The organism is Leifsonia shinshuensis (assembly GCF_031456835.1).
Taxonomy (GTDB): Bacteria; Actinomycetota; Actinomycetes; order Actinomycetales; family Microbacteriaceae; genus Leifsonia; species Leifsonia shinshuensis_C.
Genome location: NZ_JAVDVK010000001.1, coordinates 2,304,697 through 2,360,703, shown reverse-complemented (window position 1 = coordinate 2,360,703; position 56,007 = coordinate 2,304,697). Strand labels below are relative to the sequence as shown.

Annotated in this window: 52 protein-coding genes and 1 tRNA gene (2 of these 53 cut by a window edge); 36 read left to right on the top strand and 17 right to left on the bottom strand. The window is 70.7% G+C overall.

The window, feature by feature from the left end; genetic code table 11:
- The 3 genes in view from J2W45_RS11495 to J2W45_RS11485 are tightly spaced (each overlapping or abutting the next) and all read left to right on the top strand, a layout consistent with a single transcriptional unit that may run on beyond the window.
- Positions 1-689, top strand: the 3' portion of a protein-coding gene (locus J2W45_RS11495; protein WP_310131925.1) for an acetylxylan esterase. The gene continues 241 nt to the left of window position 1, outside the view; 689 of the gene's 930 nt are visible here — the last part of the coding sequence; its start codon lies beyond the left edge, outside the window; its stop codon occupies positions 687-689.
- On the top strand, positions 686-3,100 hold the full coding sequence (locus J2W45_RS11490) for a glycosyl hydrolase family 95 catalytic domain-containing protein (protein WP_310131924.1): 2,415 nt from the start codon (positions 686-688) through the stop codon (positions 3,098-3,100). Before J2W45_RS11495 ends, J2W45_RS11490 begins: the two co-directional genes overlap by 4 nt.
- Positions 3,069-4,085 carry an aldo/keto reductase gene (locus J2W45_RS11485; protein WP_310131923.1) on the top strand — a complete coding sequence of 339 codons (1,017 nt, stop codon included), beginning with the start codon at positions 3,069-3,071 and terminating at the stop codon, positions 4,083-4,085. Before J2W45_RS11490 ends, J2W45_RS11485 begins: the two co-directional genes overlap by 32 nt.
- Positions 4,086-4,089: 4 nt before the next feature.
- Here J2W45_RS11485 and J2W45_RS11480 read toward each other — a convergent pair.
- Positions 4,090-4,163, bottom strand: a tRNA-Gly gene (locus J2W45_RS11480).
- A gap of 49 nt (positions 4,164-4,212) precedes the next feature.
- Positions 4,213-5,469, bottom strand: coding sequence for a response regulator transcription factor (locus J2W45_RS11475; RefSeq protein ID WP_310131920.1), 1,257 nt, complete (start codon positions 5,467-5,469; stop codon positions 4,213-4,215).
- A 173-nt stretch (positions 5,470-5,642) separates the two neighbouring features.
- On the opposite strand from J2W45_RS11475, the gene J2W45_RS11470 reads away from it, so the two are divergent.
- The 3 genes from J2W45_RS11470 to J2W45_RS11460 are packed head-to-tail and all read left to right on the top strand — an operon-like array spanning position 5,643 to position 8,662.
- Positions 5,643-6,122 carry a DUF6325 family protein gene (locus J2W45_RS11470; RefSeq protein ID WP_310131919.1) on the top strand — a complete coding sequence of 160 codons (480 nt, stop codon included), beginning with the start codon at positions 5,643-5,645 and terminating at the stop codon, positions 6,120-6,122.
- A gap of 31 nt (positions 6,123-6,153) precedes the next feature.
- Complete coding sequence (locus tag J2W45_RS11465) at positions 6,154-6,282, top strand: hypothetical protein (protein WP_310131918.1); 129 nt, start codon at positions 6,154-6,156, stop codon at positions 6,280-6,282.
- Between the two features lie 13 nt (positions 6,283-6,295).
- Positions 6,296-8,662, top strand: coding sequence for an arylsulfatase (locus J2W45_RS11460; RefSeq protein ID WP_310131916.1), 2,367 nt, complete (start codon positions 6,296-6,298; stop codon positions 8,660-8,662).
- Here the strand turns inward: J2W45_RS11460 and J2W45_RS11455 are convergent.
- Entirely contained in the window at positions 8,646-9,608 is a 963-nt protein-coding gene (locus J2W45_RS11455) for a formylglycine-generating enzyme family protein (protein WP_310131913.1), read from the bottom strand. The genes J2W45_RS11460 and J2W45_RS11455 overlap by 17 nt on opposite strands.
- A gap of 253 nt (positions 9,609-9,861) precedes the next feature.
- On the opposite strand from J2W45_RS11455, the gene kdpF reads away from it, so the two are divergent.
- The 7 genes from kdpF to J2W45_RS11420 are packed head-to-tail and all read left to right on the top strand — an operon-like array spanning position 9,862 to position 16,418.
- Positions 9,862-9,951, top strand: a complete 90-nt coding sequence (gene kdpF / locus J2W45_RS11450; protein WP_310131912.1) for a K(+)-transporting ATPase subunit F — start codon at positions 9,862-9,864, stop codon at positions 9,949-9,951.
- Between the two features lie 2 nt (positions 9,952-9,953).
- Entirely contained in the window at positions 9,954-11,642 is a 1,689-nt protein-coding gene (kdpA, locus tag J2W45_RS11445; RefSeq protein ID WP_310131910.1) for a potassium-transporting ATPase subunit KdpA, read from the top strand.
- A gap of 2 nt (positions 11,643-11,644) precedes the next feature.
- Entirely contained in the window at positions 11,645-13,801 is a 2,157-nt protein-coding gene (kdpB, locus tag J2W45_RS11440) for a potassium-transporting ATPase subunit KdpB (protein WP_310131908.1), read from the top strand.
- A 23-nt stretch (positions 13,802-13,824) separates the two neighbouring features.
- Entirely contained in the window at positions 13,825-14,448 is a 624-nt protein-coding gene (kdpC, locus tag J2W45_RS11435) for a K(+)-transporting ATPase subunit C (protein WP_310131907.1), read from the top strand.
- A 37-nt stretch (positions 14,449-14,485) separates the two neighbouring features.
- Positions 14,486-15,088, top strand: a complete 603-nt coding sequence (dcd, locus tag J2W45_RS11430; protein ID WP_310131905.1) for a dCTP deaminase — start codon at positions 14,486-14,488, stop codon at positions 15,086-15,088.
- Positions 15,089-15,133: 45 nt separating this feature from the next.
- Positions 15,134-15,661 carry a hypothetical protein gene (locus tag J2W45_RS11425; protein WP_310131904.1) on the top strand — a complete coding sequence of 176 codons (528 nt, stop codon included), beginning with the start codon at positions 15,134-15,136 and terminating at the stop codon, positions 15,659-15,661.
- A gap of 10 nt (positions 15,662-15,671) precedes the next feature.
- Positions 15,672-16,418 carry a glycoside hydrolase family 16 protein gene (locus tag J2W45_RS11420; protein WP_310131902.1) on the top strand — a complete coding sequence of 249 codons (747 nt, stop codon included), beginning with the start codon at positions 15,672-15,674 and terminating at the stop codon, positions 16,416-16,418.
- 85 nt (positions 16,419-16,503) lie between these two features.
- Here the strand turns inward: J2W45_RS11420 and idi are convergent, their stop codons facing one another.
- Positions 16,504-17,055, bottom strand: coding sequence for an isopentenyl-diphosphate Delta-isomerase (gene idi / locus J2W45_RS11415; protein ID WP_310131901.1), 552 nt, complete (start codon positions 17,053-17,055; stop codon positions 16,504-16,506).
- 9 nt (positions 17,056-17,064) lie between these two features.
- Complete coding sequence (locus J2W45_RS11410) at positions 17,065-18,216, bottom strand: hypothetical protein (RefSeq protein ID WP_310131900.1); 1,152 nt, start codon at positions 18,214-18,216, stop codon at positions 17,065-17,067.
- Positions 18,217-18,272: 56 nt separating this feature from the next.
- Here J2W45_RS11410 and J2W45_RS11405 point away from each other — a divergent pair, with 56 nt between their 5' ends.
- Positions 18,273-18,941 (top strand): MarR family winged helix-turn-helix transcriptional regulator, encoded by a 669-nt coding sequence (locus tag J2W45_RS11405; protein ID WP_310131899.1) that lies wholly within the window; start codon positions 18,273-18,275, stop codon positions 18,939-18,941.
- Between the two features lie 79 nt (positions 18,942-19,020).
- On the opposite strand, the gene J2W45_RS11400 is transcribed toward J2W45_RS11405, so the two are convergent.
- Positions 19,021-20,448, bottom strand: coding sequence for an MFS transporter (locus tag J2W45_RS11400; protein ID WP_310131898.1), 1,428 nt, complete (start codon positions 20,446-20,448; stop codon positions 19,021-19,023).
- A 140-nt stretch (positions 20,449-20,588) separates the two neighbouring features.
- Positions 20,589-21,320: a GTP pyrophosphokinase gene (locus J2W45_RS11395; protein ID WP_310131896.1), complete on the bottom strand. Its 732-nt coding sequence runs from the start codon at positions 21,318-21,320 to the stop codon at positions 20,589-20,591.
- A gap of 108 nt (positions 21,321-21,428) precedes the next feature.
- Between J2W45_RS11395 and J2W45_RS11390 the strand changes: the two genes are divergently transcribed.
- The 6 genes from J2W45_RS11390 (at position 21,429) to J2W45_RS11365 (ending at position 27,912) form a co-directional block, all read left to right on the top strand.
- Positions 21,429-23,012 (top strand): MFS transporter, encoded by a 1,584-nt coding sequence (locus J2W45_RS11390; RefSeq protein ID WP_310131894.1) that lies wholly within the window; start codon positions 21,429-21,431, stop codon positions 23,010-23,012.
- Positions 23,013-23,036: 24 nt separating this feature from the next.
- Complete coding sequence (locus tag J2W45_RS11385; RefSeq protein ID WP_310131893.1) at positions 23,037-23,663, top strand: pyridoxal 5'-phosphate synthase; 627 nt, start codon at positions 23,037-23,039, stop codon at positions 23,661-23,663.
- A 162-nt stretch (positions 23,664-23,825) separates the two neighbouring features.
- Positions 23,826-25,688, top strand: a complete 1,863-nt coding sequence (gene dnaK, locus J2W45_RS11380; RefSeq protein ID WP_310131892.1) for a molecular chaperone DnaK — start codon at positions 23,826-23,828, stop codon at positions 25,686-25,688.
- Positions 25,689-25,690: 2 nt separating this feature from the next.
- On the top strand, positions 25,691-26,389 hold the full coding sequence (locus tag J2W45_RS11375; protein ID WP_310131891.1) for a nucleotide exchange factor GrpE: 699 nt from the start codon (positions 25,691-25,693) through the stop codon (positions 26,387-26,389).
- Between the two features lie 123 nt (positions 26,390-26,512).
- Positions 26,513-27,496, top strand: coding sequence for a DnaJ C-terminal domain-containing protein (locus tag J2W45_RS11370; RefSeq protein WP_310131890.1), 984 nt, complete (start codon positions 26,513-26,515; stop codon positions 27,494-27,496).
- Between the two features lie 2 nt (positions 27,497-27,498).
- On the top strand, positions 27,499-27,912 hold the full coding sequence (locus J2W45_RS11365; RefSeq protein ID WP_310131889.1) for a heat shock protein transcriptional repressor HspR: 414 nt from the start codon (positions 27,499-27,501) through the stop codon (positions 27,910-27,912).
- Between the two features lie 4 nt (positions 27,913-27,916).
- On the opposite strand, the gene J2W45_RS11360 is transcribed toward J2W45_RS11365, so the two are convergent.
- A complete protein-coding gene (locus J2W45_RS11360) occupies positions 27,917-28,654 on the bottom strand; it encodes a cysteine hydrolase family protein (protein WP_310131887.1) in 738 nt (245 codons plus the stop codon).
- A gap of 76 nt (positions 28,655-28,730) precedes the next feature.
- Between J2W45_RS11360 and J2W45_RS11355 the strand changes: the two genes are divergently transcribed.
- The 3 genes from J2W45_RS11355 (at position 28,731) to J2W45_RS11345 (ending at position 31,494) form a co-directional block, all read left to right on the top strand.
- Positions 28,731-29,150: a DUF4190 domain-containing protein gene (locus tag J2W45_RS11355; protein ID WP_310131885.1), complete on the top strand. Its 420-nt coding sequence runs from the start codon at positions 28,731-28,733 to the stop codon at positions 29,148-29,150.
- 110 nt (positions 29,151-29,260) lie between these two features.
- Positions 29,261-30,304, top strand: coding sequence for an L-threonine 3-dehydrogenase (gene tdh, locus J2W45_RS11350; RefSeq protein ID WP_310131882.1), 1,044 nt, complete (start codon positions 29,261-29,263; stop codon positions 30,302-30,304).
- Positions 30,305-30,306: 2 nt separating this feature from the next.
- Positions 30,307-31,494, top strand: coding sequence for a glycine C-acetyltransferase (locus tag J2W45_RS11345; RefSeq protein WP_310131879.1), 1,188 nt, complete (start codon positions 30,307-30,309; stop codon positions 31,492-31,494).
- 102 nt (positions 31,495-31,596) lie between these two features.
- Here J2W45_RS11345 and J2W45_RS11340 read toward each other — a convergent pair whose 3' ends face one another.
- Positions 31,597-32,979, bottom strand: coding sequence for an alpha/beta hydrolase (locus J2W45_RS11340; RefSeq protein ID WP_310131878.1), 1,383 nt, complete (start codon positions 32,977-32,979; stop codon positions 31,597-31,599).
- Between the two features lie 72 nt (positions 32,980-33,051).
- On the opposite strand from J2W45_RS11340, the gene corA reads away from it, so the two are divergent.
- Positions 33,052-34,020, top strand: coding sequence for a magnesium/cobalt transporter CorA (gene corA, locus J2W45_RS11335; protein WP_310131876.1), 969 nt, complete (start codon positions 33,052-33,054; stop codon positions 34,018-34,020).
- On the opposite strand, the gene J2W45_RS11330 is transcribed toward corA, so the two are convergent.
- Positions 33,998-34,684, bottom strand: a complete 687-nt coding sequence (locus J2W45_RS11330) for a TetR/AcrR family transcriptional regulator (RefSeq protein WP_310131874.1) — start codon at positions 34,682-34,684, stop codon at positions 33,998-34,000. The genes corA and J2W45_RS11330 overlap by 23 nt on opposite strands.
- 82 nt (positions 34,685-34,766) lie before the next feature.
- Between J2W45_RS11330 and J2W45_RS11325 the strand changes: the two genes are divergently transcribed.
- The 3 genes from J2W45_RS11325 to J2W45_RS11315 all read left to right on the top strand — a co-directional run bounded on the left by J2W45_RS11325 (position 34,767) and on the right by J2W45_RS11315 (position 38,999).
- A complete protein-coding gene (locus J2W45_RS11325) occupies positions 34,767-36,416 on the top strand; it encodes an amidohydrolase (protein WP_310131872.1) in 1,650 nt (549 codons plus the stop codon).
- Positions 36,413-37,801, top strand: coding sequence for an APC family permease (locus J2W45_RS11320; RefSeq protein WP_310131871.1), 1,389 nt, complete (start codon positions 36,413-36,415; stop codon positions 37,799-37,801). The genes J2W45_RS11325 and J2W45_RS11320 overlap by 4 nt, the downstream gene beginning before the upstream one ends.
- A 64-nt stretch (positions 37,802-37,865) precedes the next feature.
- Complete coding sequence (locus J2W45_RS11315) at positions 37,866-38,999, top strand: class I SAM-dependent methyltransferase (protein WP_310131870.1); 1,134 nt, start codon at positions 37,866-37,868, stop codon at positions 38,997-38,999.
- A 33-nt stretch (positions 39,000-39,032) separates the two neighbouring features.
- On the opposite strand, the gene J2W45_RS11310 is transcribed toward J2W45_RS11315, so the two are convergent.
- Complete coding sequence (locus J2W45_RS11310; RefSeq protein WP_310131869.1) at positions 39,033-39,998, bottom strand: glycerophosphodiester phosphodiesterase; 966 nt, start codon at positions 39,996-39,998, stop codon at positions 39,033-39,035.
- 259 nt (positions 39,999-40,257) lie between these two features.
- Between J2W45_RS11310 and J2W45_RS11305 the strand changes: the two genes are divergently transcribed.
- Complete coding sequence (locus J2W45_RS11305) at positions 40,258-41,784, top strand: APC family permease (protein ID WP_310131868.1); 1,527 nt, start codon at positions 40,258-40,260, stop codon at positions 41,782-41,784.
- Positions 41,785-41,912: 128 nt separating this feature from the next.
- Here the strand turns inward: J2W45_RS11305 and J2W45_RS11300 are convergent, their stop codons facing one another.
- Both J2W45_RS11300 and J2W45_RS11295 read right to left on the bottom strand, forming a co-directional pair.
- The gene (locus J2W45_RS11300; protein WP_310131867.1) at positions 41,913-42,848 is read right to left on the bottom strand and encodes a hypothetical protein; all 936 of its coding nucleotides are present in this window, start codon (positions 42,846-42,848) and stop codon (positions 41,913-41,915) included.
- Complete coding sequence (locus J2W45_RS11295; RefSeq protein WP_310131865.1) at positions 42,845-43,471, bottom strand: MerR family transcriptional regulator; 627 nt, start codon at positions 43,469-43,471, stop codon at positions 42,845-42,847. Before J2W45_RS11295 ends, J2W45_RS11300 begins: the two co-directional genes overlap by 4 nt.
- A 93-nt stretch (positions 43,472-43,564) precedes the next feature.
- Between J2W45_RS11295 and J2W45_RS11290 the strand changes: the two genes are divergently transcribed.
- A complete protein-coding gene (locus J2W45_RS11290) occupies positions 43,565-44,146 on the top strand; it encodes a dihydrofolate reductase family protein (RefSeq protein ID WP_310131864.1) in 582 nt (193 codons plus the stop codon).
- 27 nt (positions 44,147-44,173) lie between these two features.
- Here J2W45_RS11290 and J2W45_RS11285 read toward each other — a convergent pair whose 3' ends face one another.
- Entirely contained in the window at positions 44,174-44,518 is a 345-nt protein-coding gene (locus J2W45_RS11285) for a hypothetical protein (protein ID WP_310131862.1), read from the bottom strand.
- 196 nt (positions 44,519-44,714) lie between these two features.
- Between J2W45_RS11285 and J2W45_RS11280 the strand changes: the two genes are divergently transcribed.
- The 7 genes from J2W45_RS11280 (at position 44,715) to galU (ending at position 54,786) form a co-directional block, all read left to right on the top strand.
- On the top strand, positions 44,715-46,868 hold the full coding sequence (locus tag J2W45_RS11280) for an ATP-dependent Clp protease ATP-binding subunit (RefSeq protein ID WP_310131859.1): 2,154 nt from the start codon (positions 44,715-44,717) through the stop codon (positions 46,866-46,868).
- A gap of 77 nt (positions 46,869-46,945) precedes the next feature.
- Complete coding sequence (locus J2W45_RS11275; RefSeq protein ID WP_310131856.1) at positions 46,946-48,010, top strand: zinc-dependent alcohol dehydrogenase family protein; 1,065 nt, start codon at positions 46,946-46,948, stop codon at positions 48,008-48,010.
- 139 nt (positions 48,011-48,149) lie between these two features.
- Positions 48,150-48,740: a nitroreductase family protein gene (locus J2W45_RS11270; RefSeq protein ID WP_310131854.1), complete on the top strand. Its 591-nt coding sequence runs from the start codon at positions 48,150-48,152 to the stop codon at positions 48,738-48,740.
- Positions 48,741-49,182: 442 nt separating this feature from the next.
- On the top strand, positions 49,183-50,715 hold the full coding sequence (locus J2W45_RS11265; RefSeq protein WP_310131853.1) for a glycosyltransferase family 2 protein: 1,533 nt from the start codon (positions 49,183-49,185) through the stop codon (positions 50,713-50,715).
- On the top strand, positions 50,708-52,198 hold the full coding sequence (locus tag J2W45_RS11260) for a glycoside hydrolase family 26 protein (RefSeq protein ID WP_310131851.1): 1,491 nt from the start codon (positions 50,708-50,710) through the stop codon (positions 52,196-52,198). Before J2W45_RS11265 ends, J2W45_RS11260 begins: the two co-directional genes overlap by 8 nt.
- 31 nt (positions 52,199-52,229) lie before the next feature.
- Entirely contained in the window at positions 52,230-53,630 is a 1,401-nt protein-coding gene (locus J2W45_RS11255; protein WP_310131850.1) for a UDP-glucose dehydrogenase family protein, read from the top strand.
- 100 nt (positions 53,631-53,730) lie between these two features.
- Positions 53,731-54,786 carry a UTP--glucose-1-phosphate uridylyltransferase GalU gene (gene galU, locus J2W45_RS11250; RefSeq protein WP_310131847.1) on the top strand — a complete coding sequence of 352 codons (1,056 nt, stop codon included), beginning with the start codon at positions 53,731-53,733 and terminating at the stop codon, positions 54,784-54,786.
- A gap of 78 nt (positions 54,787-54,864) precedes the next feature.
- On the opposite strand, the gene J2W45_RS11245 is transcribed toward galU, so the two are convergent.
- From J2W45_RS11245 to J2W45_RS11235, 3 genes are all read right to left on the bottom strand, one after another.
- Positions 54,865-55,179: a hypothetical protein gene (locus J2W45_RS11245; protein ID WP_310131846.1), complete on the bottom strand. Its 315-nt coding sequence runs from the start codon at positions 55,177-55,179 to the stop codon at positions 54,865-54,867.
- A 160-nt stretch (positions 55,180-55,339) separates the two neighbouring features.
- Positions 55,340-55,774 carry a hypothetical protein gene (locus J2W45_RS11240; RefSeq protein ID WP_310131844.1) on the bottom strand — a complete coding sequence of 145 codons (435 nt, stop codon included), beginning with the start codon at positions 55,772-55,774 and terminating at the stop codon, positions 55,340-55,342.
- A gap of 101 nt (positions 55,775-55,875) precedes the next feature.
- Positions 55,876-56,007, bottom strand: partial view of a glycoside hydrolase family 2 protein gene (locus J2W45_RS11235; protein WP_310131841.1) — the final stretch only. 1,656 nt of this gene lie beyond the right edge of the window; 132 of the gene's 1,788 nt are visible here — the last part of the coding sequence; the start codon falls outside the window, past its right edge; it ends in the stop codon at positions 55,876-55,878.

Below are 56,007 nucleotides of genomic sequence, written 5' to 3'. Positions count from 1 at the left end.
CGGGCATCGTGCACGCGAACGGCTACGGCGCCGGCCGGCTGTCGCCGATCGACGACCTCACGTGGCCGGCGGCCGGATTCGCCCAGCTGATCGTCGACACCCACGGGCAGGGCGGCGGCAGCACCGGCCACCTGCTGGAGGGGATCCTCGACCCGCGCACCTCTTATTACCGGGGCGTCTTCGTGGACGCGGCCCGCGCGGTCGACGCGCTCCGCGCGCTCGACGAGGTGGATGCCACGCGCATCGCCGCGATCGGCAACAGCCAGGGTGGCGGGATCGCCCTGGGCGTCGGCGCGCTGGTCCCGGATCTCGTCGCGGTGCTCGCGCAGGCGCCGTTCCTGACCGACGCGCCGGACGGCGTCCGGCTCGCAGCGCAGGGTCCCTGGCTGGAGCTGCGCGAGTACCTCATCGAGCATCCCGACCGCGCCGACGCCGTCGCGCGCACCCTCGCGTATGTGGACGGCGTCACGTCCGCCCGCCACGCCACCGCGCCGGGCTGGATCACCGACGGTCTCGCCGACGACATCTGCCCGCCCGAGACCGCGCGCGCCGCCGCCGAGGCCTACGCGGCACCGGTCGTGTTCCGGGAATGGCCCGCCGCCGGGCATGAAGCCGGCGGGACGCACGACCGGCAGGGTGCGCTCGCGGTGCTGCGTGAGCGCTTCGGTTCGACGGGGAGCGCCGCATGACCCGGCGGTTGCGCTGGGAGGGGCCGCCCGCCCGATGGATCGAGGGCACCCCGATCGGCAACGGCCGGCTGGGCGCGATGATCCTCGCCGGCACCGACGGCCTCCATCTCCAGGTCAACGACGGAACCGTCTGGTCCGGCGCCCCGGACGCCTGGCGCGCCGAGCTCGACGCCCTCGTCCGCGCCGGCGCGGACCCCGCGGCGCTGGAGGAGGTGCGGAGGGCGGTGCGCGAGGACCGCCTCGCCGACGCCGATCGGATGCTCAGGGCGTTCGAGGGGACGTACAGCCAGGAGTTCCTTCCCTATGTCGACCTGCGGGCGCGGTTCTCTGCGGCCGGCGCCGCTCTCGCCTTCGAGGGGAGGACACTCGACCTGGAGGACGCCGTCTACACGGACCGCATCGCCAACGACCTCGTCTCGGTCACGCGCCGCGTGTGGGCGAGCCGCCCGGACGACGCGCTGCAGGTCGAACTGGCGGCCGACGGAGGACGCTTCGACGTCTCCCTCGAACTGACCACCCGGCTGCGGCGGCGGTCGCTGCGGGTGGAGCCGGGCGTCCTGGAACTCGGCGTCGAGCTGCCCCTGGACGGCGCACCGCTCCACGAGACGGATGTGGCGCCGTTCCGCTGGGCGGGCGACCCGGCGCGCCCGGGACACCCCGCCGACGGCGTCGTCGACGGCTGGGAGAACGTCGCCGCGGCCGTGACGGCGGTGACGACGGACGGGCAGCAGACCGTCGTCGGCGACCGGCTGGAGATCACGGGTGCGACCACGGTGCGACTCGCGCTCGCCTCCTCGACGGCGGCGGAGGACTGGTTCCGCGACCGCTCGTCGGTCCCCGGCCTCGACCGGCACCTCGACCGGGCGACGGCGCGCGCCCGGGTCGCCGTCGCCCGCGGAGCGGAGGACGCGCTGGCCCGGCACGTCGCGGACGTGCGGCCGCTCCTCACGGCAGCGTCCCTGCGTCTCGCGGGGACGCCCGAGGTCGTGGTCGTCGACCGGCTGACAGCCGACGACGACCAGGCGGCCATCGCTCCGGCGCTGTTCCAGTACGGGCGCTACCTGCTCGTCTCCGCCTCGCGCCCGGGCGGTCCCGCGGTGAACCTCCAGGGCCTGTGGAACGACGACCTGCGTCCGCCCTGGTCGTCGAACTACACGACCAACATCAACGTGCCGATGCACTACTGGGCCGCCGAGACGACCGGACTCGGGGAGACGGTCGAGCCGCTCGTCCACCTCGTGGAGGTCATGGCCGAGACCGGCGCGATCGCCGCCGAAGCCCTCTACGGCGCCAGAGGCTGGGTCGGCCACCACAACACCGACCTCTGGGGATGGCCGCTCCCCGTCGGCCGCGGTCACGGCGACCCCGCCTGGGCGGTCTGGATGACCGGTGGCACCTGGCTGACCACGCACCTGATGGAGCATTACCGCTTCACCCTCGACTCCAGCTGGCTGCGGGACCGGGCCTGGCCGATCCTCCACGGCGCGGCCGCCTTCGCTCTCGACTGGCTGCTCGACGAGGGCGGCCCGTGGCTCGTGACCAACCCCTCCACCTCGCCGGAGAACCACTTCGTCCACGGCGACGGCGTCGCGGCGATCGACCGGGCGACCGCGATCGACCGTGCGCTGATCGCGCAGGTGCTCGACGACCTGGTGGAGGCCGCTGCCGTCCTCGGGCGCGAGGAGGACGACGTCGTCGACCGAGCGCGGCGCGCCGTTCCCCGCATCGAACCGGACGCCGTCGGCGCGGACGGCCGCATCCGCGAGTGGCACGTCGACCGCGACGACCCGAACCCCGCCCACGGTCACTTCTCCGCCCTGGTCGGGCTGTATCCGCTCGGCCGCATCGACGCCGACCGCGACCCCGCGCTCGCGGCGGCCGCCGCCGCCTTCGCGTCCGGACGTGCGCATCCCGCCGAGGGCTGGCCCTGGACGTGGTCGATCGCCCTCCGAGCCCGCCTCCGCGACGGCGCGGGCGCCGAGGCGATCCTCCGCAGCACGTTCCTCCCGCCGGACGGCGACCCCGAGCTCCGCGGAGCGGAGCGGTGGGCGTGGGGAGGACTCGTGCCCACGTTCCTGCGCGCTCACCCGCCGTTCCAGGTGGATGTGAGCCTCGGGCTCCCCGCCGCACTGGCGGAGCTGCTCCTGCAGAGCCACGCCGGCGAGCTCGTCCTGCTGCCCGCGCTGCCGCCGAGCTGGGGGGCGGGTTCCGTCCGCGGCCTGCGAGCCCGCGGGGGGATCACCGTCGACCTCACCTGGGATGGCGGCGCGCTCACGAGCGCGACGCTGACGCGCACCGCGGGGAGCGGCGACGTCGTCGTCCGCCTGGACGAGGGCCGCATCCGCGTCCCGCTCGACGCCGGCGAGGAGGTGACGCTGGATGCCGACGCCTTCCTCCGTCTCGCGGGCTGAGCCCGACCGTCCCGCGCGCCTGCCGCTCGGCCCCCTCGGGTACGGCGCGGCCGCGCTGGGCAACCTCTACAGTGCCCGGCCGGACGACGTCTGGCCCGGCATCGTGCCCGCCGCGTGGGAGGCCGGCGTCCGGTACTTCGACACCGCGCCGCACTACGGACTGGGACTCTCGGAGCGGAGGCTCGGCGAGTCGCTCCGCGGCCTGCCGCGCGACCAGTACATCCTGTCGACCAAGGTCGGGCGCCTCCTGGAGCCCAACCCGGACTACCGGCCCGGTGACACCGACCTCCCGAACCTGTTCGACACCCCGGCCACCTCGCGCCGCCGGGTCGACTACTCCCGCGACGGCATCCTCCGCTCGGTCGAGGAGTCGCTCATCCGGCTCGACGTGGACCGCATCGACGTGCTCTTCGCCCACGACCCGGACGACCACGAGCGGGAGGCGCTCGACACGGCGTTCCCGGCCCTCGACGAGCTGCGGTCGCAGGGCGTCATCCGCGCCTACGGTGCCGGGATGAACCAGTCGGCCATGCTCGCCCGGTTCGTCCGCGAGACGGACCTCGACGTGGTCATGTGCGCCGGCCGCTACACCCTGCTCGACGACTCCGCCGCACGCGACCTGCTGCCGGCGGCGGAGGAGCGCGGGGTTCAGGTGGTCGTCGCCGCCGTGTTCAACTCCGGTCTGCTGGCCACCGACCGGCCGCGCCCCGGAGCGCATTTCGATTACGCCCAGCCGCCGCAGTCACTGGTGGCACGCACGAACCGCATAGCGGACGTCGCCGGCGAGTACGGGGTGACAGTGCCGCAGCTCGCCCTGCAATTCCCGCTTCGGCACCCGGCGGTCACCACCGTCGTGACGGGAGCGGACACGGCCGCGCAGATATCGGCGAACGCGCAGCTGATGGAGAAGCCGATCCCAACCGCGCTGTGGAGCCGGCTGATCGAGGAGGGTCTGATCCCGGCGGCAGGTGACAACCGGAAGTGACACGTGGAGCGAGTGACGGGAATCGAACCCGCGCTATCAGCTTGGGAAGCTGAGGTTCTACCATTGAACTACACTCGCGCGGCCCGGGATCCCAGTGAATCACTGGGATGTGAGGCTGTGGCCCAGACTACCCGGTCCGTCGCCCCGGGCCAAACCCGCCCTCTGCCGATGTCCCCCCGTCCGACCAGGGCCGGATGAGGCCGAGCAGCGTCGCGCGCTCGATGGCGCCGCTCCGGGTGGAGACCTCGAGCTTGCGGTAGAGGTGCGCCATGTGGCTCTTGATGGTGTTGACGGACACGAAGTAGCGGTCCGCGAGCTGCGTGTTGGTGAAACCGGTCGGGAGGAGGACGAGGAGTTCGCGCTCCCGGTCGGTGAGCGGCTCCGCCAGGCCGGCGCCGTCCGCGGCCCGTGCGGCCGTCGAGGCGCAGCGGATCACCTGGGTCGCGACCGGCGGCAGCGAGGGCAGCCCGAGTCCCAGGATGCGCGACGTGGTGTCGGGGCCCGCATCCAGGAACACCGAGACCAGGCCGTATTCGTCCGCGATGCGCAGCGCCTGAACGAGCAGGTCGTCGGTCCGCGGGGTGCGCCCGCGCATGGCCGAGAGCGATGTGGCCAGCACGAGGCTCCGGATGCGGTGCAGCGGCTCCCCGGAGTCCGGCAAGCCCGAGTGCAGACGGAGCGCCTCCCTGGCGTCCGCCGATCGGCCGAGGGCGAGGCACGCAAGGCCGCGCTCGAAGAGCACCGCGCTCGCGGCGGGCGAGCGGTCCGCGAGCACCGCGAGAGCCGCGGCCGGGTCGCCGTTCCGCCTCGCCCTCCGCGCCCGGGATGCGACCAGCGCCTCCACGACGATCGGGGGCGGCGAGCCGGAGGGCAGGGGAGCGGTGGGTTCCTCATCCATCACGCTGCCGAGTTCGCGCCCGATCGCGTACGCGATCCACGCGGTCTGTGAGCGGTCGTCGACGGTCGCCCGGAGAGCGGCGGCCCGCAGCTCTCGCTCCGCGACGCTCGGGTCGCCGCGGGAGACGGCGACCAGCGCGTCGGCCAGGTGCGCGTCCGCCGTCGCCGGGTGGGTGAGGGCGCCGCTGACCTGCGCCTCCGCGCGCGCCTGCCCGGTGAGCTCAGTGGCCCGGGTGGTCTCGCCGACCCAGGCGTCGAGGAGCGCGAGCGCCCCGAGCGTGCGGATCCGTGACAGCGGCTCGCGCGCGCCCTCGCGTGCCAGTCCGCGGCGCAGCCGGTCGCGGGCCCCGCCGATGTTCCCCGCGAGGAAGTGGGCCCGTCCGCCGGAGATCAACGCCACCGAGGCCAGGCGCTCGGCGTCCGCCCGGCGCGCGGACTCGCCCGCCGGCTCGATCGCGGGCGCCAGAAGCGGACGGCCGACGCCCATGTGATCACCCCCTCCGCGGGATGCCCAGTGTCGCACCTCCCGCCGCCCCTCGGCGAGACAGTTGCACTCACCCGAATCGGGTGACGACCGCGCCGAGGGACGCGGGTTAGTTTCCGAGGAGCGAGGACTCGCAGAACCGCTGCCTGTCGACGCCGAGGCGAAGGAGGGTCAGTGTGACCGATGAGACGACAGAGAATGCTGCGCCGGTGGACTTCATCATCATCGAGTTCCCGGAGGGGCAGCAGAACTTCTCGGGGGAGGTGCTCGAAGAGCTCGCGAACCTGGTGGAGGCCGGGACGATACGGCTCGTCGACGCGATGATCCTCATCAAGGACGCGGACGGGTCCGTGGACGCGCTGGAGCTGTCCGAGGTCGACGACGTCGGCCCGCTCCGCGAGCTGACCGCCGACCTCGCCGACTTCCTCGCCGAACAGGATGTGGCCGACCTCGCGGCCGCCATGGAGCCCGGCAGCGTGGCGGGCGTCATCGTGTACGAGAACGTCTGGGCGGGCCCGTTCGCGGCAGCGGCCCGGCGGGCCGGCGGGCGCCTCATCGCCGACGGCCGCATCCACAGCCAGTCCATCGTGGACGCTCTCGAGGCGGAAGCGGAATGGGAAGAGGACGAAGAACTCGAACGTGAAGGAGACGTGTGAGATGCGAGCTGCACGAGTAGGACGAGTAGGGGTGGTCGGTCACCCGGTCGCGAAAGCCGCGGTGGTCACCAAGGTGGTCGCGAGCCCCGGCCCCGCCCCGGTCGCGAAGACCGCGGTCGTCGCGGCCGCCGTGACGCCCGGCCGCCGCCGCCGGTTCTGATCGCGAGGACGTCATGAATCCCGACCGCCACGCGCGCACCATGCTGCCCATCCCGGATCGGCCGTTGCCGGGTCTGACGACGTATGACGCGAAGGATCCGGAGACGTCGTATCCGCCGATCGAGCCGTTGCGGCCGCCGTCGGGTGCGCCGAACGTGCTGGTGATCCTGGTGGATGATGCGGGGTTCGGCTCCTCGAGTGTGTTCGGGGGTCCGTGCCGCACGCCGAACGCGGAGAAGCTCGCGGCGGGCGGGTTGACGTACAACCGGTTCCACACGACGGCGTTGTGCGCTCCGACGCGGGCGGCGCTGCTCAGTGGCCGGAACCATCACTCGGTGGGGATGGGCAGCATCACCGAGACGGCGACCTCGGCGCCGGGGAACAGTTCGTTGCGGCCGAACACGAAGGCGCCGCTGGCGATGACGTTGAAGCTGAACGGGTACTCGACGGCGCAGTTCGGCAAGTGCCACGAGGTGCCGGTGTGGCAGTCCTCGCCCATGGGCCCGTTCGACGCGTGGCCGTCGGTGGGCGGCGGGTTCGAGACGTTCTACGGTTTCATCGGCGGGGAGAACAACCAGTGGGACCCGTCGCTCTACGACGGCACCACACCGGTCGAGCCGCCGGCGACACCGGAGCAGGGGTACCACCTGACGGAGGACCTGGCCGATCACGCGGTGACATGGATCCGGACGCAGAAGGCGTTGATGCCGGACAAGCCGTTCTTCGTCTACTTCGCGCCCGGCGCCACCCACGCCCCGCACCATGTGCCGCAGGAGTGGGCGGACAAGTACGCGGGTGCGTTCGCCGACGGCTGGGATGTGCAGCGGGAGAAGACCTTCGCCCGGCAGAAGGAGCTGGGGGTCATCCCCGCCGACGCGCAGCTCACTCCCCGGCATGCGGAGATCCCGGCGTGGGATGACATGCCCGCCGAGCTGAAGCCCGTGCTGGAGCGCGAGATGGAGGTCTACGCGGGCTTCATGGAGCACACCGACCACCACATCGGCCGCATCATCGACACCATCGAAGACCTCGGCATCCTCGAGGACACGATCATCTACTACATCATCGGCGACAACGGCGCCTCCGCCGAGGGCACCCTCAACGGCGCATTCAACGAGATGGCCAACTTCAACGGGATGGCCGCGCTGGAGACCCCGGAGTTCCTCACCTCCAAGATCGGCGAGCTGGGCAGCCCCAGCTCCTACAACCACTACGCGGTCGGCTGGGCGTGGGCGATGGATGCGCCCTTCCAGTGGACCAAGCAGGTCGCCTCCCACTGGGGCGGCACCCGCAACGGCACCATCATCCACTGGCCCGACGGCATCACCGACAAGGGCGGGCTGCGCTCGCAGTTCACCCACGTCATCGACGTCGCCCCGACCATCCTGGAAGCCGCAGGCCTTCCCGAACCCACCATGGTCAACGGCGTCCAGCAGTCCCCCATCGAGGGAACCAGCATGCTGTACTCCTTCAACGAGCCGGCCGCCCCGGAACGCCACACCCTGCAGTACTTCGAGATGTTCGGCAACCGCGGCATCTACCACAAGGGCTGGAGCGCCGTCACCAAACACCGCACCCCGTGGGAGCTGGTCGGCGGAGCACTGCCCGCGTTCGACGACGACGTCTGGGAGCTGTACGACGGCAGCGTCGACTACAGCCAGGCGCACGACCTGTCGACCGAGGACCCGCACCGGCTCCACGAGCTGCAACGGCTGTGGCTGATCGAGGCAGTGAAGTACAACGTCCTACCCATCGACGACCGCGGCGCCGAACGGCTCAACCCCGAGCTGGCGGGCCGGCCCTCGCTGATCCACGGGAACACGCAGCTCCTCTTCCCCGGGATGGGGCGGCTGTCGGAGAACAGCGTCCTGAGCATCAAGAACAAGTCGTTCTCGGTGACCGCGGAGCTCGACGTGCCCGACGGGGGCGCGAACGGGGTCGTCATCGCGCAGGGCGGCCGTTTCGGCGGGTGGAGCGTCTATGTCAAGGACGGACTCGCCACCTTCGTCTACAACGTCCTCGGCATCCACGAGTTCCGGATCGTCGCGTCGAGAGCGCTCGAGCAGGGGCGGCACCAGGTGCGGATGGAGTTCGCCTACGACGGCGGCGGCCTCGCGAAGGGAGGGGACGTCACGCTGTACTACGACGGTGACGAGGTCGGGTCGGGCCGGGTCGGCGCCACCCAGCCCATGATCTTCTCCGCCGACGAGACCACCGACATCGGCTTCGAATCGGGGACGGCCGTGACCGCCGACTACGAGCCGGCGACCAGCCGTTTCACCGGGAGGATCCACTGGGTGCAGCTGGATGTCGGCGTCGAGGACGCGGACCACTTCATCGACCCCGAGGAGCGGTTCCGGATCGCTATGGCTCGGCAGTGACGAACGCGGCCCGGCCGGGGGCGCAGCAGTCGTGCATCTCCGACGCCGCCTCCGCCGCCGGGAGGTCGATCATGGCCGCCGCGGCGGAGACCACGGTCCGGAACCCGGCGTTGGCCATGGCGGAGTCCGGCGTGTTCTGCGACCGGGCGGAGTTGCGGTAGCGGTTGCAGTAGGAGTCGTGGCAGAGGAACGACCCGCCACGCAGGACGCGTTGCGTGCCGTCTTCCGGGCCGGTCGGCCCGACGGCGGCGGCGTTCCCGTAGTACTCCGCCGAGTACCAGTCCTCGCACCACTCCCAGACGTTGCCGACGGTCTGGTAGAGGCCGTACCCGTTGGGCGCGAAGTGGACGGCCGGGGCGGTGGTGAGGAACCCGTCGGACAGGTCGTTGCTCACCGGGAACACGCCCTGCCACACGTTGCAGTTCCACTCGCCGTCGCTCAGCAGCTCGTCGCCCCACGGGTACCGGGCGCCGTCGAGCCCTCCGCGGGAGGCGTACTCCCACTCCGCTTCGGTCGGGAGCCGGCGCCCGGCCCAGCGGCAGTACGCTTGCGCGTCGTTCCAGCTGACCTGGACGACCGGATGGTCGCCGAGCCCGTCGAGGTCGGAATCGCGACCGCCGGGGTGGCGCCAGTCGGCTCCGGCGACGCCCAGCCACCAGGGGGTCTGCGGCGGGCGGCCGAGCACGTCCGCGTCGTCGCCCGCGAAGGCCAGGTGGAACACCGCCGAGTATCCGAACACCTCGGACTCGGTCCGGTACCCGGTCGCGTCCACGAACGCGGCGAAGTCGTCGTTGGTCACCGAGTGCACGTCGATCGAGAACCCGGCCAGCTCGACGGTGTGCAGCGGCGTCTCGCCGTCCGCGTACCGGCCGTCGCCCGTGCTGTCGCCCATCACGAACGACCCGGCGGGGATGTCCGCCTGAGGAATGCGGTGCACGGTGCTCATGGTGACTCCTGCCGACGGGGCCCAGTGTAGGTCGTCCGCCGCGGTCTGGCCGGTCCGGATTCGGAGCGCGGCCCGGCGCGCGGCGGAGGGAAACCGTTAGGACTCGCGCGAAGGCCGTATGGATCCCGTTAGGACCCGTCGTCCGCGTCCCGTCGCGGACTTGCATTGCTCCCATGTTTGATCTCATCTGCGTTGTGGGGATCGTCGCGCTCGGCGCGATCGTCGCCCTCATCGGTCGAGGGGTGGAGAAGCTGTGATCTTCTTCGACATGCTCGCGGCGGCACTGGCCGTCGCGTCGATCGCCTACCTCGTGTACGCCCTGCTGAAGCCGGAGAAGTTCTAGCGATGCCGGATACGACGACTACCGCTTGGCTCTTCGTGGCCTCCCTCGCCACGCTCATCCTTCTGCTCGGCCTCGCCTACCGCCCCCTCGGCGACTACATGGCCGCGACCTTCACGACCCGCAGAGACCTGAAGATCGAGCGCGGGTTCTACCGGCTCATCGGCGTGGACTCGCGCGTCGGGCAAAGCTGGCCGGTCTACCTGCGCAGCGTGCTCGCCTTCTCGATCCTCGGCGTGCTGCTCGTCTACGCGCTGCAGCGCGCGCAGGCCGTGCTGCCGTACTCGCTCGGACTGCCAGCGGTGCCGGAGGGGCTCTCGTTCAACACCGCGATCTCCTTCGTCACCAACACCAACTGGCAGTCGTACTCGCCGGAGGTGACCGTCGGCTACACCGTGCAGCTCGCGGGACTCGCGGTGCAGAACTTCCTCTCCGCCGCGGTCGGTCTCGCCGTCGCGATCACGCTGTTCCGCGGGTTCGCCGCGCACCGCTCGGGCACGATCGGCAACTTCTGGGTGGATGCGACGCGCGCCGTGCTGCGCATCCTGCTGCCGCTCTCCGTGGTGTTCGCCATCGTCCTGATCGCCGGCGGCGCCATCCAGAACTTCGCCGGGTTCACCCACGTGAGCACGCTCACCGGCGGGACGGCGACCATCCCCGGCGGACCGGTGGCGTCGCAGGAGGCAATCAAGCTCCTGGGCAACAACGGCGGCGGCTTCTTCAACGCCAATTCGGCGCACCCGTTCGAGAACCCGACCGCCTGGACGAACCTGGTCGAGATCTTCCTGATGCTCCTGATCCCGTTCTCGCTGCCGCGCACGTTCGGCCGGATGGTCGGCGACAACCGGCAGGGCTACGCCATCCTCGGCGCGATGTCCGCGATCTTCGTCGTCTCGCTGGTCGCGCTCACGCTGTTCGAACTGCAGGGAGGCGGAACGGCGACCGGGGCTGCGGGCGCGGCGCTCGAAGGCAAGGAGCAGCGGTTCGGCATCCTCGGATCGACCTTCTTCTCGACGACCAGCACCCTGACCTCGACCGGCGCCGTCGACGCGATGCACGACAGCTACACCCCGCTCGGCGGCATGATGACGATGCTCAACATGATGACCGGCGAGGTCGCCCCCGGCGGCATCGGCGCCGGACTCTACGGCATCCTGATCATCGCGATCATCTCGGTGTTCCTCGCCGGGCTCATGGTGGGACGCACGCCCGAATACCTCGGCAAGAAGATCGGCTCGCGCGAGATCAAGCTGGCGAGCCTGTACATCCTGATGACGCCGACGCTCGTGCTGGTCGGCACCGGGCTCAGCTTCGCCATCCCCGCCGTCCGGGACGAGCTCGAGAAGGTCTCGATCCTCAACCCCGGCCAGCACGGCTTCTCGGAGGTGCTGTACGCCTTCACCTCCGCGGCGAACAACAACGGGTCCGCGTTCGCGGGACTCACCGCGAACACCCCGTGGCTGAACGCGGCGCTCGGCACCGCCATGTTCCTCGGGCGGTTCGTGCCGATCGTGTTCGTCCTCGCGCTCGCCGGATCCCTGGCGGCTCAGGACAAGGTGCCGGCCACCGCGGGCACCCTCCCGACGCATCGACCCCTGTTCGCCGCCTTCGTGGTCGGCGTGGTCGTCGTCGTCGCAGCACTCACCTATTTCCCCGTTGTCGCGCTGGGTCCCCTGGCGGAAGGGCTTCACTGATCATGTCCACTCTCACCGACACCGCGGAGGGCCGCGGTCAGACCCCGTCTCACGGCGGCGCCGCGCCGTCCGGCGCGTTCTCCGGCCGCCAGTTGTGGGCCGGCCTGCCCGGAGCGTTCCGCAAGCTCGACCCGCGCGACCTGTGGCACAACCCGGTCATGTTCATCGTCGAGGTCGGCGCGGCGCTGACGACCGTATTGGCCATCGCGGAGCCGTTCCTCGGCCGGCAGACCTCCGGCGGAACGGTCACGACGCTCGCCTTCACCTGGGCGATCGCCGTCTGGCTGTGGCTGACTGTGCTCTTCGCCACGCTGGCCGAGTCGGTCGCCGAGGGACGCGGCAAGGCGCAGGCGGCCAGCCTGCGGAAGACGCGCACGACCACGGTCGCCAACCGGGTCACGGGCTACGACGCGGCCCGGGATGCGACGGCGACCGACGCCTCCGTCGAACAGGTCCCGTCGGCCGACCTCCGCCTCGACGACGTCGTGATCGTCTCGGCGGGCGAGCTGATCCCGGGCGACGGCGACATCGTCTGGGGCATCGCCTCGGTCGACGAGTCCGCGATCACGGGCGAGTCGGCGCCGGTGGTGCGCGAGTCCGGCGGCGACCGCAGCGCCGTCACGGGCGGCACGCGCGTGCTGTCCGACCGCATCGTGGTGCGGATCACGAGCAAGCCCGGCGAGACCTTCGTCGACCGCATGATCCGGCTGGTCGAGGGCGCGGCGCGGCAGAAGACGCCGAACGAGATCGCGCTCAACATCCTCCTCGCGGCGCTCACCATCGTCTTCGTCGTGGTCGTCCTGGTGCTCGGCCCGACCGCCGGGTACGCGGATGCGGCCCCGAGCGTGACAGTGCTCGTCGCCCTCCTGGTGTGCCTCATCCCGACCACCATCGGCGCGTTGCTCTCGGCGATCGGCATCGCCGGCATGGACCGGCTGGTGCAGCACAACGTGCTCGCCATGTCTGGCCGTGCCGTCGAAGCCGCGGGCGACGTCACGACGCTGCTGCTCGACAAGACCGGGACCATCACGTACGGCAATCGGCAGGCGGCGCAGTTCACGGCGGTGGAGGGCGTCGACCAGCCCCAGCTGGTCAAGGCAGCGGCTCTCGCCTCGCTGAGCGATCCAACGCCGGAAGGATCGTCGGTGGGCGCGCTCGCCGCGGAACGGGGCTTCGTGCACGAGGGCGCCGTCGACGGCGAGGTGGTGCCGTTCACGGCGCAGACCCGGATGAGCGGCGTCGACTTCGCCGACGGTACCCAGGTGCGCAAGGGCGCCGCATCCATGGTCGTCGCCTGGGCGCAGGAGTCGTCGCAGGTGCCGTCCTCGGTCCTCGCCGACCTCGACGCGAAGGTGCTGCGCATCTCGGAGGCGGGCGGCACGCCGCTCGCGGTCGCGACGAAGTCGGCGACGGGGGAGGCGCGCATCCTGGGCGTCATCTACCTCAAGGACATCGTCAAGACCGGCCTGACCGAGCGGTTCGCCGACATGCGCCGGATGGGCATCCGCACGGTGATGATCACCGGCGACAACCCGGTCACGGCGAAGGCGATCGCGGCCGAGGCCGGGGTCGACGACTTCCTCGCCGAGGCGACGCCGGAGGACAAGCTCGCGCTGATCCGGAAGGAGCAGCAGGGCGGCCGCCTGGTCGCGATGACCGGCGACGGCACGAACGATGCACCGGCGCTGGCCCAGGCGGATGTCGGGGTCGCGATGAACACCGGGACCTCGGCCGCGAAGGAGGCCGGCAACATGGTCGACCTCGACTCCGACCCGACGAAGCTGATCGACATCGTCCGCATCGGCAAGCAGCTGCTCATCACCCGTGGCGCGCTCACGACCTTCTCGATCGCGAACGACGTCGCGAAGTACTTCGCGATCATCCCGGCGATGTTCGTGGGGGTGTTCCCCGGACTCCAGGCGCTCAACATCATGCAGCTGCACTCGCCGTCCTCGGCGATCCTGTCCGCGGTCGTCTTCAACGCGATCATCATCGTCGTCCTCATCCCGCTGGCGCTCCGCGGCGTGCGCTACCGGGCGGCCTCGGCCTCCGCGCTGCTGCGCAGCAACCTGCTGATCTACGGGCTCGGCGGCATCATCGCCCCCTTCATCGGCATCAAGCTGATCGACCTGCTGGTCAGCCTCATCCCCGGCTTCTGAAGAAACGGAACGGAACCACTCTCATGAACGCAACGGCACGCGGCACCGGTCGCCAGTACTGGGTCGCCCTCCGGGCACTGCTCATCTTCACCGTCGTGCTCGGCGTCGCCTACCCGCTCGCGGTGACCGGCATCGGCCGCCTCGCCCTCCCGCACCAGGCGGACGGCTCGACCGTCAGCTCCCAGGGCGCGGTCGTGGGGTCCAGCCTCATCGGGCAGTCCTTCACCGACGCGAAAGGGAACGCCCTCCCGCAGTGGTTCCAGTCGCGGCCGTCCGCGGCCGGCGACGGCTACGACGGCGGCGCCTCGAGCGGAAGCAACCTCGGGCCGAACAACCCGGACCTGCTCACGGCGATCCAGCAGCGGAAGGCGGCCCTCGAGAAGGTGGACGGCGCGACCGCCGGCAGCATCCCGCCTGACGCGCTGACCGCCTCCGGCTCCGGCCTCGACCCGCACATCTCGCCGGCCTACGCGCTGCTCCAGGTGGATGCGGTCGCCCGCGCCCGCGGGATCGGCGCCGACCGGGTCCGCGCCCTCGTCGAGCAGCACGTGCAGCAGCGCGACCTCGGCTACCTCGGCGAGCCGACCGTCAACGTCCTGGAGCTCAACATCGCCCTGGCGGCGATGGGCCCGGACGGGAACCGGTAGCGACCGCCGCCGCGAGCCCACCCGGTAGGCTGGCCCCGTGCTTCTCTCCGATCGCGACATCAAGGCCGAGCTGGGCGCCGGGCGCATCGCCCTCGAGCCCTACGAGCCGGAGATGGTGCAGCCGTCGAGCATCGACGTGCGCCTCGACCGGTTCTTCCGGCTGTTCGACAACCACAAGTACCCGTTCATCGATCCGGCGGTCGACCAGCCGGAGCTGACCCGGTTCGTCGAGGTGGATGCGGACCAGCCGTTCATCCTGCACCCCGGCGAGTTCGTGCTCGGCTCGACGTTCGAGCTGGTCAGCCTGCCCGACGACGTCGCGGCGCGGCTCGAGGGCAAGAGCTCGCTCGGCCGGCTGGGGCTGCTCACGCACTCCACCGCCGGGTTCATCGACCCGGGCTTCTCGGGCCACGTCACGCTGGAGCTCAGCAATGTCGCGACGCTCCCGATCAAGCTGTGGCCGGGCATGAAGATCGGCCAGATGTGCTTCTTCCGGCTGTCGTCCGCCGCCGAGCGCCCCTACGGCTCGGCCGAGTACGCCTCCCGGTACCAGGGGCAGCGCGGGCCGACGGCGTCGCGCTCGTACCTGAACTTCCACCGCACCGACGTCTCCACCACCGAGGCGGGCCGCCCCGCCTGATCCGAGCCGCCAGGCCCGACCGCGGGCCGAAGGGAGTTCCGCACCATGAGCGAGACCACCGACGCCGCGTTCGCACGGGCCCTGATCAGCTCGGGTCCGATGGAGCACAACCCGCAGCGGATGCAGCTCTTCGGCCGGCTCGTCGGCAGCTGGCGCGCGGAGGTGCGGCAGCTCGACGAGGCGACCGGAGTCTGGCGCGAGTACAGCAACGAGTGGATCTTCGCCTACACGCTGGGCGGCCGTGCGGTGCAGGATGTGCTCGTCATCCGCGACGAGGACGACCCCGAGGGCGTCCAGGGCCGCGGGTCGACCGTGCGCGTGTACGACTCCACGCTCGGAGCCTGGCGGGTGAGCTGGTTCGGCGCCGCCGCCGGCGACTTCTGCACCCTGGTGGCCACGCCCTACCGCCGCGACGGGATCCGGCAGGACGGCACGCAGACCGACGGCCGGCCCATCCGCTGGAACTTCTCCAACATCACCGACGACTCGTTCGAGTGGGACGGCTGGGTCTCCGACGACGAGGGCCGCACCTGGTGGCTGGAGCAGCACATCGACGCCGTCCGCACCGGATGAGGGGAGCGCGGTGTTCGACGACTTCGACGACCCCCGGCTCGACCGCAGCGTCTGGCTGCCGCACTACCTGCCGGCGTGGAGTTCGCTCGCCGAGACGCGGGCGACCTACCTCATCCACGACTCCCACCTCGAGCTGAGCATCCCGCCCGACCAGGGGCTCTGGTGCCCGGGCGAGCACACTCCGCCCCTGCGCGTCTCCGGGCTGCAGACCGGCAACTTCTCCGGGCCGGTCGGCTCGGCCGTCGGTCAGCAGCCGTTCCGGCCGGGTCTCACCGTGCGGGAACAGCAGGAGGAGTTCCGCGGCTGCCTGGTGGAGCACGGGACCGTGGGGATGCGCGCGTCCCTCTACCTCAGCCCGCGGTCGATGGCGTCGCTGTGGCTGGTCGGCTTCGAGGACGAACCGGAGCGCAGCGGCGAGCTCTGCGTGATGGAGGTGTTCGGGCGCGACGTCGAGCCGGAGCAGGCGCTCGTCGGGATGGGCTTCCACGCGTTCCGCGACCCTCGCCTGGCGGAGGACTTCGAGCGCATCCCGCTGCCCATCGACGTCACCGAGCCGCACGCCTACGAGGCGCACTGGGACGGCGACGAGGCCACGTTCCGGGTCGACGGCCGGGTGGTCCGGATGCTGGATGCGCCCCCGCGCTACCCGCTTCAGCTGATGCTGGCGGTGTTCGACTTCCCCGAATGGCCGGACGAACGGGACCCGGGGCACGCGTTCGTCCCCACGCTCTCGGTGGACCGCGTCTGGGCGACCTGACGAGCCGCGACGCATTCGCCTCCGGGTATACGCCCGGAAGAGTTATCCACAGTCAATTACACAGGTGGAAAATAGTGAGCCGGACTCACAGCTGACCCGAAGCTTCGAGGCTGTCGTCGGCGTAGAGAGCCGGCAGCTGCAGTGTGAGCCACGGGCTGAACGCCCACGGGGTCAGCTCGACGGCGCCCAGAAGCGAGCGCGGGTCGACCCACTCCCACTCGGCCACCTCGGAGGCGGACGGGCGGAGGTCGCCGACGACGGTCGCCGTGTAGACCGGGCACACCTCGTACTCGACGATGCCCGCCGCATCCACGGCGCGGTAGCGGAAGTCCGGCAGCACCGGCTCCAGGTTGTCGATCGTCGCGCCGAGCTCGTCGGCCGCGCGGCGCCGAACGGCGTCCTCGATCGCCTCGCCCGGGCCGGGGTGGCCGCAGAACGAGTTGGTCCACACCCCGGGCCACGTCGCCTTGCTCAGCGCGCGGCGGGTGACCAGGATGCGGCCCTCCCCGTCGAAGAGGTGGCACGAGAAGGCGAGGTGCAACGGCGTGTCCGTCGTGTGCACCGTCGCCTTGTCCGCGGTGCCGATGGGGGTGCCATCCTCGGCGAGCAGAACGACCTCTTCGCGGGGTGGCGTCATGCGTCCATACTAGGCGGCGCCGTCCGGGGCGGAGCCGGGAGCGTCGTCGGGGGAGACGGCCTCGCCGGTGCCCGGGTTCTGGCTGCGCGCCGGGCGCCAGCCCAGGTTGCGCGCCATCCGCTCCAGCGTCGCCATGGTGGTCGCGTAATCGGCCTCGGTGATGCCGTTGGCCAGTTCCGCCCGCACCGTCGCCACGCGCTCGAAGGCGCGGTCGTGGGCCGCGCGGCCCTCGTCGGTCAGCGTGGCGCTGTCGCCGTCGAACCAGACCCAGCCGCGCTCGACGAAGTCGGACAGCACGCGCTGGATGCGGTGCCCGCGGCGACGGTCGCGATCGAACCCGCCGAAGCGGCGGTCGAAGGGACGGCCGGGGCGTCGAGGACCGAACGGGCCGTAGGCGTAGACGTAGCCGTAGCCCGCGGGGCCGGCCGGGCCGCCGTACGCTCCGGGGAAAGCGTGGGCGCCGGGGAAGCCGCCGTGCGCCCCCACGGGAAAACCGCCGTACGGGTGCGGCCCGAAGGGGCCGCCCGGCTGGCCGGCACGCAGCGTTCCGAGGGTGAAGCCGCGGTCGAAGCCGCGCAGGTAGCCGCGCTCGACCGCCTCCTCGAAGCCGTGGGGGTGGTGGTGGCCGCCGTGGTGGTGGCCGCGCTCGTGATCGCGCTCGTGGTCGTGGTCGTGGTCGCGGTCGTGGCGGTCGCCGTCGTGGTGGCCGTCGTGGCGGTTCGACTCCTGGGGGTCGCTCTCGTGGTGGTCCGGATGCGGCTGGTCGACGCCGTGCCGGTGCCCGTCGCCCTCGCCGCGGTAGCCGTCCCGGCGCGTGTCGCCGGCGGCGACGTCGCGCTCGTCGCGCGGCTCCTGGCCGCGCCATCCCGGGCGGAACCCGTACCCGCGGCGCTCGTCATGCTGCGGCCGCGGGTCCCGGCCGTCGGGGCCGCCGCGTCCGTCGCGGCCCGCGCGGTCACCGTGCGGGCCGCCGTGCGGCAGGCGCTCTGCGAGCTGCTCGGCCGTCGCCGGTCCCTCCGCGAGGGTGTGCAGGATGCGCCAGCTTCCGCGGCGCAGTCCCAGGTCGGCCAGCGCGTCGCGCATCCGCTCGTGCAGCAGGCCTTCGATCTCGCCGAACCAGTATCCGGGCGGCGTCTGTGTGGAGTCGTCGATGTTCGTCATCGGGGCTCTCCCTTCCAATTACATGTACTGTTACAAGTGAATGTATAGTTACATGCATGAGCGGTGAAGGTCAAGAAGATTCCGGGATTCCGCCGCAAGCGGACATCGTCGCGATGATCGAGCACGCGCTGCTCGCGGTCCGCCGCGACCAGTCGCGGCGCCGTCCGCCGTGGGCGGAGGGCGCGGCCCACGGGCACGGCCACGGACATCACGGCGGCCACTGGGGCCCGCCGTTCGGCGGCGCACCCTTCGTCGGTCAGTCCGGCGGCGCACCTTTCGGCGGCATGCCGTTCGGCGACTCCGCGCGTCCCGGCCCCGGCCGGCGCGGCGGGCGCGACGGATCGCTCGGGCGGATCGCCCGCGTGCGCATGCTCGAGGCGCTCGAAGCGGCGGATGCGGAGGGCCGCAGCCTCTCGGTCTCCGGCATCGCCGCTGCGATCGGTGTGGACCAGCCGCGCGCGAGCCGCCTCGTGCAGGAGGGCGTCGAGCGGGGGCTGGTGCGCCGCATCCCGGACCCGTCGGACGCGCGCCGCGCGCTCATCCAGCTCACCACCTCCGGCCGGGCGCTGCTCGGGGAGCTGCGCACCCACCGCCGCTCCTCGGTCGAGACGGCGCTCGCCGCCTTCACGCCCGAGGAGGCGCGCACCTTCGCGGAGCTCTTCGACCGCTTCGTGCGGGCCTGGCCGCGCCCCACCCCGCCCGAGGAGCCGTCGAGCGGAGACTAGATGCTCGAATCCGCCCGGAATTCGAGCATCCACTTACCACTCGTCGCCGAGGCTGCGCGCGGAGCGCGGCGCGCGCGGGTCAGGCGCGGCGCGGGGCGCGCACGGGGAGCAGCAGCGCGAGCCCGATCGCGAGCACCAGCACGATCGCCAGGATGCCCCAGAACTGGGCCCCGCCCACCGCGACGAAGATCGCGAACAGCGTCGGCGCGAGGAACGACACCGCGCGACCGGTCGTCGCGTAGAGACCGAACACCTCGCCCTCGCGGCCGGCCGGCGTAACCCGGGCCAGGAACGTGCGGCTGGCCGACTGGGCCGGCCCGACGAACAGGCACAGCACAAGGCCGCCGACCCAGAAGGCCGCGGCGCCGAGGTCGTGCGTGAAGAAGACCGCGAGTCCAGCGACGATCAGGCCGACGAGCGACGTGACGATGACGGCCTTCGGGCCGAAGCGGTCGTCCAGCCGGCCGGAGAGCAGCGTGCTGACGCCCGCGACGACGTTCGCCGCGATCGCGAAGATGATGACCTGGCCGCTGGTGAAGCCGAACGTCCCCTGGGCCAGGATGCCGCCGAACGTGAACACGCCGACCAGGCCGTCGCGGAACAGCGCGGACGCGATGAGGAAGAGGACGGTGTTCCGGCTCTCCTTCCACAGGCGCCCGATGTCGCGCACCAGCACCGCGTACGACGCGAAGAAGCCGACGCGCGGCGTGCGGGCGTTCGGGGCGATCTCCGGCACCGTGAACAGCACCGGGAGTGAGAACACGAGCGTCCACGCCGCCGCGATCAGCGCGATGATGCGGATGTTCAGGCCGTTCTCGGTCGGGACGTGCAGCAGCCCGCCGTCGCCGACGACCATCCCGAAGTACACGATGAGCAGCAGGACGATGCCGCCCAGGTAGCCGGCGCCCCAGCCGAAGCCGCTGACCCTTCCCACGGTCTTGGGCGTCGAGACCTGGACGAGCATCGCGTTGTAGTTGACGGTGGCGATCTCGTAGAAGATCGTCCCGATGGCGACGAGGGCGACGCCGAGCAGGAAGTAGGACGGCTGTCCCACGACGAAGAACATCAGTGCCGTCACGAGCACCACGACCCCGGTATTGACGCCGAGCCACAGCTTGCGGCGGCCGGAGCCGTCGGTGCGCTGGCCCAGCACCGGCGCGATGAGCGCGACCACGATTCCCGCGATCCCGACTCCCCACGCGAGTCCGCTCGACAGCACGGCGACCGCGGCGTCGTAGGCGGTGTGCGCCGGGCCGGACGTTCCGGACTCGGCGTTCTTCGCGCTGACGACCGCCGGGTCGACGAACAGGCTGCTCGTCAGGTAGACGGTGAACACGAACGTCGTGATGACCGCATTGAACGCGGCGCCGCCCCAGTCCCAGAGCGCCCACGACACCACCCAGCGGCGGGGGATGCGGCGATCGGTCGCACTGTCGGCGAAGAGCGGGCTCGTGGTCGTCACCAGGGCGTCGTCGCCCCTGCCGCCCCCCGGGAGTTCCGTGGTCATGCACACAGCGTAGGGCCGCGCGGCTAACGACCGGTGAACGCGCTCGCCCCATGTCGCCGAGGTGCACCTTGTTGCGCACTTCCGCGGCGTGTCGGGCGCAACAAGATGCACCCCGGCGACTGCTCGCGAGGTGCGCGCGGCTAGATCGAGGCGGGGAGGCTGTAGACCGTGCCGCGGTCGTCGCCGCGTACCTGCCGGTGCAGGTTCTCCATGGTCAGGTCGAGCTGGTTCGCGGTGCTCGCGGCCTGGGTCAGGTCGCGCAGCAGCCCTTCGGGGACCTCGCCGTCGTACTTGTAGTAGATCTTGTGCTCGAGGCTGGCCCAGAAGTCCATCGCGACCGTGCGCAGCTGGATCTCGACCGGCACCAGCACCGGTCCCTCGCTGAGGAAGACCGGCACCTCGACGATGACGTGCAGGCTCTTGTAGCCGTTGGGCTTGGGATGCGCGATGTAGTCCTTCACGCGCAGCGTCCGCACATCTTCCTGCGCGGTCAGGAGGTCGAACACGCGGTACACGTCGGAGACGAAGCTGCAGACGATGCGGATGCCGGCGATGTCGGTGATCGCCTCCCGGATCGCGTCGAAGCTCGGCTCGCAGTTCTTGCGGATGACCTTCTGCTCGATGCTCTCCGGCGACTTGAGCCGGCTCGAGATGTGCTCGATCGGGTTGTAGTCGTGCAGTTCGGCGAACTCCTCCCGAAGGATGCCCACCTTGGTCGAGATCTCGTCGATGCCGAACTTGTACGGCATGATGAACCGCGCGAAATCGTCCCGGAACGCCTGGACCTCGCTGAGCGTCGCGGGGTCGATGCTCTGCAGCGCCTCGATGGCGCGGGTGGAGAGGAGCGGGGCGGCGGCGGGGTCCGTTTCCATGCTCTCGACGCTAGCGACGGTGCTTGTGCGACCGGTGTGAATCGGGGGGTCCCAAACGCGTCGCGGTGTGCTTCCCTGAGCGTGCCACGGGACGCGAGGAGGTGCGCCATGAGTGCGGAGAGCACGACTCCGGTGCGGTTCAACGGACGGCTGGCGATCCTGCTGGCGATGGCGATGTTCGTGCTGGTGGTCGACACCTCGCTGATGAACGTCTCCATCTCGGCGGTCGTCCACGACCTGCACACGACGGTCAGCGGCGTGCAGAGCGCGATCGCGCTGGAGGCGCTGGTGTCGGCCGCGTTCATCCTGATCGGCGGCAAGACCGGCGACCTGATCGGCCGCAAGCTGGCCTATGTGCTCGGGCTGCTCGGATACGCCATCGGCGCGATCGCGATGACGCTGGCGCAGAACCTGGCGGCGATCATCGTGTTCTGGGCGATCATCGGCGGGATCGGCGCCTCGCTGCTGCTGCCCGCGATGCAGTCGCTCATCCACGGCAACTTCGAGGGCGCGCAGCAGAAGCGCGTGTACGCGCTCGTCGGAGCGTCCGCGGCGATCGCCGCGGCGGTGGGTCCGCTCCTCGGCGGCTTCATCACCACGTTCCTGTCGTGGCGCGTGGGCTTCCTGCTGGAGGCGGTCATCATCGCGGTCGTCCTCTCCGGCATCGGCCTGGTGAAAGACGTCAAGTACACCGGGGAGCGTTCCATCGACCTGGTGGGCGCGCTGCTCTCGGTGATCGGGATGGGCGGCATCGTCACCGGCATCCTGGTCTGGCAGGAGGGCGGCGAGCGGGTGCTGCTGATCATCCTGGTCGGTGTCGCGGGTCTGGTCTCGCTGGCGATCTGGCTGCGCTCGCGCTCGCGGCGGTCGAAGCCCACGCTGCTCGACCCGCGGCTGTTCCGGTCGAAGCTGTTCCAGTCGGGCGTCTCAGGTCAGCTGCTCCAGCAGATCGCGCTCGGCGGCACGATGATCGCGCTGCCCATCTACCTGCAGATGGTGCTCGAGTACAACGCGCTGCTCTCCGGGCTGTCGATCGCTCCGCTCTCGCTGAGCATGTTCGCCGTCGCGCTGCTCGCCGGCCGCCGGCTGAAACGGCGGCCTGCCAACCTGATCCTCTGGGGCTTCTCGCTCGCCGTCGTCGGCGTCGCCGCGATCATCCCGCTGGTGCCGATCGCGACGTCGGGCTGGTACCTCACCCTGCCGCTGATCATCGCGGGGTCGGGGCTCGGGCTGCTGGTGTCGCAGCTCAACAACTACACGCTGTCCCCGGTCTCCGACGAGCGGGTGAGCGAGGCCGCGGGCGTGAACTCCGCGGCCGGGTCGTTCGGGCTCTCCTTCGGACTGGCGTTCGCGGGCGCCATCATGCTGGCGACGCTCGCCGCGACGTTTACCGCGAAGACGGACGCGAGCACGGTGCTGCCGCCCGACGACAAGGCGCAGATCTCGCAGGTGCTGGAGACCGACGCCGAGGTGATGTCGAACACCAAGCTCATCGAGCTGCTCAAGACCGAGCCGCCCGAGGTGCAGGCCGAGGTCGTGCGCATCAACACCGAGTCGCGGCCGATCTCGCTGCAGGTCGCCCTGCTGGTGCCCGTGCTGGCCGGCCTGCTCGGCGTGGCGAACGCGTTCCGGATGCGCCGCCTCCCCGACCCGGCGCCGAGCGAGGCCGCGGAGGGCACCCTCGCCGGGTGAGCCCGTCGAGCCTAGGGTGGCGCTATGGCCAACACGCTCACGGGGGATGCCGACCTGTACCTGCCCGAGTTCGACGACCCGCCCGCCGAGCCCGGCGGCCTGCTCGCCGCCTGGCTCGAGCGCGCGAAGGAGCGCGGCGTGAGCGAACCGCTGGCGGCGACCCTGGCGACCGCCGGCGCCGACGGTGTCCCGGATGCCCGCACGGTGGCCCTCGTCGCGCTGGAAGCGGACGGCGTCACGTTCGGAACGGCGGAGCGCAGCCGGAAGGGACGGGAGCTCGCGGACAACCCGCGGGCGGCGGTCGTGCTGTACTGGCGCGAACTGGTGCAGCAGCTGCGGATTTCCGGCCGGGTCGAGCGCCTCGGCAGCGACGACTCCGACGCCATCTTCGCCCGCCGCCGCCGCGAGGCGCAGGCGGCCACGGCCGTGAGCGAGCAGGATGCGCCCCTCGACGACCTGGATCTGCTGCGCACCGCGGCGCGCGACCTCCAGGGCGCCGAGGGGCCGATCGAGCGCCCCGAGAACTGGCTCGGCTACCGCGTGGTCCCGGAGACGATCGAGTTCTGGCACGGCAGCCCCGATCGCCTGCACCGCCGGCTCGAATACCGGCGGGGCGACGGCGGCTGGACGGTCCAGCGATTGCAGCCGTAGGGGAATAGCCGCACCCTCTCCAAAGTTGAGTCATGTGTACTCAAGTTTTGGACCTGCGCTCTTGACAGCATCCCACGCGGATGACAGTCTTGAGTCGTCGAGGCTCAACTCTTGACCACAGACTTTCACGGCACACGCCAGCAACAAAGGAGAGAAGCACACATGTCACGTGCAGTAGGTATCGACCTCGGAACCACGAACTCCGTCGTCTCGGTGCTCGAGGGCGGCGAGCCCACGGTCATCGCCAACGCGGAAGGTTTCCGCACCACCCCGTCGGTGGTCGCATTCACCAAGGACGGCGAGGTCCTCGTCGGCGAGACCGCCAAGCGCCAGGCGGTGACCAACGTCGACCGCACGATCTCGTCCGTGAAGCGCCACATGGGCACCACGTGGACCACCGAGATCGACGGCAAGAAGTACACCGCGCAGGAGATCTCCGCGCGCATCCTGCAGAAGCTGAAGCGCGACGCGGAGCAGTACCTCGGCGACACGGTGACCGACGCGGTCATCACCGTCCCGGCGTACTTCAACGACGCAGAGCGCCAGGCCACCAAGGAGGCCGGTGAGATCGCGGGCCTGAACGTCCTGCGCATCATCAACGAGCCCACCGCGGCCGCGCTCGCCTACGGCCTCGACAAGGGCAAGGAGGACGAGCTCATCCTCGTCTTCGACCTCGGTGGCGGCACCTTCGACGTCTCCCTGCTCGAGGTGGGCAAGGACGACGACTTCTCGACCATCCAGGTGCGTGCGACCGCCGGCGACAACCGCCTCGGCGGCGACGACTGGGACCAGCGGATCGTGGAGTGGCTCATCAAGCGCTTCAAGGACTCCACCGGTGTCGACGTCTCCAAGGATAAGATCGCGCTGCAGCGCCTGAAGGAGGCGGCGGAGCAGGCCAAGAAGGAGCTGTCGTCGAGCATGTCGACCAGCATCCAGCTGCCCTACCTCTCGCTGACCGAGAACGGCCCGGCCAACCTCGACGAGACGCTCACCCGCGCCCAGTTCGAGCAGATGACCAGCGACCTCCTCGACCGCACCAAGAAGCCGTTCCAGGACGTCATCCGCGAGGCCGGCATCAAGGTCGGCGACATCGCGCACGTCGTGCTCGTGGGTGGTTCCACCCGCATGCCGGCCGTCTCCGAGCTCGTGAAGCAGGAGACCGGCGGCAAGGAGCCCAACAAGGGCGTGAACCCGGACGAGGTCGTCGCCGTCGGCGCCGCCCTGCAGGCCGGTGTCCTGAAGGGCGAGCGCAAGGACGTCCTCCTCATCGACGTCACCCCGCTGTCCCTCGGCATCGAGACCAAGGGCGGGATCATGACCAAGCTCATCGAGCGCAACACGGCCATCCCCACCAAGCGCAGCGAGACCTTCACCACGGCCGACGACAACCAGCCGTCCGTCGCGATCCAGGTCTTCCAGGGCGAGCGCGAGTTCACCCGCGACAACAAGCCGCTCGGCACCTTCGAGCTGACCGGCATCGCCCCGGCCCCCCGCGGCATCCCGCAGATCGAGGTCACCTTCGACATCGACGCCAACGGCATCGTGCACGTGTCCGCCAAGGACAAGGGCACCGGCAAGGAGCAGTCGATGACGATCACCGGCGGGTCCAGCCTGCCGAAGGAGGACATCGACCGCATGGTGCGCGAGGCCGAGGAGCACGCGGCGGAGGACAAGAAGCGCCGCGAGTCCGCCGAGACCCGCAACCAGGCCGAGCAGCTCGTCTACTCGATCGAGAAGCTGATCAAGGACAACGAGGACAAGCTCCCCGAGGACGTCAAGAACGAGGTCCAGGGCGACGTCGACGCGCTGAAGACCGCGCTCGCCGGAGACGACGACGAGGCCGTGAAGTCCGCGTACGACACGCTGAGCGCCAGCCAGCAGAAGCTCGGCGAGGCGATCTACTCGTCGGCCCAGCCCTCCGAGGCCCCGGCCGGTGACGCGGGCGACGGTCAGCAGCCCACGTCGTCGGACGACGACGAGGACGTGATCGACGCCGAGGTCGTCGACGACGAGGAGAAGAAGTAATCATGTCGGACCAGAACGGCGGCTCCCCGGAGCCGGAACGCGAGGAGCCGGTCATCCGCGACAAGCGCAAGATCGACCCCGAGACCGGGAAGGTCCGGCAGCCCGAGGGCGACCAGGCGGCCGGCAACGGCACGCCCGCGGACGGCGGGGACGACGCCGGTGAGCACGACCTCTCCCACGAGGAGCTCATCGACGTCGGCCCGGCCGAGGGCCAGGAGCAGGAGGACGGGACCATCCTCAGCGATGACGACCTCGACATCCTCTCCGGGCAGACCACCGCGGAGGAGCTCGCGGCCGAGCGCCTCGCCGACCTGCAGCGGGTGACCGCCGAGTACGCGAACTATCGCAAGCGCACGGAGGCCAACCGCGAGATCGAGCGCGAGCGAGCGGTCGGCGACGCCGTCAAGGGCCTCATCCCGGTGCTCGACGACCTCGAGCGCGCGGAGAAGCACGGCGACCTGGGCGAGGGCAGCGCGTTCTCGACCATCGCGGCCAAGCTCCGCACCGCGGTCGAGCGCCTCGGCCTCACCCCGTACGGCGAGAAGGGCGAGCCCTTCGACCCGCAGATCCACGAGGCGATCTTCCAGCAGCCGACCCCCGGCGTGACGGCGGACACCGTCGCCGAGGTCGTCGAGACGGGCTACCGCCTGGGCTCCACGACCGTGCGGGTGGCGAAGGTCGTCGTCGCGGTGCCGGCCTGACCGGCATCCAGCGCACCACGGAGCGGCGGGAACTCGGTTCCCGCCGCTCCGCTCAGCAGGTGCGCCCCCACGTTTTCATGCAGACTTCATCCATCATCCACAACGACTTGAGAGGAGGCGCCCGTGGCTAGCCAGGACTGGTTCGACAAGGACTTCTACAAGGTGCTTGGCGTCTCCAAGGACGTCAGCGAGGCCGACCTCAAGAAGACGTACCGCAAGCTCGCCCGCAAGTACCACCCCGACTCGAACCCCGGCGACGCCGCCGCGGAGGCGAAGTTCAAGGAGATCAGCGAGGCCTACTCGGTGCTGAGCGACCCCGAGGAGCGCAAGGAGTACGACCAGATCCGCGCGATGGGCACGGGTGCCCGGTTCACCGCGCCCGGTTCGGGAGCGCAGGGCGGCTTCGACGACGTCTTCGGCGGGATGTTCGGCCAGGGCGGCAACCAGAGGTACACCTTCCAGCAGGGCGGCGAGTTCGACGACGTCTTCGGAGGGCTGTTCGGCAACGGCCGGTTCGGCTCCTCCACCGGCGGGTTCCGCGGCTACGGCGGACCGACCCGCGGCCGCGACGTGACCGCGCACACCACCATCGACTTCCTCACCGCAACCCGCGGCGAGACCATCACCCTCCAGGCATCCGACGGCAAGCCGATCAAGGTCAAGATCCCGGCGGGAGTCGCGGACGGCCAGAAGATCAAGCTGCGCGGCAAGGGCCAGCCGAGCCCCGACGGCGGAGAGCCCGGCGACATCGTGCTGACGGTCACCGTGCGCAAGCACCCCGTCTTCGAGCGCGACGGGCTCAACCTCCGTGTCAACGTCCCGGTGACCTTCACGGAGGCCGCGCTCGGCGCGACCATCGAGGTCCCGACACTCGGCGGAGACCCCGTGAAGCTGCGCGTCGCCCCGGGCACCCCGAGCGGCCGCGTGCTGCGCGTCAAGGGCCGCGGCGTCGAGACCCCGAAGGGCACCGGCGACCTGCTCGCCGTCGTCCAGGTGGCCGTGCCGTCCCACCTGTCCGGCGAGGCCAAGGAGGCGCTCGAGGCGTTCGCCGCGAAGCTCCCCGACGAGAACCCGCGCGACGACATCCTGGCCAAGGCCCGGAGCTGACGATGGACGAGAACAGCCAGGTCTTCGTGATCTCGATCGCGGCGGAGCTCGCGGGAATGCACCCGCAGACGCTCCGCCAGTACGACCGGCTCGGACTCGTCAGCCCCAGCCGCACCGCCGGAAAGTCGCGCCGCTACTCGATGCGCGACATCGCCAAGCTGCAGGAGATCGCCCGGCTCGGCTCCGAGGGCGTCAGTCTGGAGGGCATCCGCCGCATCCTGGAGCTCGAGGACCAGGTCGGCGAGCTCCGCGGGCGCGTCCGCGAGCTGGAGTCGGCGCTCGCCGACGAGCTCCTCAACCGGCCGGGGCGCCGCGTCTTCGCGGCCGGCTCGGAGGGCGAGGTCGTCTCGATGCGTGCGGGCACCCGCATCCGCCGCAGCAACCAGCTCGTCGTCTGGCGGCCGCTGGAGCGCTAGGCCGTCAGAGGGACGAGACGCCCTGCCCGACGTAGAGCGTGTTCTGGATGTTGTGGGCCTCCTCGGCCGCGATGTCGTGGTCGATCCCGGCCCGCACCTCCCGCATGAGCTTGTGCAGCTCGGCGTGCTTCTCAGGCAGACGCGCGTGGCCGGTGCTGTCCCACAGGTTCGACACGGGGAGCGTGTCGCCGGCCTCGACCGCGAGCGTCCACTCCTCCGTCGTCGCGACGGCGGCGAACTCGGACTGCATCGTCACCAGCACGCTGCGGTGGAGGGCGTCCGCCGAGATCGCGCCGGCCTCGTTGACGAGGTCCAGCGTCCCGGTCGCGTCGGACAGGAACTCGACGGTGAAGCCGAGCTCCGCCGCATCCCGCGCCGTGCCCGCGCAGCAGTGCTGCGTCATGTAGCCGGCGATGGTGACCGTGTCGACGCCCGACGACCGCAGCCACTGCTCGAGGTCGGTGCCGGGGAAGGCCGACACGCTCGTCTTCTCGATCACGTGCGCCGGCGTCCGGTCGGCGATCGACGAGTGCAGCGCCGCACCCTCGGACCCGCGGGCGAAGACCGGTGCACCCTCGTCCTCGATGTGCTGCACGACGACCACCGGCACGCCGTGGTCGTCGGCCGCATCCCAGGCCACCTCGATGTTCGGGATGGACGTCATCAGGTCCGGGAAGCAGATCTTCAGGTTGCCGGTGACGTACTCGTTCTGCAGGTCGATCACGATCAGCGCGCGCTTCATGGCTGAACTCTAGCGCCGCGGACTCGCCCTCCGTGGGTCGTGTCCCCCGGCGCTCGCAGCCCTATGCTGTGGACCGATGACGACGCCGCCGCAGGACCCGTACGCTCCACCGCCCCCGTACGGCTACCAGCCGTACCCGCCCGCGCCGGGCCCCGGATACGCCCCCGCCCGTCCGCCGAGCGTCCCCGGCCGCGTGCTCGGCATCGTCGGGTTCGCGCTCTCGTTCGTCTTCCCGTTCGACATCGTCGGGCTCGTGCTCTGCATCGTCGCCCTGGTGCAGTCGCGGCGTGCCGGACACAACAACGGCTTCGCGATCGCCGGCATCATCATCTCGGCGGTCGGCATCCTGTTCTGCGCGGTGATCCTGGCCCTCCTGATCCCGGCGATGGTGGACCTGTTCCAGACCTGCGGCCGTCTCGGCAACGGTGTCCACCAAGTCGGCGGCGCCGTCTACACCTGCGAGCCCGGGTCGGCGCACAAGAGCTGGAGCTACTGAGCCGTCACCTCTTGCGCACGGGCGGCCTGGTCTAGGCTTTTGCTCGGCCGGAACCGCCCACAAGGCGCGGCCGCGCGATGAAGCACACCGACTCCCACGAGGAAGCGACGATGAAAGCCCTGTTCAAGAGCGAGGCCGCACCGGGTCTCGAACTGGTCGACGTACCCGAGCCCGAGATGGGGCCGGAGGATGTCCGGATCCGCGTCCTGCGCACCGGAATCTGCGGAACCGACCTGCACATCCAGCGCTGGGACGACTGGGCGGCGTCCGCCGTGAAGGCCCCGCTGGTCCCCGGCCACGAGTTCTTCGGCGAGGTCGTCGAGGTCGGCCCGCTGGTCCGCGACGTCGAGGTGGGCGACCTGGTCTCCGGCGAGGGCCACATCGTCTGCGGCACCTGCCGCAACTGCCGTGCCGGGCGCCGCCAGATGTGCATCCGCACCCAGGGCGTGGGCGTGCAGCGGGACGGCGCGTTCGCCGAGCAGCTCGTGCTGCCGGCCACGAACGTCTGGGTGCACCACAGCGCCATCGAGCCGGAGGTCGGCGCGCTGTTCGACCCGCTGGGCAACGCCGTCCACACCGCGCTCGCGTTCCCGGTGGTCGGTGAGGATGTGCTGGTCACGGGATGCGGCCCCATCGGCCTCATGGCGATCGCCGTCGCGCGCCACGTCGGCGCGCGCTTCATCGTCGGCACCGACATCAGCGCGCAGCGGCTCGAGCTCGCCCGCGGGATGGGCGCCGACTTCACCGTCGACGTCTCGCAGCACGACATCCACGAGGCGCAGAAGGCGCTCGGGATGCGCGAGGGCTTCGACGTCGGCTTCGAGATGAGCGGCGCCCCGACGGCCCTGCCCTCGATGATCGAGAACATGAACCACGGCGGCCGCATCGCCATGCTGGGCCTCCCCTCCAAGCAGATCGCCGTCGACTGGGGGATCGTGGTCACCCACATGCTGACCCTCAAGGGCATCTACGGCCGCGAGATGTTCGAGACGTGGAACGCCATGGGCGCCATGCTGCAGACCTCCATGGAGTTGCACGACGCGATCGCGTCGATCGTCTCGGACCGGTTCGCAGCTCGCGACTGGGAGAAGGGGTTCGCCGCCGCTGCGGCGGCCGGCGGCGGCAAGGTCATCCTCGACTGGACGGAGGTCTGAACATGTACGGGAGCTTCCGGGAGCACATCGCGACCCAGCTGGAGGAGATCGAGGAGGCCGGGCTCACCAAGCGCGAGCGCAGCATCCACGGTCCGCAGTCGGCGCTGATCACGGCGGACGGCCACGAGGTGCTGAACTTCTGCGCCAACAACTACCTCGGCCTCGCCGACCACCCGGCCCTGCGGGACGCGGCGAAGTCGGCGCTCGACGACTGGGGCTACGGGATGGCCAGCGTGCGCTTCATCTGCGGCACGCAGGAGCAGCACCTGGAGCTGGAGCGCCGGGTGTCGCGGTTCCTCGGGACCGAGGCGACCATCCTGTTCTCCTCCTGCTTCGACGCCAACGGCGGCGTCTTCGAGACGCTGTTCACCGCCGAGGACGCCATCGTCTCGGACGAGCTGAACCACGCCTCCATCATCGACGGCATCCGCCTGTCGAAGGCCCAGCGCTACCGCTACAAGAACCGCGACCTGGACGACCTGCGCACGCAGCTGCAGGCGGCTCGGGATGCGGGTGCACGCTTCACGGTCGTCGTCACCGACGGCGTCTTCTCGATGGACGGCTACATCGCGCCGCTCGCGGAGATCTGCGACCTCGCCGACGAGTTCGGCGCCCTGGTGTTCGTCGACGACTCGCACGCCGTCGGCTTCGTGGGCGAGCACGGCCGCGGCACCCCGGAGTTCTGCGGCGTGTCCGACCGCGTCGACATCTACACCGGGACGTTCGGCAAGGCGCTCGGCGGTGCCTCCGGCGGGTACGTCTCCAGCCGCCGCGAGATCGTCGACCTGCTGCGCCAGCGCGCGCGGCCGTACCTGTTCTCGAACACGCTGGCGCCGTCGATCGTCGCCGGCACCCTCGCGGCGCTCGACCTGCTCGAGCAGTCGGACCACCTCCGGGCGCAGCTCGTCACAAACGCGGAGCTGTTCCGCCGGCTGATGACCGAGGCGGGATTCGACCTGCTGCCGGGCGCGCATCCCATCGTCCCGGTCATGTTCGGGGATGCGGCGCTCACCGCCCGCATCGCCGACGAGATGCAGCGCCAGGGCGTCTACGTCACGGCCTTCTCGTACCCGGTCGTCCCGAAGGGGCGGGCGCGCATCCGCGTGCAGCTGTCCGCGGCGCACACCGAGGAGGAGATCCGTCGCTGCGTGGACGCGTTCGTCGCGTCCCGGGAGGCGGTCGCGGCGTAGCGGGGTCGCGCCGCTCGCCCGGCCAGTCGCTCGTTAGGTAGACCTCGACGGCGCGATTCGCCACCGTTGATAAAGTTATCAACGGCCGCTCTAGCGCCGCCCTTACTCCTCCACCGACGCCCGCGCCCCGCGCAGCGGGGCGCCGCGGCGCGCGAAGAAGAGCGCGAGCGCCACGACCAGGAACACCGCCAGCGCCGACAGGTCGACGATCGCGACGGTGCCGGCGACCGCGGCTGCCTGGGTCACGCCGCACGCGCGCGCGGTCTGGTCCGCCGCACAGAGGAAGCGGTCTCCGGAGCCGGTCGCGCCCGTCTTCAGCCACGAGCCGATCAGCTGGTTGTACGCCGTCTCGAGGCCCTTCGTGAGCGTCGGGCCGGAGTGCCCTTGGCCCGGGACCGCCCAGTACGTGACCTTCCAGCCGGCGTCCTCCGCCGCGGTGGCGGTCGCCTCCACCTGCGGGCGGAACTTCGCGTCCTCTTCTCCGGCCACGAAGATCCCGACGACCGGTTCCGGGTAGTCGTGAGCGCTGAGGACGTTCGCCGGCCAGGTCTTCTCGTAGGCGACCTGGTCGCCGCCGAAGTACCGGTCGCGGGTCGCCGCCGGCCGGTACTCGCCCGGCTTGTCGGGACCGGAGACGTCGACGACCGCGCCCCACTGCTGCGGGAACAGCGCGCCGAGGTAGGCGGCGCACTCGCCGCCGTGCGAGAAGCCCGCGATGACCCGCTGCGTCCGGTCGTGCGACGCCGGGAGGTTGGCGTCGATCCAGGCGGGCACATCCTTCGACAGGTAGGCGACCAGCTTGCCGCCGGAGGTGTCCGCGCACGGCGGGTTCTTGTCGACCGCTCCCAGCTGGTCCACGACCAGCACGAAGGGCGCCTGGTTGAGCCGGTCGTCGCCCAGGCTGTGGAGCGCATCCAGCGTCGCCCCGAGGGTGGGGTTGCCCGGCTGGCCCATCATCATCTCGACCACGGGCCGTGTCGCGGAGGGGTCGCGCAACCAGCCGGGCGGCACGAACAGGTGGGCGTCGCGCGCTGCGAAGCCGGAGGCGGTCGGGGGGATGCGCACCGCGAGCTGGTACCCGTCCGCCAGGGTCTTGGCGGTGACGGAGACGGCGTGGCCGGCGACGACGGGCTGGGCGGTGGCCGGGACGGCGGCCAGGCCGATGGCACCGAGCGTCAGCACGGCGGCGAGCCCGGCGATCACCGCCCGGATCGCCCTGCGGTCCGTCGACTGCAGCAGGTCGCCGATCGCGAGCGGAAGCACCGTCGCGGCGAGCAGCAGCACGAACCATCCCGCCCCGGTGAGGTCCGGCCGGGGGAGCAGCAGCACCCCGAGCAGCATCAGGAGGAGCCCGGCGATCTGGCCGGCGACGACGGCGATGACGGTGGCGGTCGCCCGGAAGCGCCACGACCTGCGCACGAACCGGTAGGCCGGGTACGCGCCGACCACGACGAGGGCGGCGGCGAGCCAGGGCAGGGCGGACATCGCGGCCAGTCTATGGCCACGGCGATCGCAGCCGGCCCGGCGGAGGTACGGTTGCGTCAGAGAGGAGGCGGGATGATCGTCGACAACGCCGTGTACGTGGACGGCCTCCGCACCGAGCCGCCGTCGCTCGAGGAGACCTGCGAGACGGTCCGCGACCGCGGCGGGTTCGCCTGGATCGGCCTGTACCGGCCGAACGCGGAGGAGCTCGGCGCCGTGGCGAAGGAGTTCGACCTGCCGCCGCTCGCCGTCGAGGACGCCCTCGCCGGCCACCAGCGCTCGAAGATCGAGAAGTACGGCGACATGCTCTTCGTCGTCCTCCGTCCCGCCCACTACATCGACGAGACCGAGAAGGTCGAGTTCGGCGAGGTGCACGTCTTCCTCGGCGCGGACTTCGTGATCACCGTCCGCCACTTCGAGTCGCCCGACCTCGCCCGCGTCCGGCGCCGGCTCGAAGGCGACGCCGCCCTCCTCGCGCACGGTCCGATCGCCGCCCTGTACGGCATCCTCGACGAGATCGTGGACGAGTACGCTCCGGTGGTCGCCGGGCTGGAGGACGACATCGACGAGATCGAGGACCAGCTGTTCTCCGGCGACCGCGGTGTCTCGCGGCGCATCTACGAGCTCTCGACCGAGGTCATGCACTTCCAGCGCGCCGTCGACCCGCTGCGCGACGTGCTCGCCAACCTGCGGCAGGGCCTGCTGGCCCGCGAGGAGGACGAAGGGCTGCGGGATGCGTTCCGGGACATCGAGGACCACGTCATCCGGGTCACCGAGCGGGCCGAAGGCTTCCGCCAGATCCTGCAGAACGCCCTGAGCGTCCACACCACCCTGGTCGGCCAGCAGCAGAACGACGAGGTGAAGAAGATCTCGGGATGGGCGGCCATCCTGTTCGCGCCGACCCTGGTCGCCTCGGTCTACGGCATGAACTTCCGCATCATGCCCGAACTGCACTGGGCGCTGGGGTACCCGTTCGCGCTGCTGCTGATGCTCGGGATGGGTGTCGGTCTCTACTTCGTGTTCAAGCGGAAGGGCTGGATCTAGCCAGCAGCGCGTACCGCGCCCGCAGGCCCTCCACCAGCGCGGTCAGGCCCACCTCGAACGCCGCGTCGGCCGGCGGCGTGGCCCCGAGACCAACCCCGCGGGCGCGGTAGGCGGCCGCGAACGCGGGCACCTCCTCCTCGGCGCCGCTCGGGTCGAACATGTCCGCCGGCGCGATGGCGTCGAGCGCCGAGCCGAGGATGAAGGACTCGACCGCGACGATCGTCGGCAGCACCTCCGGCTCAGGCCACCCGGCGCGCACCATCGCGGTGACGACGGTGTCGTACATGTGCATCGTGCGGAGCGCACCGGTGAGCGGCAGGGTCGCGAGCAGAGCGATCGTCGGTGGATGTGCGGCGAACGCCACCCGGTACGAGTGCGCCCAGGCGATCATCGCCGCATCCCAGGGCTGCGACGCGAACGCGCTGACGTCGATCCGGTCGGAGACCAGTTCGCGGACCGCGGCGATCACGTCCTCCTTGCCGTCCACATGGTTGTAGAGGGCGCTGGGCCGCACGCGGAGCGCCTGGGCCAGCCGCGCCATCGTGAAGCCCTCGGCGCCGGACTCGTCGAGAAGCCCCAGCGCCGCATGCGCGATGAGGTCTCGGGTGAGCACCGTCGTCCGGGGACGCCCCGCCCGGCGCGCCGGGCGATCGATCTCGGCCATGCTCTTCCCCTCCGGCTCGATCACACCCTAGTATCTGACGAAATAAAAGAACGACGTTCATTTATCCGGATGCGGAGGGTGCATGGGCACGACGGTCTTCACCAACGGGACGATCCTTTCGAGTTACCGCGCGGACGCCGCGGAGCACGACGCCGTCGCCGTCGAGGACGGCCGCATCGTCGCCGTCGGCGAGGACGCGCGGGCCCGGCGGTCCAGCGCCGACGAGACGGTGGACCTCGAGGGCGGCGTGCTCGCACCGGCCTTCGGCGACGGGCACGCGCATCCCCTGCAGGGCGGCCTCGAACAGCTCGGCCCGCAGGTCCGGGCGTGCGGTTCCGTGGATGAGATCGTCGCCTGCGTGAAGGAGTGGGCGGACGCGCATCCCGAGCAGGAGTGGATCTACGGCGGCAGCTACGACGCCACGCTCGCGCCCGACGGGATGTTCGACGCGCGCTGGCTCGACGCTGCCGTGCCCGATCGCCCGGTCGTGCTGCGGGCGTGGGACTATCACACCGTCTGGGTCAACTCGGAGGCTCTCCGCCGGGCCGGCATCGACGCCGCGACTCCCGAGCCGGCTCTGGGCCGCATCCCGCGCCGCGCCGACGGGTCGCCGCTCGGCATCCTGCAGGAGCCGGGCGCGGTCGACCTGCTGCTCCCGGCCGAGCCCGGGCGCACCCGCGAGGAGCGGGTCGAGGCCCTGCGGCTGGCGACCGCCGACTACGCCGCACTCGGCATCGCCTGGGTGCAGGATGCGTGGGTCGAGCCGGCGGAGGTGGAGGCGTACCTGGATGCGGCGGCCCGCGGGTTCCTGTCCACCCGCGTGAACCTGGCCCTGCGTGCCGACCCGGTCAGCTGGCGCGACCAGGTGCCCGGCTTCGTGGAGTCGCGGCGCCGCGTCGAGGAGCTCGGCGATCCGCTGCTCACCGCGCGGACAGTGAAGGTCTTCGTCGACGGCGTCATCGAGAACCACACCGCGGCGATGCTCGACGACTACGTCGACACACCGGGCGACCGCGGCCTCCCGAACTGGGAGGCGCGCGAGCTCGCCGCCGCGGCGGTCACGTTCGACAAGCTGGGCTTCCAGCTGCACCTGCACGCGATCGGCGATGCCGCGGCCCGCACCGCGCTCGACGTCTTCGAGGAGGTCGAGCGCGTCAACGGGCCGCGCGACCGCCGCCCCGTGATCGCGCACGTGCAGGTCGTCGACCCGGTCGACCTCCCGCGATTCGAGCGCCTCGGCGTCATCGCCAACTTCGAGCCGCTCTGGGCGCAGCTCGACCCGATGATGCTCGACCTGACGCTGCCCCGCCTCGGCCCCGAGCGCGAGCGGCTGCAGTACCCGATCCGCACCCTGCTCGAATCCGGCGCCGTCTCCTTCGGGAGCGACTGGCCGGTCAGCAGCGCGGACTGGCGGCCCGGCGTCGCGACGGCGGTCACCCGCCAGACCGACGACCGCGTGCCCGCAGCGGGGTGGATCCCCGCCGAGCGCATCCCGCTCACCGATGCTCTGGAGGCGTACTCCTCCGGCGTCGCCCACCAGGCCTTCGCCCGCACACAGCGCGGCGAACTCCGGCCGGGGTCCGCCCCCGACCTGGTCTGGCTCGACACCGACCCGCGCCACGTGGAACCGCACGACCTGCGATCCGTCCGCGTGCTCGGAACCTGGGTCGACGGCGTCCGCCGCTCGGCCACCGACCTGCACCACTCGCTCGAGAGAGGCCGCTCCACATGACCACGACCGACCTTCCCGTCCAGCCGCGCCTGAAGCGCGCGCTCGGCCCGACCGCCCTCGTGCTGTTCGGGCTCACCTACCTGGCGCCCGTGACGGTGTACACCACCTACGGAATCGTCACCGAGTCGACCGACAACCACCTGCCGTCCGCCTACGTCGTCGCCCTGGTCGCGATGCTGTTCACGGCGCTGAGCTACGGCGCGATGGCGCGCGCGTACCCGGTGTCCGGTTCGGCGTACACGTACACGCAGCAGTCCTTCGGCGGCCACGTCGGCTTCCTCACCGGCTGGACGCTGATGCTCGACTACCTGTTCCTCCCGATGATCAACTTCCTGCTCATCGGGCTGTACCTGAACACCCAGTTCCCGGATGTGCCCGGCTGGGTGTTCGCGCTGGCGTCGCTGCTGCTCGTGCTGCTGTTCAACCTCCTGGGCATCACTCTGGTGAACCGGCTCAACATCGCGATCGTCGCGCTGTCGGTGCTGCTCGTCGTTGTGTTCGCGGTGCTGGCGATCAAGGAGCTGGTGACCAACCCGTCCTCCCAGACGCCGAGCCTGATCGAGCCGTTCCTGCCCGGCTCCGGCGGTCTCGGGCCGATCTTCGCGGGCGCCGCGGTGCTCGCCCTCTCGTTCCTCGGCTTCGACGCGGTGTCGACGCTCTCCGAGGAGGCGAAGAACCCGAAGCGCGACATCCCGCGCGCCATCCTGCTCACCACCCTGATCGGCGGCGCGATCTTCATCCTCGTGTCGTGGCTGGGCGCGCTCGTGTACCCGGACTGGCGCGACTTCGCGAACGTGGACTCGGCCGGTGTCGACCTGATGGCGAAGGTCGGCGGCACCTTCCTGACGTCGTTCTTCGTCGCGGTGTACGTCGTCGGCGCGTTCGGCTCCGGGATGACGACCCAGGTCAGCGTCTCGCGCATCATCTACTCGATGGGCCGCGACGGCGTTCTTCCGCGGATGTTCGGCCGGCTGCACTCGCGGTTCCGCACCCCGTGGGTCGCGGCGGTGGCGGTGTCCATCGTGTCGCTGCTGGCGCTGGTGCTCACGCTCGACCAGGCGGCGACGATGATCTCGTTCGGCGCGCTCGCCGCCTTCTCGATGGTGAACCTCTCCGTCATCCGGCACCACCTGTTCCCGAAGGGCGGCCGAACGGCGCCGTCCGCGGGGGAGTGGGTGCGCTACGGCGTGCTCCCGGCGATCGGGTTCGTCCTCACCGTCTGGCTCTGGACCTCACTCACCGTCACGACGTTCATCGTCGGCCTCTCGTGGATGCTCGTCGGCGTCGTCTACCTGGCGGTGCTGACGCGCGGCTTCCGCCGGAAGCCCCCGATGATGGACTTCACCGAGAAGGAGGAGCTGGTGGAGGAGGGCGCCGCCGCCTGAGCGCGGCCCGCCTGAGCACCGGCCGCGGATGCTGCGGGGCGCGCCCTCTGGTTGACTGGAGGGCGTGTCCTCCGCAGCGCCCGGCTTCCCGTACGAGCGGCTGCGCCGTCGGCCGGACGTCGAGGCGCCGAACCTGTTCGCGTCGGACGCTGCCGACCGGCTGCTCGCCGACCTCACGGGCGACGCCGTGCTCGAGCCCGGTCTCGTGGTCATCGGCGACGCGTACGGGGCGCTCACCCTCGCCGCCGCCGCGCGGGGCGCCCACGGCATCCGGGTGCACCAGGATGCCCTGACCGGCGAGAGGGCGCTCGACGCGAACGCCGCCGAGCTGGGCCTCGAAGGGACGTACGAGCACCGGCCGCTGGACGACTCGCTGCTGCGTGGCGCCCGCACCGTGCTGCTGCGGCTGCCGCGCAGCCTGGACGCTCTGGCCGAGATCGCGACGCTGATCGCGGAGCACGCCCGTGCCGACGTGGTGGTCTACGCGGGCGGGATGCTGAAGCACATGACGACCGCGATGAACGCCGTGCTGGCGGAGGTGTTCGGCGACGTGACGGCGTCGCTGGCGCGGCAGAAGGCGCGCGTCCTCACGGCGCGGGAACCGCATCCCGCCGCCGCCACCGTGCTCGACCGCTGGCCGGAGCGATCGCTCGACGCCGATACCGGCCTCTGGGTGTGCGCCCACGGCGCGGCGTTCGCCGGGACGACCGTGGACATCGGCACGCGCTTCCTGCTCTCGGTGCTCGACGACGCCGTCCCGGATGCGCGCACCGCGATCGACCTCGGCTGCGGCACCGGTCTTCTCGCGGCGGCGCTCGCCGCATCCCGGCCGGATCTCCGCGTGATCGCGACCGACCAGTCGGCCGCGGCCGTCGCCTCGGCCGCGGCGACCGCAGCGGCGAACGGCGTGGCGGACCGCGTCACGGTGGTGCGCGACGACGGCCTCGCCGCACAGCCCGACGCCTCCGCGGACCTGATCGTGCTCAACCCGCCGTTCCACATCGGCGGAGCCGTGCACACCGGCATCGCCCACCGCCTGTTCGCGGACGCGGGACGCGTGCTCGCCCCCGGCGGCGAACTGTGGACGGTCTGGAACTCCCACCTCGGCTACCGCCCCGCGCTGGAGCGCGCCGTCGGCCCCACCCGCCAGATCGCGCGCAACCCGAAGTTCACGGTCACCGCCTCCCACCGCCGCTGACCGGCCGCATCCGACCCGGCGCGGCCCGCTGCGTCAGCGCACCGGGCCGGAGGCGAGCACCTCGCGCACGCCGGAGACCACGAGGCCGGCCGCTCCGCGCTGGAGCGACAGCTCGGCGTCCGCGCGCGAGGGGACGATGTGGGCGAGGACGGGCTTGTCCCCGGCGGTCATCGAGCGCCACGTGTCCGCGTCCGCCTCGTAGTCGAGACCCAGCCAGGTCCACTGAGCCTGGGTCGAGGGGAGGAGCGACGGGTCGGCGGCCAGCTCCGAGCCGTAGTAGTAGCCCCACGTGCGGAATCCGCGGCTCTGCGCATCCAGCGGCCATGCCGTCGTCGTGCAGTAGCCCTTGGCGACGAACGTCCGGGTGGGATGCGGCGCCTTCGCCATCAGCGCGAACAGCTCGCCCAGATGCTCGGTCGGCGCCACCTTCGGATCGACGAAGATCGTGTGGGTGTCCGCGTACGCGTCGACCAGGTCGTCGAACCGCAGGTACGGCTGCGCCGGCTGACCCGGGTCGGTCGTCTCGGCCGCCGTGATGCGATAGCGCTGCACCTCGGCCCAGGTGTGGTCCGCGGCGAAGAACCCGGAGGTGCCCGACGTGCGATCGAGGGTCGCGTCATGCAGTCCGAACCAGACGCCGTCGGAGGTCCGTGCGAGGGAGATCTCCAGGGCGTTCACCCCGAGCGCCACGGAGTTGCGGTACGCCTCCATCGACATCTCGGGCCAGTCGAGCGACCCGCCGCGGTGCGCGACCGTGAAACCGGGACGCGCGAGCAGGCGGTCGGCGAGGAGCCCGTCGCCTGCACTGCTCGGCGTCGGCGTCGGGCTGGCCGTGGGGGTGCTCTTCGTCTGCCCACCGAGCAGTCCGGGGAGCAGCACGGCGCCGCCGCCCACCACCGCTGCCGCCCCGACGAGTCCGCCCGCGATGCCGCCGATCAGCGCGCGACGCGAGACGCGGCGCGGCTCGGAGGAGGGCGTGAGCTCGTCGGGATCGGGCATGCGCAACCCTAGGCATCCCCGGCGCGGCGGATCAAGCGACCCTCTCGGGGGTGGAGCGCATCGCCTGCCGTGCCACGACCCGTTCCGTCGTCAATGTGCAACTTCACAACGTTTTCAGAATGCGAACAGGCTTTCCGCAACCGGATCCGTCGTAACGCGCTTGTCCTGAACGCCGGATGTTGCTAACGTCCCTCTATCGCACACCGGCGTTGCGCCCCCAGCTACGCCGTACCCTCGACCCTCGCAGCCAGGGAGAGCAATGACGCAGACCAGTTCCCGGCCGGACGCCTCGCACGACGGCGCCGCGCACACCACGGGAGAGAACCACCACGCCCTCAAGGCCGACGGCGTCTCCGCCGCCGGCTCGGTCGTCATGGCCGTGGCGGGCAGTGCGCCCGCGTATTCGATCGCGGCGACCACGGCGACGCTCGTCGGGGCCGCCGCGCTCGGCGCCCCCGCCGCCCTGCTCTGGTGCGGCATCCCGATGCTCGGCATCGCGTGGGCGTTCCTCTACCTCGGGCGGCTCGACGTCAACGCCGGCGCCGCCTACTCGTGGGTCGCCCGGGCACTCCACCCGATCCTCGGCTTCCTGTCCGGATGGGCGCTCGTCATCTCGGCGACGATCTTCATGGTCGCCGGAGCCCTTCCGGCCGGCGCCATGACCGTCACGCTCTTCGCGCCCGAGCAGGCCAACAACGTCGCGCTCATCACCGGCGTCGGCGCGCTGTGGTTCCTCGTCATGGCGGCCTGCGTGCTGTTCGGCGTGCACGTCACCGCCCGGGCGCAGTGGATCATGTCGGTGATCGAGGTCGGCATCCTCATCGTCTTCGCCGTGCTCATGATCGTCCGCGCGGCCACATCCACCCACGCGGGCCCCTCGTTCTCGTGGGACTGGCTCGGCTTCCAGCACCTCACCGGGCAGGGCGTCTTCGTCTCGGCCGCCCTCATCGCCGCCTTCTACTTCTGGGGCTGGGACGTCGCCGCGAACCTCAACGAGGAGACGAAGGACGGGCACAAGAACGCCGGCTCCGCGGGCATCATCGGCGTCATCATCGTCTTCCTGCTGTTCGAGATCTTCACGATCGCGACCATGGTCATCCTCCCCGCCAAGACCATCGAGGACAACAGCGCGAACGTGCTGTCGGTGCTCGGTGACGCGGTCTGGCCCGGCATCGGCGGCAAGATCCTCGTCGTGGCCGTCGCGCTCTCCACGATCGCGACACTCGAGACGACGCTGATCCAGGTCACCCGGACGCTGTTCTCGATGGGACGCGACAACACCATCCCGAAGATCTTCGGCAGCATCCACCGCCGCTGGCGCACGCCCGCGTTCGCGACCCTGATCGTGGTCGGCGTCTCGGTGCTGCTCTTCCTCGGCGCGAACCTGATCGGTCAGGGCGTCGGCGAGATCATGACGAACGCGATCGCCTCCATCGGCATCCAGATCGCGTTCTACTACACGCTCGCCGGCGTCGCCGTGGTGGTGGCCTACCGCCGGGTGCTGCTGAAGTCGGTCAAGAACTTCATCCTGATCGGGCTCTGGCCGGCCGTCGGCGCGGTGTTCATGGGCGTCATCTTCGTGCTCGGCATCGTGCAGAACTTCCAGGACGACGCCGTGATCGTGAACGTGCTGGGTCTGGGCTTGATCGTGGTCGGAATCGTCCCGATCGCGCTCTTCTACCGCAAGGCCAGCGGCTACTACAAGCGCCGTCCGCTCGAGCTCCCCGAGGAGCTCGACGCCGCCGCCCCCGCCAACATCGACGACCGCGACCCCGCCGCCCGCTGACCCTCCGCCCCCGGGGGGATCCGCCCTCCGGGGGTTCCGCCCTCCGTCGAGTACACGAAAAGTGCACGCTCAGACCCTGTCGAGCGTGCACTTTTCGTGTACTCGACGGAGGGGGGTGCGGGGCGAGATCAGGCGGGGGTGAGGTGGATGCGCGGGCGCGGGCGGACCGCGACGACGAGCGCCGCCGCGATGAGGCCCGCGACGGCGATCGCCCAGCCGGCCGCGAGGTACGGGCCGTCCGGGCGCACGATCGACTGGCCCGCGAGCGCCTGAGCGGTCACCAGCGCGACCGTCGCGGCGTAGACGACCGTCGCGACGACGACGAGACGGGTGCGCACCCGGTCGTCGGCGAGCAGCGACCAGCGCCGGCCGAGCCAGCCGAGCAGCACCGCGAAGAGCGGCAGGAGCTGCAGCGCGTGCATCCCGACGAAGTGCGGGATGCGCAGATCGCCGCCGACGGTGCTCCAGCCGAGCACGGGCAGTCCCGGCCCTCCGTCCGCGAGCCCGACGGTGTGAGCACCTGCGATGCCGCGGAAGTCCGCCAGCTGGGATGCCGTCGGCCCGGTCATCAGGTACGCGAGACCCATCCCCGCGAGGGCGATGATCGCACCCGCCCGCACGGCGAGCGTGGTCGACCGGGTGGGGAGCCTCAGGAAGAACACCGCGATGGTGGTCAGGAACGTGCAGACGTAGAGCGTGGTGATGGACACGGCCATGACGCCCCAGATCGCGCTCGCGAGCGGGGTCGAGACGTTGAAGTGGCTGGTCGTCCCCGCTGCTGCGGCCGCGACGATGAGCACCTGCTCCACGATCAGCGCCACGGCGATCACGGTGCCGGCGGCGTGCGCGATCCGCCGCCAGCGCGGGAGGTGGGCGATCAGCCAGGCCCACGTCACGCCGTACAGCAGGATCGACAGCGAGAACTTGAGCGGCTTGGCCCAGGCGTCCATCCCGGTGACCTGTCGGGGGTCGACGATGAGGCCGATCAGGCTGACGGCGGTGCTCAGCACCATCAGGGCGGCCACCGTCATCAGTGGGCGGTGCCACGCGAACACGGTCTTCACGATTGTCTTCTTTCGTTGGTGACGACGGCCTGCGCGATCCGGCGCAGGCCGAGCGAGAGGGTGTCGCCGAGCACCGTGCCGACGACCATGAGCTCGGTCATCCGCGACGGATCGGGGAGGGTGCCGACGGCTCCGAGATCGGCCTCGGCGTGGATGCGCGCGGCCGCCGCGTAGCGGTCGAGGTAGTCGTCGGGGAGGGGGAAGCCGGCCTTGTCGAACGCGTCGATCACCTGCGCGGCGATGCCGCGACCGATGTTGTCGTCGCAGTCCGTCCATCCCGCGCGGGCGGTCAGGGCGTCGACGCGGGCGTAGGCGTCGTCCGACGGTTCGGAGACGTCCGGGACCGCCGAGCGCGACAGTGCCTGCTGTGCCACGTCGAACGTGTGGGCGATGGGCGCATCCGGTTCGTCCAGTGCGGCCAGCACCGACTTGACCGAGGCGATGGACAGCTTGCCCACCTCGAGCATCGCGCGGATCAGCCGCAGGCGGCGTTCGTGCTGCTCGCCGTAGACCGTGCGGTTCCCGCCCTGGCGGTCACCCGCGGGCAGGAGCCCCTCGCGGACGTAGTACTTGATCGTGGCGGCGGGAGTGCCGGAGCGTTCGGCGAGTTCGGAGATGAGCACGTGCTGATAGTAGCACTACCGGTAGTGCCACTACCAGTGCTGGACCGATCCCCGCCCGCCCGCTACCGTGAGGTATCCGAAGGAGGAGGCAGCGTGGGAGACGTCGTCATGTACAGCTCGGTGTCGGTGGACGGCTTCATCGCCGACCAGGACGACCAGCCTGGACCGCTCTTCGACTGGCTGCTCAACGGAGACGTGCCGCTCGACGACGGCGGCGTGCTGAAGGTGTCGCAGGTGTCGCACGACTACGTGCGCGCCTACTGGGACCGGATCGGTGTCACGGTCGTCGGCCGCCACGTCTTCGACATGACGGACGGCTGGGACGGCGCACCTCCCGCGGGCGTCGACCACGTCGTCGTGGTGACGCACCGGCCCGCGCCCGAGGGCTGGGACGCGAAGGCGCCGTTCTCGTTCGTGGACGGCATCGAGCCCGCGCTCCGAAGGGCCCAGGAGATCGCCGGCGACCGGGTGGTCGAGGTCGCGGCCGGCGACGTCGGCGGTCAGGCGTTCGCGGCCGGTCTCATCGACGAGGTGCGGATGGATGTCGCGCCTGTCGTGTTCGGCTCCGGCAAGAGGTACTTCGGTGCGGTCGACGCGCAGCAGCTGCTCGACGGCCCGGTCGAGATCCTCCAGGGGGACGGCGTCCTCCACCTGCGCTACCGGGTGCGCCGCTGACCGCATCCGGTGCCGGGCGCGCAGCCCTCAGGCCTCGTCGCGCTTGCGGCGGGACGGCGAGTCGAGCAGCGAGAGGACGAACAGCAGCGCGAGCAGGGCGAAGATGCTCAGCGCGGCGATGAGGTCGCTCCAGGTGAACGGGATGAACGCGCCGTCGATCGACAGCACGAACACCGTCTCCACCGCGCCGAACGCGATGAAGAACAGCCCGAGCAGCAAGCGGGTGATCTGGACGTTGTGCCCGCGGCGGTGCACCTCCACCCGGCGCAGCTCCACCATGAGGGTCAGGAGCAGCAGGGGCAGCACCTGGGCGAGCGTGGCGGCGGTCGCGCTGTCCATCAGCACCACGCGGAGGTCGGCGGGATCCACCATTCCGACAGAGTAGCGCCCGCCCCCTGCGTCTCGCTCGCTCGCGCGATTTGTGCCAAATCGTCGTTATGCGCGCGCCATAACCAAGATTTGGCACAAATCGTGGCCCGGTACCGGCGGGAACGGGAATTACCCCTCGCCATTGAAAGTTGAGCCTAGTAGACTCAAGTTTGCCCAGAACGATATGGGAAGGAACCAGATGGCGAACATGCAGGGTGCGCCCTCCACGCAGGAGGAGGCGAAGAGCGCACTCGAACAGTACGGCGTGAACCTCACGGAGATCGCCAAGAGCGGCAAGCTCGACCCGGTGATCGGGCGGGATGCCGAGATCCGTCGTGTCAGCCAGGTGCTGACCCGTCGCACCAAGAACAACCCCGTGCTCATCGGCGAGCCCGGCGTCGGAAAGACGGCGGTCGTCGAAGGCCTCGCCCAGCGCATCGTCGCGGGGGACGTGGCCGACTCCCTCAAGGGGAAGCAGCTGGTCGCGCTCGACCTGTCGGCGCTGGTCGCCGGCGCGATGTACCGCGGGCAGTTCGAGGAGCGGCTGAAGGCCGTCCTCAAGGAGATCAACGACGCCGAGGGCCAGATCATCACGTTCGTGGACGAGCTCCACATCCTGATGGGCGCCGGCGGCGGGGAGGGGTCCGTCGCGGCCTCCAACATGCTGAAGCCGATGCTGGCCCGCGGTGAGCTGCGGCTCATCGGCGCGACCACGCTCAACGAGTACCGCGAGTTCATCGAGAAGGATGCGGCCCTCGAGCGCCGCTTCCAGCAGGTCTACGTCGGCGAGCCGTCGGTCGAGGACACCGTCGCGATCCTCCGCGGCCTCAAGGGCCGGTACGAGGCGCACCACGGCGTCACCATCGAGGACTCCGCGCTCGTCGCAGCCGCATCCCTGTCCAACCGCTACATCACCGCCCGGCAGCTGCCGGACAAGGCGATCGACCTGATCGACGAGGCCGCCTCGCGGCTGAAGATGGAGATCGACTCCGCGCCGGTCGAGATCGACACGCTGCAGCGGCAGGTCGAGCGGATGAAGCTGGAGGAGTTCGCCCTCAAGAAGGAGAAGGACGAGGCCAGCAAGGAGCGCCTGGAGCAGCTGCGCGAGCGGCTGCGCGAGCAGGAGGCCCAGCTCGAGGAGCTGCAGGCCCGGTGGCGCGCCGAGAAGGCGTCCCTCAACCGGGTCGGCGAGCTGCGCTCGCAGCTGGAGGAAGCCAAGACGAAGCGCGACCTCGCGCTCCGCGACGGCCGGTACCAGGAGGCGTCCCGCATCGAGTACGAGACCATCCCGTCCATCGAGCGCGAGCTCGCGGAGGCCGAGCAGGCCGAGCACGACCACCCGCGCATGGTGAACGAGCAGGTCACCGCCGACGACATCGCCGCGGTGGTGGCGGCCTGGACGGGCATCCCCGTCGACCGCCTCACCCAGGGCGAGACCGAGAAGCTGCTGCACCTGGAGCACGAGCTCGGCCGCCGCATCATCGGCCAGAAGAAGGCCGTGCAGGCGGTGGCGGATGCGGTCCGCCGCACCCGCGCGGGCATCTCGGACCCGGGACGCCCGACCGGCTCGTTCCTGTTCCTCGGCCCGACCGGTGTCGGCAAGACGGAGCTGGCGAAGGCGCTCGCCGCCTTCCTCTTCGACGACGAGAAGGCCATGGTCCGCATCGACATGAGCGAGTACGGCGAGAAGTTCTCCGTGTCGCGTCTCGTCGGCGCACCTCCCGGCTATGTCGGTTACGAGCAGGGCGGTCAGCTGACGGAGGCTGTCCGGCGCCGTCCCTACTCGGTGATCCTCCTCGACGAGGTCGAGAAGGCGCACCCCGAGGTGTTCGACGTGCTGCTGCAGGTGCTCGACGACGGTCGCCTGACCGACGGGCAGGGCCGCACGGTCGACTTCCGCAACACGATCCTGATCCTGACGTCGAACCTCGGCAGCCAGTACCTGGTCGACCCGACGCTGAACGCGACGGAGCGCGAGGAGGCGGTGCTGCAGATGGTGCGGCAGGCCTTCAAGCCGGAGTTCGTCAACCGTCTCGACGACATCGTCGTGTTCTCCGCGCTCACGCAGGAGGAGCTGGGCGAGATCGTCGAGCTCGGCATCGACCACCTGATGCAGCGGCTCACCGAGCGCCGGCTGGAGCTGGCGGTCACTCCGGACGCGCGTGCGTGGCTGGCCGAGCGCGGTTACGACCCGATCTACGGCGCCCGCCCGCTCCGGCGGCTCATGCAGCGCGAGATCGAGGACCGTCTCGCCACGGCGCTGCTCGCCGGCGAGATCCGCGACGGCGACCTGGTCCGGGTCGATCTGGACCGCGAGGCCGACCGCCTCACCGTCGGCGCGGTGCGCGAGTAGCGACACCCCCGAAGAGCGTCCCCCAGGAGGCGCCGCCCGGTGATCGGGCGGCGCCTCCGTGCGCGTAGGCTCGAACCATGCGTGCTGCTGTCATCCACGGAGAGCGCGATGTGCGCCTCGAAGACGTCCCCACTCCCACCCTGTTCACCGGTTCCGGATCCGACGGCCTCGACGCCGTCGTGCGCGTGGTCGCAGCCTGCGTCTGCGGCAGCGACCTGTGGCCCTACCGCGGCGTCACCCCGACGCACGAGCCCCACCGCATCGGCCACGAGTTCGTCGGCGTGGTCGAGGAGGTCGGCGCGAACGTCCGGACCATCACGCCCGGCGACTTCGTCATCGCGCCGTTCTACGACTGCGACATGACGTGCGTGAACTGCCGCAACGGCGTGAGCACCTCGTGCCTGCACGGCGGCTGGTGGGGTTCGAAGGACCGCATCGGCGGCTTCGCCGACGGCGGCCAGGGCGAGTTCGTCCGGGTCCCTCACGCTGACGGCTCCCTCGTCGCGACGCCGGAGTACCCGCGCGCCGAGCTCATCCCGAGCCTGCTGACGCTGTCGGATGTGATGGGCACCGGCCACCACGCCGCCGTCTCGGCCGGCGTCACAGAGGGCAGCACGGTCGTCGTGGTCGGCGACGGCGCCGTGGGTCTGTGCGCGGTGCTCGCCGCGAAGCGGCTCGGCGCCTCCCGCATCGTCGCCATGTCGCGGCACGAGTCCCGCCAGGCGCTCGCGCGCGAGTTCGGCGCGACGGACATCGTCGCCGAGCGCGGCGACGCCGGTGTTGCCGCAGTGAAGGAGCTGTTCGACGGGATCGGCGCGGACTGCGTGCTCGAGGCGGTCGGCACGAAGGAGTCGATGGACCAGGCGATCCGCTCGGCGCGCCCCGGCGGCATGGTCGGCTACGTCGGCGTGCCGAACGGCGGTCCCGAGCTGCCCGTCCGTCCGCTCTTCCAGAGCAACATCGGCGTGAACGGCGGTGTCGCACCGGTGCGCAACTACGTCGAGGATCTGCTGCAGGATGTGTGGTCCGGCGCCATCGAGCCGGGCAAGGTGTTCGACCTGGAGGTGCCGCTCGACGAGATCGCCGAGGCCTACGCCGCCATGGACGAGCGCCGCGCGATCAAGACGCTCGTGCGTCCATAGTCCCCGTGTCCCCGGGCGTCGGCGACGCCCGGGGGCTCAGCTGCGCACTCGGGAATGCCGTCCGGGATCGATGTGTTCACATGGGTATAGCCAGGCAATGGAGCCGCGTCCCCTGTACATCAGCATCTCTGGAGCATCCATGTCCCTCGCATCCGCCCCCGTCCGCACCGCCGAGACCTCCGTCCCGCTGCTGCCCGTGCTCGCCGAGCGCTGGAGCCCGCGGGCCTTCGACCCCGTCGCCCCCGTCGACGAGGACAAGCTCACCGCCGCCCTCGAGGCCGCGCGCTGGTCGCCGTCCGCCGCCAACACGCAGCCGTGGCGCTTCATCGTCGCCCGTCGGGGGTCCGAGGCGTTCGACGCCATCGTCGCGAACCTGATGGGCTTCAACCAGGTGTGGGCCGGCAGCGCCGGCGTCCTCATCGTCGCCGTCGCCGAGCTGGTGGACGCCGAGGGCAAGGAGCGCCGCTGGGCCACCTACGACCTCGGTCAGGCTGTCGCGCACCTGAGCATCCAGGCCCACCACGACGGCCTGCACGTGCACCAGATGGGCGGCTTCGACGTCGACGGCCTGCGCCGCGCGTTCGACATCGACGAGAGCTTCGAGCCCGTCTCGGTCACCGCCCTCGGCACCGTCGGGGACGCGGAGTCGCTGCCCGAGCCGCTCCGCCAGCGCGAGCAGGCACCGCGCACCCGCCTGCCGCTCGCGGACATCGTCGTCGTCAACGACTGACGCAGCGCACGAAATCGCTCGAAGGGGCGGTCGCCGATCCGGCGGCCGCCCCTTCGTCGTGTGAACGGCATGTGTCCCGGGTGTAAAAGTTCGTAACATTCACGGAGGGCCGCGGCGGGCCCTCGACCGGGGGACAAAATCGGGGCAGTCCGGGCGTGTCATGGATGCGCGCCCCGGCACCCACCGCAGTGCCGCAAAGATCGGTTGATCGGCCCTTTCTCATCCGCCCCGCCGGGCCTGAGCGTTCTCTCACCGCTCCCAGCCGGCTGTCCGCCTGACGACGGACCCGCGCCTCCAGGGCGCTCCGCGACACGCCGGAACGGCCCCGTCGACCCCCTCTTGCGGGTCACTCGAACCCTCACGTAGAACTGACCTCACCCGAACCCCGACCAGATCCCCAGTGCTGCGGATGCCACCCCCACCACAGTGAGAGGTCCCGTCCGTGTTCATCTTCCTTCTTCAACTCCGCCACATGCTCGGCGGCCATCCCGAGTTCTATCTCTTCGCCGTCTACTCCGCCCTGATCTGGGTCATCTGGATCGTCAAGGTGCTCATGTCGCGCCGCTACCGGGCCTACACCGGGGAGTTCCACGGCACGACCAGCGTCGTCGTGCCCGTGGTCGACGAGCCGCTCGACCTGTTCCGCGACGTGCTCGGCCGGATGGTCGAGCAGCGTCCGGGCGAGATCATCGTCGTCATCAACGGCGCCCCCAACCCCGAGCTGGCGGAGGTGTGCGAGGAGTTCGCCCCGCTCGTGCGGTGGGTCCACACGCCCATCCCGGGCAAGCGGAACGCGGTCATGATCGGGACGAAGATGTCGACCGGCGAGATCACGGTGCTGGTGGACTCGGACACGATCTGGACCGAGGGCACCCTGGCCGAGCTGGTCAAGCCGTTCGCCGACCAGCGCGTCGGCGGCGTCACGACCAAGCAGCGCATCCTGGAGCCGGCCCGCAGCTGGATCACCCGCTGGGCGGACTGGCTGGAGAACTCCCGCGCGCTCTACTCGATGCCCGCGCAGAGCGTCGTCGGCCAGATCGGCTGCCTTCCCGGCCGGACCATCGCGTTCCGCCGCTCGATCCTGATGCGGGTCATGGACAAGTTCATGACCGAGAAGTTCCTCGGCGTGTTCCTCGAGGTCTCAGACGACCGCACGCTGACGAACCTCACGCTGAAGGAGGGCTACCGCACCGTCTACCAGCACACCAGCCTTGTCTACACGGACGCCCCGCTCAAGGTGAAGAAGCTCTTCAAGCAGCAGCTCCGCTGGGCGCGCGGCAGCCAGTACAACACGCTGCGCATGCTTCCGTGGATGCTCGGCCACGCGCCGGTGCTGGCGTTCTTCTTCGTGATGGACATCATCCTGCCGTTCATGCTCGCCGGCGTCATCGGCGGCTGGATCTACCGCTCGATCACCGGCGGCGGCTACAACTTCTACGAGGGCTTCCTGAAGTCCTACGGGATCGAGGGCGGCATCCTCACCGTCGTGGCGCTGATGGTCGCGTCGTCGGTGATCAGCATGTCGATCCGTCAGATCCGCCACCTCTCCGAGAAGCCGAGCGACTTCTTCCGTCTGCCGGTGTTCATCATCGTGTCGACCTTCTTCCTGATGCCGATCCGCCTGATCGGGTTCTTCCGGATGGCGCACGCCAGTGGATGGGGCACCCGCGCCGGCGCCTACGCCGGCGGCCCCGGCGAGATCAGCTCCGAGGAGGAGATCGCGCAGCACACCACCCCGGCCGCTCCGTCGGGCCACGTGGCCCCCGCGCTCCCGGACTCCGTCGGCGGCATGACCACCGCGACCGCGCTGGCGACTCGCACGCAGCTGGCCACCCGGGCCGAGGCCAAGGCGGCAGCCGCCGCTCCCGCCCCCAAGCCCGCAAAGAGCCGTCGTCGCAAGCTCAACCCTTACGCCGCCATCCCCTACCTGATCGGCATCGCGATCCTGACCCTGGAGGCTCTCTTCCTTGTCTGACCAGACCGCTCCCTCGCGGACCGCCGCCTGGTGGTCCCAGTCCAAGTCCCGCTCGCAGGCCACGGCGGCCGCGGCCATCGTGCTCACCGCCGTGCTGGTCGGAATCTCGGCCTACGTCTGGGTGTCGCCGACCGGAGCCCCGCTCCGCAAGGCCGTCGACCAGGCCACCGCCGTGATCAACCCGATCGCGGCCCAGAACGCCGAGCTGAAGCGCAACCTCGACCGCGCCACAGAGACCATCGCGTCCCAGAAGGGCAAGCTCACCGCTCTGCAGAAGGCCTCCCTCGCGGCTCAGGCCGCGGCGGCGAAGCAGCTCGCCACCGCCCAGCAGAAGGCGTCCGCGGCCGAGGGGCAGCTCGCCAGCGTGCAGGCGCAGCTCTCCGCCGCGCAGGCGAAGAGCGCCTCCGGATCGGCGTCCGCCGCGGGCTCGCACACCTCGACGGGATCCGGCAGCAATGGCGGCGGGTCGGGCTCCGGCTCCTCCGCGGCCCCGATCACCGCCCCGTCGCGCGCCGCACTCGTCAACCCGGACAAGCGCTACTTCGGCATGTACACCGAGCAGGCGCCGTTCAACTGGGCGACGTTCGACGCGACCAGCGCGAAGGTCGGCGTCGCGCCCAACATGGTCGGCTACTTCAGCGGCTGGGACGAGAACTTCCGCGCCAACGCGGTCACCCGCGCCTGGCAGCAGGGCCGGATGCCGCTCATGACGTGGGAGTCGCGTCCCATCGACGCGCGCAACGACACTGTCAACGCTCCCGCCTACTCGCTGCCCAAAATCATCCGCGGCGATTTCGACGCCTACCTGCACCAGTACGCCAAGGACATCGTGGCGACCGGACTGCCGCTCGGCATCCGTCTCGACCACGAGATGAACGGCATCTGGTACCCCTGGTCGGAGACCGACGGCCAGGGCAATTCGATCAACGGCAACAACGTCGGCGACTACGTGAAGATGTGGCGGCACGTCCACGACATCTTCCAGCAGGAGGGCGCCAACAGCCTGGTCGTGTGGGTCTGGGCGCCGAACATCGTCAACAACCTGCCTGCCTCGCACAAGGCGCCGGGCTACCTGGAGGCGCTCTACCCGGGTGACGCGTATGTCGACTGGGTCGGCCTGTCGGGCTACCTGCGTCCGCCGTACAAGTCGGACAACGACTTCAGCTTCGACTACACGTTCAAGGCGAGCCTCGACAAGCTCCGTTCGATCGCGAGCAAGCCCATCATGCTCGCTGAGATCGGCGCCTCCGAGACGGATGGTCACAAGGCCACCTGGATCACGTCGCTCTTCCAATCGCTGGGGAAGCCGGAGAACTCCGACATCATCGGTTTCTCCTGGTTCAACCTCGCGGTCACCAGCTACGTCGAGGGCGTGCGCGCCACCAACGACTGGCGCATCGACTCCCGGGCGGATTCGCTCTCGGCCTTCATCACCGGGCTGACGCGTCCGGAGGACGACTTCGTCCTCACCCCGGCCCCCTGACCTTCCGCAGACCACCAGAAAGGACGATCCCATGACCGCTCCGAAGAAGACCGCAGACCAGCCCGCCCCGCGCATCAGCGTGATCGGCACCGGCTACCTGGGCGCCACCCACGCCGCCGCGATGGCCGAACTCGGGTTCGACGTCGTCGGCGTCGACACCGACCCGCGCAAGGTGAAGGAGCTGAAGGAGGGGCGCGCCCCCTTCTTCGAGCCGGGGCTGCCCGAGCTCATCCGCCGGAACGTGGCCGCCGGCCGCCTCACCTTCACCACGGACCTCGCCGAGGCGGTGGCCGTGTCGGATGTGCACTTCATCTGCGTCGGCACGCCCCAGCAGTCGGGTTCCTTCGCCGCCAACCTCTCGTACGTGGAGGCTGCTGCGCGCGGGATCGCCGAGAACCTCACCCACGACGGCCTGATCGTCGGGAAGTCGACGGTGCCGGTCGGGACCGGAGCGCGGCTCCGCGCGATCGTGGCGGATGCGGTGCCCGCGGGCATCGACGTCGAGCTGGTGTGGAACCCCGAGTTCCTCCGCGAGGGCAAGGCGGTGGAGGACACCCTGTCGCCCGACCGCCTCGTCTTCGGCGGCACCTCGGCCCGCTCGGAGGCCACCCTCCGCCGCATCTACCAGAAGCCGATCGCCGAGGGCTCGCCGGTGCTGGTCGCCGACCTGCCGACCGCCGAGCTGGTGAAGGTCAGCGCCAACGCGTTCCTCGCCACCAAGATCTCCTTCATCAACGCGATCGCGGAGGTCTGCGACGCGGCGGGGGCGGATGTGTCGCTGCTGGCGGACGCGCTGGGCCACGACAAGCGGATCGGGCGGCAGTTCCTCAACGCCGGCCTCGGCTTCGGCGGCGGCTGCCTCCCGAAGGACATCCGCGCCCTCATGCACCGCTCGAACGAGCTCGGCGCCCACGCCGCGGTCGGCCTGCTGCAGCAGGTGGACGAGATCAACATGGGCCGCCGCCAGCGGGTCATGGACCTGGCCCTCAAGGCGCTCGGCGGCTCCGTGCTCAACCGCCGGATCGGCGTGCTCGGCGCCGCGTTCAAGCCGCACACGGACGACGTGCGCGACTCGCCCGCGCTCAACGTGGCGGCAGCCCTGCACCTGCGCGGCGCGCAGGTCGTCGTGTACGACCCGCAGGCGCGGGAGACCGCGCAGCGGCTCTTCCCGACGCTCGGCTACGCCGACTCGACGGAGGAGGCGCTGACCGGCGCCGACCTGACGGTCGTGCTGACCGAGTGGGACGAGTTCACGTCCGCCGACCCGGCCGCCCTCGCATCCATCGTCCGCAACCGCACCGTCATCGACGGCCGCAACTGCCTCGACGCCGGGACGTGGAGCCGTGCCGGATGGTCGCTCTACGCCATGGGCACCGTCCCCGAGGTCGCGCCCCTGGCCGACGACCTCGCCGCCCTGGCCCCCGTCCGCTGACCCCGCTACCCCTTTCGTCGAGGTGCACGTTGTTGCGCAGTCGCACGGCGTGTCGACCACAACAACGTGCACCTCGGCGGTGAAGACAAGGAGAGAAGACATGACCAGTTACGTGACGAAGGCGGTCATCCCGGCGGCGGGACTCGGCACCCGCTTCCTTCCGGCGACCAAGGCGATGCCCAAGGAGATGCTCCCGGTGGTCGACAAGCCGGCTATCCAGTACGTCGTCGAGGAGGCCGTCACCTCCGGCCTCCACGACGTGCTGCTGGTGACCGGCCGCAACAAGAACGCGCTCGAGAACCACTTCGACCGCAACGCCGAGCTCGAGGACGCCCTGGCGAAGAAGGGCGACCACGACCGCCTGCTGAAGGTCAGCTACTCCACGTCGCTCGCCGACATGCACTACGTGCGGCAGGGCGACCCGAAGGGCCTCGGCCACGCCGTTCTGCGCGCCAAGATGCACATCGGGCACGAGCCGTTCGCGGTGCTGCTCGGCGACGACATCATCGACGCCCGGGACCCGCTGCTCGGCCGGATGCTGGAGGTGCAGCACGCGCTCAACACGACCGTCGTCGCCCTGATGGAGGTGCCGCCGGAGTCCATCCACCTGTACGGTGCCGCCGCGGTGGTCGAGACGGACGACGACGACGTGGTGCGGATCACGGGTCTCGTCGAGAAGCCGAGCCGCGAGAACGCGCCGTCGAACTACGCCGTGATCGGCCGCTACGTTCTGCGCCCGGAGATCTTCGACATCCTGGAGAAGACCGAGCCGGGCAAGGGCGGCGAGATCCAGCTGACCGACGCGTTGCAGGGCCTCGCTACCGCGCCCGCCTGGACCGGCGGTGTGCACGGGGTCATCTTCCGCGGTCGCCGCTACGACACGGGGGACCGGCTGGACTACCTGAAGGCGATCGTTCAGCTGGCGGTCGCGCGCGAGGACCTCGGGCCGGAGCTGCTGCCCTGGCTGAAGGAGTTCGCCACGACGGCCGGTCCCGCTGAGACCGCGCCCATCCCGACGCTGCCGGCGATGCCGTCGCTGGTCCCGGCCGCGGAGACCCCCGTCAAGCCGGCGCCGAAGCGCGTAGCGCCCGCCAAGGCGCCCGCACGGATCCCGGCAGAGCCGGAGCGCGAGCTGGAGGCCGCGGTCGGCGCCTGAGACCCGGTCCGTGCGGGAGGCCCACCCCGACCCCCGACGCGCCTCCCGTGCGGATCGACGGCTGCGACCGGCCGTCGGTCAGTCGAGGCCGAGCCGCTTCAGCGTGTGCTTCTCGCTGTGGCCGGCGTCGGTCTCGATCTCGTCGATCGCGATCGGGATGCTGGGCCCGACGGCCAGCCAGACGAAGCCGTCGCGGTGCACCAGCGGCACGAGGTCGGTGGTCCCGTCGCGGAGCAGCGTCCGCACCCGCTTCAGCAGCGCGTAACCCTCGGCCGGCTTGGTCACGTAGGTCTTGCGGCGGTAGTGGATGACGTGGGCGACGGTCTTGGCGCTCAGCCCGGCGACCTCGGCGTCGGGCAGCACCTCCGCATCCACGGTTGGGGTGTCGGTCATGGAACGCACGGTACGCCGCGTGCGGCTCCCCCGACAGGCGGCGATGCGGCTCTCGTCGCGTCCCTCAGCGGGACGATTTGTGCCAAATCGTGGTTATGCCGCCGCGAAAACCGCGATTTGGCACAAATCTCGGCACGGGGAGCAGAGGGTGCGAGGGAGTCTACGGTGCGGAGGCCGGGGCGGGCTCGGCGCGGTACGACGCCAGGAACGTCCCGGCGTAGAGCGCAGCCGCGATCAGGAAGCCCGTCGCCATGGCGTACGACGCCCAGTCGCTGCCGAGCGTGATTGTGAGCACGCCCGCGAGGAACGTGAGCACGATCACCACCAGCGCCCAGAGGGTGAGCCGCCGGCCGACGCCGGCCGCCCGCGCGGCCAGGAGCGCCCGGATGGCGACCACGATCAGCCCGACCGCGACCAGCACGTGCAGGATCACGATGATCGTGTCGATGACGCCCACCAGGGCGCTGTCGGGCTTGCCGATGAGGTTGGCCGCCATCCCCAGCAGGTACTGGACGGCGAGGGCGACGAGCGCCTCACGGGACCGGCGGCGGAGGTTCGTGGCGGCGGGGCTCACCGCTGCGGCGGATGCGGACATGAGCACTCCTCGGGGAGAGACGGCTAGGGCGTCGGCGCCATTCTGCTCTTCCGTGCGTCGCCGCAACAGTCGGCGGATCGCGGACGCCCCGCGCCAAAACGTCAGGCGCCGAAGATGGCCCGCAGCTCCTCGATCGGCGCCTTGGGGCGGCGGTCCTCGAAGACCAGCCCGTTGGTCTCCTGGCCGGTGTCGGCGAGCTGCGTGTAGCAGTAGCCCGCCAGCGGGGCGGCGGA

Excerpts from the sequence above, each read along its gene's own strand:
- corA (WP_310131876.1), top strand. The coding sequence starts at position 33,052 with ATGATCGTCGACAACGCCGTGTACGTGGACGGCCTCCGCACCGAGCCG.
- kdpB (WP_310131908.1), top strand. The coding sequence starts at position 11,645 with ATGTCCACTCTCACCGACACCGCGGAGGGCCGCGGTCAGACCCCGTCT.
- J2W45_RS11325 (WP_310131872.1), top strand. The coding sequence starts at position 34,767 with ATGGGCACGACGGTCTTCACCAACGGGACGATCCTTTCGAGTTACCGC.
- J2W45_RS11305 (WP_310131868.1), top strand. The coding sequence starts at position 40,258 with ATGACGCAGACCAGTTCCCGGCCGGACGCCTCGCACGACGGCGCCGCG.
- J2W45_RS11400 (WP_310131898.1), bottom strand. The coding sequence starts at position 20,448 with ATGACCACGGAACTCCCGGGGGGCGGCAGGGGCGACGACGCCCTGGTG.
- J2W45_RS11395 (WP_310131896.1), bottom strand. The coding sequence starts at position 21,320 with ATGGAAACGGACCCCGCCGCCGCCCCGCTCCTCTCCACCCGCGCCATC.
- J2W45_RS11385 (WP_310131893.1), top strand. The coding sequence starts at position 23,037 with ATGGCCAACACGCTCACGGGGGATGCCGACCTGTACCTGCCCGAGTTC.
- J2W45_RS11455 (WP_310131913.1), bottom strand. The coding sequence starts at position 9,608 with ATGAGCACCGTGCACCGCATTCCTCAGGCGGACATCCCCGCCGGGTCG.
- J2W45_RS11240 (WP_310131844.1), bottom strand. The coding sequence starts at position 55,774 with ATGTCCGCATCCGCCGCAGCGGTGAGCCCCGCCGCCACGAACCTCCGC.
- J2W45_RS11355 (WP_310131885.1), top strand. The coding sequence starts at position 28,731 with ATGACGACGCCGCCGCAGGACCCGTACGCTCCACCGCCCCCGTACGGC.
- kdpC (WP_310131907.1), top strand. The coding sequence starts at position 13,825 with ATGAACGCAACGGCACGCGGCACCGGTCGCCAGTACTGGGTCGCCCTC.
- kdpA (WP_310131910.1), top strand. The coding sequence starts at position 9,954 with ATGCCGGATACGACGACTACCGCTTGGCTCTTCGTGGCCTCCCTCGCC.
- J2W45_RS11285 (WP_310131862.1), bottom strand. The coding sequence starts at position 44,518 with ATGGTGGATCCCGCCGACCTCCGCGTGGTGCTGATGGACAGCGCGACC.
- J2W45_RS11330 (WP_310131874.1), bottom strand. The coding sequence starts at position 34,684 with ATGGCCGAGATCGATCGCCCGGCGCGCCGGGCGGGGCGTCCCCGGACG.
- J2W45_RS11345 (WP_310131879.1), top strand. The coding sequence starts at position 30,307 with ATGTACGGGAGCTTCCGGGAGCACATCGCGACCCAGCTGGAGGAGATC.
- J2W45_RS11405 (WP_310131899.1), top strand. The coding sequence starts at position 18,273 with ATGAGCGGTGAAGGTCAAGAAGATTCCGGGATTCCGCCGCAAGCGGAC.
- J2W45_RS11360 (WP_310131887.1), bottom strand. The coding sequence starts at position 28,654 with ATGAAGCGCGCGCTGATCGTGATCGACCTGCAGAACGAGTACGTCACC.
- J2W45_RS11280 (WP_310131859.1), top strand. The coding sequence starts at position 44,715 with ATGGCGAACATGCAGGGTGCGCCCTCCACGCAGGAGGAGGCGAAGAGC.
- J2W45_RS11490 (WP_310131924.1), top strand. The coding sequence starts at position 686 with ATGACCCGGCGGTTGCGCTGGGAGGGGCCGCCCGCCCGATGGATCGAG.
- idi (WP_310131901.1), bottom strand. The coding sequence starts at position 17,055 with ATGACGCCACCCCGCGAAGAGGTCGTTCTGCTCGCCGAGGATGGCACC.
- J2W45_RS11365 (WP_310131889.1), top strand. The coding sequence starts at position 27,499 with ATGGACGAGAACAGCCAGGTCTTCGTGATCTCGATCGCGGCGGAGCTC.
- galU (WP_310131847.1), top strand. The coding sequence starts at position 53,731 with ATGACCAGTTACGTGACGAAGGCGGTCATCCCGGCGGCGGGACTCGGC.
- J2W45_RS11275 (WP_310131856.1), top strand. The coding sequence starts at position 46,946 with ATGCGTGCTGCTGTCATCCACGGAGAGCGCGATGTGCGCCTCGAAGAC.
- J2W45_RS11390 (WP_310131894.1), top strand. The coding sequence starts at position 21,429 with ATGAGTGCGGAGAGCACGACTCCGGTGCGGTTCAACGGACGGCTGGCG.
- J2W45_RS11320 (WP_310131871.1), top strand. The coding sequence starts at position 36,413 with ATGACCACGACCGACCTTCCCGTCCAGCCGCGCCTGAAGCGCGCGCTC.
- tdh (WP_310131882.1), top strand. The coding sequence starts at position 29,261 with ATGAAAGCCCTGTTCAAGAGCGAGGCCGCACCGGGTCTCGAACTGGTC.
- dnaK (WP_310131892.1), top strand. The coding sequence starts at position 23,826 with ATGTCACGTGCAGTAGGTATCGACCTCGGAACCACGAACTCCGTCGTC.
- J2W45_RS11485 (WP_310131923.1), top strand. The coding sequence starts at position 3,069 with ATGCCGACGCCTTCCTCCGTCTCGCGGGCTGAGCCCGACCGTCCCGCG.
- J2W45_RS11410 (WP_310131900.1), bottom strand. The coding sequence starts at position 18,216 with ATGACGAACATCGACGACTCCACACAGACGCCGCCCGGATACTGGTTC.
- J2W45_RS11310 (WP_310131869.1), bottom strand. The coding sequence starts at position 39,998 with ATGCCCGATCCCGACGAGCTCACGCCCTCCTCCGAGCCGCGCCGCGTC.
- J2W45_RS11425 (WP_310131904.1), top strand. The coding sequence starts at position 15,134 with ATGAGCGAGACCACCGACGCCGCGTTCGCACGGGCCCTGATCAGCTCG.
- J2W45_RS11270 (WP_310131854.1), top strand. The coding sequence starts at position 48,150 with ATGTCCCTCGCATCCGCCCCCGTCCGCACCGCCGAGACCTCCGTCCCG.
- J2W45_RS11340 (WP_310131878.1), bottom strand. The coding sequence starts at position 32,979 with ATGTCCGCCCTGCCCTGGCTCGCCGCCGCCCTCGTCGTGGTCGGCGCG.
- J2W45_RS11460 (WP_310131916.1), top strand. The coding sequence starts at position 6,296 with ATGAATCCCGACCGCCACGCGCGCACCATGCTGCCCATCCCGGATCGG.
- J2W45_RS11475 (WP_310131920.1), bottom strand. The coding sequence starts at position 5,469 with ATGGGCGTCGGCCGTCCGCTTCTGGCGCCCGCGATCGAGCCGGCGGGC.
- J2W45_RS11375 (WP_310131891.1), top strand. The coding sequence starts at position 25,691 with ATGTCGGACCAGAACGGCGGCTCCCCGGAGCCGGAACGCGAGGAGCCG.
- J2W45_RS11255 (WP_310131850.1), top strand. The coding sequence starts at position 52,230 with ATGACCGCTCCGAAGAAGACCGCAGACCAGCCCGCCCCGCGCATCAGC.
- J2W45_RS11245 (WP_310131846.1), bottom strand. The coding sequence starts at position 55,179 with ATGACCGACACCCCAACCGTGGATGCGGAGGTGCTGCCCGACGCCGAG.